Source organism: Bifidobacterium catenulatum subsp. kashiwanohense JCM 15439 = DSM 21854, from assembly GCF_001042615.1.
GTDB classification, from domain to species: Bacteria; Actinomycetota; Actinomycetes; order Actinomycetales; family Bifidobacteriaceae; genus Bifidobacterium; species Bifidobacterium catenulatum.
The window spans coordinates 1384113-1441783 of record NZ_AP012327.1 but is presented as its reverse complement, the minus strand read 5'-3'; the positions used below and the strand labels follow the sequence as shown (position 1 = coordinate 1441783).

55 protein-coding genes, 1 pseudogene and 2 riboswitches (2 of these 58 cut by a window edge) are annotated in these 57671 nt (G+C 55.2%); of the genes and pseudogenes, 38 read left to right on the top strand and 18 right to left on the bottom strand.

Features of this window, described 5'->3' with window-relative positions; genetic code table 11:
- The 7 genes from BBKW_RS06300 to pflA all read left to right on the top strand — a co-directional run.
- A protein-coding gene (locus BBKW_RS06300; protein ID WP_033500990.1) for a methionine ABC transporter ATP-binding protein crosses the window boundary here: on the top strand, nucleotides 1–660 show its 3' portion. Its footprint begins 489 nt before the window's first position; 660 of the gene's 1149 nt are visible here — the last part of the coding sequence; the start codon falls outside the window, past its left edge; it ends in the stop codon at nucleotides 658–660.
- A complete protein-coding gene (locus BBKW_RS06295) occupies nucleotides 657–1349 on the top strand; it encodes a methionine ABC transporter permease (RefSeq protein WP_033500991.1) in 693 nt (230 codons plus the stop codon). Before BBKW_RS06300 ends, BBKW_RS06295 begins: the two co-directional genes overlap by 4 nt.
- 54 nt (nucleotides 1350–1403) lie before the next feature.
- The gene (locus BBKW_RS06290) at nucleotides 1404–2552 is read left to right on the top strand and encodes a M20 metallopeptidase family protein (protein ID WP_033500992.1); all 1149 of its coding nucleotides are present in this window, start codon (nucleotides 1404–1406) and stop codon (nucleotides 2550–2552) included.
- Nucleotides 2553–2684: 132 nt separating this feature from the next.
- Complete coding sequence (locus tag BBKW_RS06285) at nucleotides 2685–4382, top strand: NAD+ synthase (RefSeq protein WP_033500993.1); 1698 nt, start codon at nucleotides 2685–2687, stop codon at nucleotides 4380–4382.
- A gap of 46 nt (nucleotides 4383–4428) precedes the next feature.
- A complete protein-coding gene (locus tag BBKW_RS06280) occupies nucleotides 4429–4623 on the top strand; it encodes a hypothetical protein (protein ID WP_033500994.1) in 195 nt (64 codons plus the stop codon).
- A 189-nt stretch (nucleotides 4624–4812) separates the two neighbouring features.
- Complete coding sequence (gene pflB, locus BBKW_RS06275) at nucleotides 4813–7188, top strand: formate C-acetyltransferase (protein ID WP_033500995.1); 2376 nt, start codon at nucleotides 4813–4815, stop codon at nucleotides 7186–7188.
- Nucleotides 7189–7308: 120 nt separating this feature from the next.
- Nucleotides 7309–8190, top strand: coding sequence for a pyruvate formate-lyase-activating protein (pflA, locus tag BBKW_RS06270; RefSeq protein WP_033500996.1), 882 nt, complete (start codon nucleotides 7309–7311; stop codon nucleotides 8188–8190).
- A gap of 60 nt (nucleotides 8191–8250) precedes the next feature.
- Here pflA and BBKW_RS10540 read toward each other — a convergent pair whose 3' ends face one another.
- Nucleotides 8251–8394 (bottom strand): hypothetical protein, encoded by a 144-nt coding sequence (locus BBKW_RS10540; protein WP_157872368.1) that lies wholly within the window; start codon nucleotides 8392–8394, stop codon nucleotides 8251–8253.
- On the opposite strand from BBKW_RS10540, the gene BBKW_RS06265 reads away from it, so the two are divergent.
- Genes BBKW_RS06265 through tig form a run of 3 tightly spaced genes read left to right on the top strand, consistent with a single transcriptional unit; the run spans nucleotide 8384 to nucleotide 11718 of the window.
- On the top strand, nucleotides 8384–9016 hold the full coding sequence (locus tag BBKW_RS06265) for a DUF3000 family protein (protein WP_033500997.1): 633 nt from the start codon (nucleotides 8384–8386) through the stop codon (nucleotides 9014–9016). The genes BBKW_RS10540 and BBKW_RS06265 overlap by 11 nt on opposite strands.
- Nucleotides 9009–10304 carry an HRDC domain-containing protein gene (locus BBKW_RS06260; RefSeq protein WP_003834511.1) on the top strand — a complete coding sequence of 432 codons (1296 nt, stop codon included), beginning with the start codon at nucleotides 9009–9011 and terminating at the stop codon, nucleotides 10302–10304. The genes BBKW_RS06265 and BBKW_RS06260 overlap by 8 nt, the downstream gene beginning before the upstream one ends.
- 52 nt (nucleotides 10305–10356) lie before the next feature.
- The gene (gene tig, locus BBKW_RS06255; RefSeq protein ID WP_033500998.1) at nucleotides 10357–11718 is read left to right on the top strand and encodes a trigger factor; all 1362 of its coding nucleotides are present in this window, start codon (nucleotides 10357–10359) and stop codon (nucleotides 11716–11718) included.
- Nucleotides 11719–11861: 143 nt separating this feature from the next.
- On the opposite strand, the gene BBKW_RS06250 is transcribed toward tig, so the two are convergent.
- Complete coding sequence (locus BBKW_RS06250; RefSeq protein ID WP_033501097.1) at nucleotides 11862–12611, bottom strand: YdcF family protein; 750 nt, start codon at nucleotides 12609–12611, stop codon at nucleotides 11862–11864.
- Between the two features lie 185 nt (nucleotides 12612–12796).
- Between BBKW_RS06250 and BBKW_RS06245 the strand changes: the two genes are divergently transcribed.
- Nucleotides 12797–13510: a GNAT family N-acetyltransferase gene (locus tag BBKW_RS06245; protein ID WP_033500999.1), complete on the top strand. Its 714-nt coding sequence runs from the start codon at nucleotides 12797–12799 to the stop codon at nucleotides 13508–13510.
- A gap of 100 nt (nucleotides 13511–13610) precedes the next feature.
- Nucleotides 13611–13751: a hypothetical protein gene (locus BBKW_RS10205; protein WP_231858458.1), complete on the top strand. Its 141-nt coding sequence runs from the start codon at nucleotides 13611–13613 to the stop codon at nucleotides 13749–13751.
- 247 nt (nucleotides 13752–13998) lie between these two features.
- Here BBKW_RS10205 and BBKW_RS10980 read toward each other — a convergent pair whose 3' ends face one another.
- Nucleotides 13999–14226, bottom strand: coding sequence for a hypothetical protein (locus BBKW_RS10980; RefSeq protein WP_284699252.1), 228 nt, complete (start codon nucleotides 14224–14226; stop codon nucleotides 13999–14001).
- Nucleotides 14142–14333, bottom strand: a complete 192-nt coding sequence (locus BBKW_RS10975) for a hypothetical protein (protein ID WP_278669314.1) — start codon at nucleotides 14331–14333, stop codon at nucleotides 14142–14144. Before BBKW_RS10975 ends, BBKW_RS10980 begins: the two co-directional genes overlap by 85 nt.
- A 245-nt stretch (nucleotides 14334–14578) precedes the next feature.
- Between BBKW_RS10975 and BBKW_RS10530 the strand changes: the two genes are divergently transcribed.
- Nucleotides 14579–14953, top strand: coding sequence for a Rossmann-fold NAD(P)-binding domain-containing protein (locus BBKW_RS10530; protein ID WP_033501000.1), 375 nt, complete (start codon nucleotides 14579–14581; stop codon nucleotides 14951–14953).
- Here the strand turns inward: BBKW_RS10530 and BBKW_RS06230 are convergent.
- Together BBKW_RS06230 and BBKW_RS06225 are read right to left on the bottom strand one after the other, a co-directional pair.
- A complete protein-coding gene (locus tag BBKW_RS06230) occupies nucleotides 14895–15650 on the bottom strand; it encodes a hypothetical protein (RefSeq protein WP_048349523.1) in 756 nt (251 codons plus the stop codon). The two genes, BBKW_RS10530 and BBKW_RS06230, sit on opposite strands and share 59 nt — an antisense overlap.
- Nucleotides 15651–15923: 273 nt before the next feature.
- Nucleotides 15924–16721 (bottom strand): hypothetical protein, encoded by a 798-nt coding sequence (locus BBKW_RS06225; protein ID WP_128832390.1) that lies wholly within the window; start codon nucleotides 16719–16721, stop codon nucleotides 15924–15926.
- Between the two features lie 104 nt (nucleotides 16722–16825).
- Here BBKW_RS06225 and BBKW_RS06220 point away from each other — a divergent pair, with 104 nt between their 5' ends.
- The 6 genes from BBKW_RS06220 (at nucleotide 16826) to BBKW_RS06195 (ending at nucleotide 20115) form a co-directional block, all read left to right on the top strand.
- Nucleotides 16826–17161, top strand: coding sequence for a hypothetical protein (locus tag BBKW_RS06220; protein WP_033501002.1), 336 nt, complete (start codon nucleotides 16826–16828; stop codon nucleotides 17159–17161).
- A gap of 25 nt (nucleotides 17162–17186) precedes the next feature.
- Nucleotides 17187–17684, top strand: coding sequence for a nucleotidyltransferase domain-containing protein (locus BBKW_RS06215; RefSeq protein WP_081291828.1), 498 nt, complete (start codon nucleotides 17187–17189; stop codon nucleotides 17682–17684).
- 9 nt (nucleotides 17685–17693) lie between these two features.
- Nucleotides 17694–18086: a HepT-like ribonuclease domain-containing protein gene (locus BBKW_RS10195; RefSeq protein WP_048349522.1), complete on the top strand. Its 393-nt coding sequence runs from the start codon at nucleotides 17694–17696 to the stop codon at nucleotides 18084–18086.
- Nucleotides 18070–18297: a hypothetical protein gene (locus BBKW_RS09880; protein WP_052118770.1), complete on the top strand. Its 228-nt coding sequence runs from the start codon at nucleotides 18070–18072 to the stop codon at nucleotides 18295–18297. The genes BBKW_RS10195 and BBKW_RS09880 overlap by 17 nt, the downstream gene beginning before the upstream one ends.
- A gap of 204 nt (nucleotides 18298–18501) precedes the next feature.
- Nucleotides 18502–18672, top strand: coding sequence for a hypothetical protein (locus tag BBKW_RS06200; protein WP_231858456.1), 171 nt, complete (start codon nucleotides 18502–18504; stop codon nucleotides 18670–18672).
- Between the two features lie 579 nt (nucleotides 18673–19251).
- Complete coding sequence (locus tag BBKW_RS06195; protein WP_231858455.1) at nucleotides 19252–20115, top strand: hypothetical protein; 864 nt, start codon at nucleotides 19252–19254, stop codon at nucleotides 20113–20115.
- Between the two features lie 203 nt (nucleotides 20116–20318).
- Here the strand turns inward: BBKW_RS06195 and BBKW_RS06190 are convergent, their stop codons facing one another.
- The 6 genes from BBKW_RS06190 to BBKW_RS06170 all read right to left on the bottom strand — a co-directional run bounded on the left by BBKW_RS06190 (nucleotide 20319) and on the right by BBKW_RS06170 (nucleotide 30230).
- Nucleotides 20319–20750, bottom strand: a complete 432-nt coding sequence (locus BBKW_RS06190; protein ID WP_143247764.1) for a hypothetical protein — start codon at nucleotides 20748–20750, stop codon at nucleotides 20319–20321.
- 167 nt (nucleotides 20751–20917) lie between these two features.
- Nucleotides 20918–24142, bottom strand: a complete 3225-nt coding sequence (locus BBKW_RS06185) for a restriction endonuclease (protein WP_033501005.1) — start codon at nucleotides 24140–24142, stop codon at nucleotides 20918–20920.
- Nucleotides 24143–24152: 10 nt separating this feature from the next.
- On the bottom strand, nucleotides 24153–25622 hold the full coding sequence (locus tag BBKW_RS09965; protein ID WP_231858532.1) for a site-specific DNA-methyltransferase: 1470 nt from the start codon (nucleotides 25620–25622) through the stop codon (nucleotides 24153–24155).
- The gene (locus BBKW_RS10965; RefSeq protein ID WP_051920312.1) at nucleotides 25544–26233 is read right to left on the bottom strand and encodes a hypothetical protein; all 690 of its coding nucleotides are present in this window, start codon (nucleotides 26231–26233) and stop codon (nucleotides 25544–25546) included. Before BBKW_RS10965 ends, BBKW_RS09965 begins: the two co-directional genes overlap by 79 nt.
- Nucleotides 26230–26946, bottom strand: coding sequence for a DUF4391 domain-containing protein (locus BBKW_RS06175; RefSeq protein ID WP_033501006.1), 717 nt, complete (start codon nucleotides 26944–26946; stop codon nucleotides 26230–26232). The genes BBKW_RS10965 and BBKW_RS06175 overlap by 4 nt, the downstream gene beginning before the upstream one ends.
- Nucleotides 26943–30230 carry a helicase-related protein gene (locus BBKW_RS06170; RefSeq protein ID WP_033501007.1) on the bottom strand — a complete coding sequence of 1096 codons (3288 nt, stop codon included), beginning with the start codon at nucleotides 30228–30230 and terminating at the stop codon, nucleotides 26943–26945. Before BBKW_RS06170 ends, BBKW_RS06175 begins: the two co-directional genes overlap by 4 nt.
- A 128-nt stretch (nucleotides 30231–30358) precedes the next feature.
- Between BBKW_RS06170 and BBKW_RS06165 the strand changes: the two genes are divergently transcribed.
- The 4 genes from BBKW_RS06165 (at nucleotide 30359) to BBKW_RS06155 (ending at nucleotide 34649) form a co-directional block, all read left to right on the top strand.
- Complete coding sequence (locus tag BBKW_RS06165) at nucleotides 30359–31705, top strand: ApeA N-terminal domain 1-containing protein (RefSeq protein ID WP_033501008.1); 1347 nt, start codon at nucleotides 30359–30361, stop codon at nucleotides 31703–31705.
- Nucleotides 31706–31911: 206 nt separating this feature from the next.
- The gene (locus tag BBKW_RS06160; RefSeq protein WP_231858454.1) at nucleotides 31912–33690 is read left to right on the top strand and encodes a DUF262 domain-containing protein; all 1779 of its coding nucleotides are present in this window, start codon (nucleotides 31912–31914) and stop codon (nucleotides 33688–33690) included.
- Between the two features lie 25 nt (nucleotides 33691–33715).
- Entirely contained in the window at nucleotides 33716–34378 is a 663-nt protein-coding gene (locus BBKW_RS10960) for a DUF4268 domain-containing protein (RefSeq protein ID WP_231858531.1), read from the top strand.
- Nucleotides 34379–34451: 73 nt separating this feature from the next.
- Nucleotides 34452–34649 (top strand): hypothetical protein, encoded by a 198-nt coding sequence (locus BBKW_RS06155; protein WP_033501009.1) that lies wholly within the window; start codon nucleotides 34452–34454, stop codon nucleotides 34647–34649.
- 259 nt (nucleotides 34650–34908) lie between these two features.
- Here the strand turns inward: BBKW_RS06155 and BBKW_RS10850 are convergent.
- Nucleotides 34909–34986 (bottom strand): annotated as a pseudogene (locus BBKW_RS10850) (RarD protein); the annotation flags it as partial.
- A 59-nt stretch (nucleotides 34987–35045) separates the two neighbouring features.
- Here BBKW_RS10850 and BBKW_RS06150 point away from each other — a divergent pair.
- The 4 genes from BBKW_RS06150 (at nucleotide 35046) to BBKW_RS06135 (ending at nucleotide 38077) form a co-directional block, all read left to right on the top strand.
- A complete protein-coding gene (locus BBKW_RS06150) occupies nucleotides 35046–35720 on the top strand; it encodes an alpha/beta fold hydrolase (protein WP_048349520.1) in 675 nt (224 codons plus the stop codon).
- Between the two features lie 74 nt (nucleotides 35721–35794).
- Nucleotides 35795–36274 carry a D-aminoacyl-tRNA deacylase gene (gene dtd, locus BBKW_RS06145; RefSeq protein ID WP_033501010.1) on the top strand — a complete coding sequence of 160 codons (480 nt, stop codon included), beginning with the start codon at nucleotides 35795–35797 and terminating at the stop codon, nucleotides 36272–36274.
- Between the two features lie 53 nt (nucleotides 36275–36327).
- Nucleotides 36328–37320, top strand: coding sequence for a D-2-hydroxyacid dehydrogenase (locus BBKW_RS06140; RefSeq protein ID WP_033501011.1), 993 nt, complete (start codon nucleotides 36328–36330; stop codon nucleotides 37318–37320).
- A gap of 31 nt (nucleotides 37321–37351) precedes the next feature.
- A complete protein-coding gene (locus BBKW_RS06135) occupies nucleotides 37352–38077 on the top strand; it encodes a potassium channel family protein (protein WP_033501012.1) in 726 nt (241 codons plus the stop codon).
- A gap of 137 nt (nucleotides 38078–38214) precedes the next feature.
- Here the strand turns inward: BBKW_RS06135 and BBKW_RS06130 are convergent, their stop codons facing one another.
- The gene (locus BBKW_RS06130) at nucleotides 38215–39192 is read right to left on the bottom strand and encodes a GmrSD restriction endonuclease domain-containing protein (RefSeq protein ID WP_033501103.1); all 978 of its coding nucleotides are present in this window, start codon (nucleotides 39190–39192) and stop codon (nucleotides 38215–38217) included.
- 89 nt (nucleotides 39193–39281) lie between these two features.
- Between BBKW_RS06130 and BBKW_RS06125 the strand changes: the two genes are divergently transcribed.
- The 7 genes from BBKW_RS06125 (at nucleotide 39282) to BBKW_RS06095 (ending at nucleotide 48751) form a co-directional block, all read left to right on the top strand.
- Nucleotides 39282–39587: a hypothetical protein gene (locus tag BBKW_RS06125; RefSeq protein WP_128832388.1), complete on the top strand. Its 306-nt coding sequence runs from the start codon at nucleotides 39282–39284 to the stop codon at nucleotides 39585–39587.
- Nucleotides 39574–40989 carry a C1 family peptidase gene (locus tag BBKW_RS06120; RefSeq protein ID WP_033501014.1) on the top strand — a complete coding sequence of 472 codons (1416 nt, stop codon included), beginning with the start codon at nucleotides 39574–39576 and terminating at the stop codon, nucleotides 40987–40989. Before BBKW_RS06125 ends, BBKW_RS06120 begins: the two co-directional genes overlap by 14 nt.
- A gap of 211 nt (nucleotides 40990–41200) precedes the next feature.
- Nucleotides 41201–44920 (top strand): DEAD/DEAH box helicase, encoded by a 3720-nt coding sequence (locus BBKW_RS06115; protein ID WP_226671004.1) that lies wholly within the window; start codon nucleotides 41201–41203, stop codon nucleotides 44918–44920.
- Nucleotides 44921–45010: 90 nt separating this feature from the next.
- A riboswitch (FMN riboswitch) is annotated at nucleotides 45011–45163 on the top strand.
- The gene (locus BBKW_RS06110) at nucleotides 45148–45792 is read left to right on the top strand and encodes an ECF transporter S component (protein WP_148307230.1); all 645 of its coding nucleotides are present in this window, start codon (nucleotides 45148–45150) and stop codon (nucleotides 45790–45792) included. Its footprint overlaps the riboswitch before it by 16 nt.
- 77 nt (nucleotides 45793–45869) lie before the next feature.
- Nucleotides 45870–48254, top strand: coding sequence for an energy-coupling factor transporter ATPase (locus BBKW_RS06105; protein ID WP_128832387.1), 2385 nt, complete (start codon nucleotides 45870–45872; stop codon nucleotides 48252–48254).
- The gene (locus BBKW_RS06100) at nucleotides 48248–48427 is read left to right on the top strand and encodes a hypothetical protein (protein ID WP_033501016.1); all 180 of its coding nucleotides are present in this window, start codon (nucleotides 48248–48250) and stop codon (nucleotides 48425–48427) included. The genes BBKW_RS06105 and BBKW_RS06100 overlap by 7 nt, the downstream gene beginning before the upstream one ends.
- A gap of 18 nt (nucleotides 48428–48445) precedes the next feature.
- Nucleotides 48446–48751, top strand: coding sequence for a YhbY family RNA-binding protein (locus BBKW_RS06095; protein ID WP_033501017.1), 306 nt, complete (start codon nucleotides 48446–48448; stop codon nucleotides 48749–48751).
- A 125-nt stretch (nucleotides 48752–48876) separates the two neighbouring features.
- Here BBKW_RS06095 and tenA read toward each other — a convergent pair whose 3' ends face one another.
- Nucleotides 48877–49644 carry a thiaminase II gene (gene tenA / locus BBKW_RS06090; protein ID WP_048349519.1) on the bottom strand — a complete coding sequence of 256 codons (768 nt, stop codon included), beginning with the start codon at nucleotides 49642–49644 and terminating at the stop codon, nucleotides 48877–48879.
- A riboswitch (TPP riboswitch) is annotated at nucleotides 49637–49747 on the bottom strand. It overlaps the preceding gene by 8 nt.
- 116 nt (nucleotides 49748–49863) lie before the next feature.
- On the opposite strand from tenA, the gene BBKW_RS06085 reads away from it, so the two are divergent.
- The 3 genes from BBKW_RS06085 (at nucleotide 49864) to BBKW_RS06075 (ending at nucleotide 53211) form a co-directional block, all read left to right on the top strand.
- On the top strand, nucleotides 49864–50877 hold the full coding sequence (locus tag BBKW_RS06085; RefSeq protein WP_033501018.1) for a glycosyltransferase family 2 protein: 1014 nt from the start codon (nucleotides 49864–49866) through the stop codon (nucleotides 50875–50877).
- Between the two features lie 243 nt (nucleotides 50878–51120).
- Nucleotides 51121–51888, top strand: coding sequence for a polyphosphate--glucose phosphotransferase (gene ppgK / locus BBKW_RS06080; protein WP_003834570.1), 768 nt, complete (start codon nucleotides 51121–51123; stop codon nucleotides 51886–51888).
- Between the two features lie 159 nt (nucleotides 51889–52047).
- The gene (locus BBKW_RS06075) at nucleotides 52048–53211 is read left to right on the top strand and encodes a pyridoxal phosphate-dependent aminotransferase (RefSeq protein ID WP_033501107.1); all 1164 of its coding nucleotides are present in this window, start codon (nucleotides 52048–52050) and stop codon (nucleotides 53209–53211) included.
- Nucleotides 53212–53281: 70 nt separating this feature from the next.
- Here BBKW_RS06075 and BBKW_RS06070 read toward each other — a convergent pair whose 3' ends face one another.
- From BBKW_RS06070 to BBKW_RS06060, 3 genes are all read right to left on the bottom strand, one after another.
- A complete protein-coding gene (locus BBKW_RS06070) occupies nucleotides 53282–54082 on the bottom strand; it encodes an ATP-binding cassette domain-containing protein (RefSeq protein WP_033501108.1) in 801 nt (266 codons plus the stop codon).
- Between the two features lie 114 nt (nucleotides 54083–54196).
- Nucleotides 54197–54862 (bottom strand): aryl-sulfate sulfotransferase, encoded by a 666-nt coding sequence (locus BBKW_RS06065; RefSeq protein ID WP_033501019.1) that lies wholly within the window; start codon nucleotides 54860–54862, stop codon nucleotides 54197–54199.
- Between the two features lie 284 nt (nucleotides 54863–55146).
- Complete coding sequence (locus BBKW_RS06060; protein WP_284699159.1) at nucleotides 55147–57366, bottom strand: hypothetical protein; 2220 nt, start codon at nucleotides 57364–57366, stop codon at nucleotides 55147–55149.
- 93 nt (nucleotides 57367–57459) lie between these two features.
- Between BBKW_RS06060 and BBKW_RS06055 the strand changes: the two genes are divergently transcribed.
- Nucleotides 57460–57671 carry the start of a tetratricopeptide repeat protein gene (locus tag BBKW_RS06055; protein ID WP_193786586.1) on the top strand. The gene runs 3094 nt beyond the window's last position, so 212 of the gene's 3306 nt are visible here — the first part of the coding sequence; it begins with the start codon at nucleotides 57460–57462; its stop codon lies off the right edge, out of view.

Genomic DNA, 57671 nt, shown 5'->3' with positions numbered 1-57671 from the left:
CGTGTCGGCATCGCCAGGGCGTTGGCCACGAATCCTAAGATCCTGCTTGCCGACGAGGCGACCAGCGCTCTGGATCCGGAAACCACCACGGAAGTATTGTCGCTGCTTAAACGAGTCAATGAGGAAATGGGCATCACCATCGTGCTCATCACCCATCAGATGAACGTCGTGCAGCAGATCGCCAACCGTGTGGCGGTCATGAGCTCCGGCAAGGTAGTGGAATCCGGCAGCGTCTACGACGTGTTCGCGGCCCCGCGACAGCCGGTGACCAAACGATTCATCTCCACCGCCATCAGCGGCATTCCGGAAGAGTCGCGCATCAACACCATGCATGAGGAAAATCCCGGGCACATCGTCACCGTGCTTATTCGACAGCATGACGTCGAAGAGCGTGAAGATGGTACCGTCATCGCGGCATCCGGGCAGAACATTTCACAACTCATCGCCAAACACGGCGTACGAAGCAGCCTACTGTACGGCGGCATCGACACCGTCAACGGCGTGGCCATCGGAGCGATCACCTACGAATTCGGCGGAGACAACGTCGAATCGTTCTTGAATGAACTGGCACAAAATAGCGATATCGTCGATTTCGGCACCGCAGCACAGCCGACACCATACGAACAGGCCCTCATCAAGGCCGGACAGGAGCAGGCATGACACAGATCGAAGGCGTAACCCTCGCAAGCCGCAGCGACTGGACGGTACTACGACCGCTTCTGTTCGAATCCATCGGGCAAACCTTGGAAATGGTGCTTATCACCATGATCGTGGGCGGTATTCTCGGACTGATCCTCGGCGTGGTGCTCTACGGAACACGTCCCGGCAACCTATTCGAAAACGCGGTCGTCTACCGCATCCTCGACGTGATCGTGAACATCATCCGACCGATACCGTTCATCATCTTCCTCGCAGCCATGCAACCGTTGACCATCAAAGTCATCGGCACCTCCATCGGCACGGCCGCCGCGATCTTCCCGATGATCATCATGTGCACCATGGCCACATCCAGGCTTGTTGAACAGAATTTGGTTCCCGTTGACTCCGGTGTGATTGAAGCGGCGCGAGCCATGGGAGCCTCGAAATTCACCATCGTGCGTACCGTGCTTATTCCGGAGGCTCTCGCGCCGCTGATTCTCGCCTACGCATTCCTGTTCATCGGCGTACTTGACATGTCGGCTATGGCCGGATACATCGGTGGCGGCGGTCTCGGTAATTTCGCCATCGCCTACGGATACCAGAAATTCGACCAGACTGTGACTTGGACGGCGGTAATCATTATGATTGTGCTTGTTCAGGTGGTGCAGGGCGTCGCCAATGCCATCGCGAAGCACCTGCTGAAACGCTGACAGCAACGGTGAAAGCCGCTTAAGGGAGAAAAGAAACCAAGGGATTCGCACAAGATGATTGAACATGTCGAAATCACGCCGGAACTCATCGAAATCCGCCATTACCTGCACGCCCATCCGGAGCGTAGCTTCAAGGAATTCAAAACAAGCGCCTACATTGAGCAACTGCTCAGGGCGCACGACATCGAAATCCTGAACAATCCGCTCGAATCGGGTGTAGTCGGGCTGATCCGCGGAGAACAACCCGGACCGCGCATCGCATTGCGCGCCGACATCGACGGTCTTCCCATTCAGGAGGACACAGGATTGCCATTCTCCTCGGTCAACGATGGAGTGATGCACGGCTGCGGCCACGACCTGCACATGTCATATCTGTTGGGAGCGGCATTCTGGCTTGCCAAGCGTCGCAAGCAGATCAAGGGCTCCATCAAACTGCTGTTCCAGCCGTCCGAAGAAACAGGCACCGGCGCACGCGCCATGATCGACGCAGGACTGCTGGCCGATGTTTCCGCCATCATCGGTGCGCACAACAATCCAAACTATGCGCCCGGGCAGATTGCCATCGGCCCCGACCCCATGATGGCCGGATGTGTGAAATTCCATGTCACGCTCCACGCTACGGGCACGCATGCAGGCTACCCGCACAAGGGCACCGGACCCATCGAGGCGCTTGCCACCATGATCCTTGCCTTGCAAACCATCGTGAGCCGCAATGTGTCTCCATTCCATCCTCTCGTGCTGTCCATCACCGAACTACACGGCGGCCACGTGTGGAACGTGATTCCAGACAAGGCGAGCTTCCAAGGTACCGTCCGTTACTTCCACAAATCCGACGGCATCATGGTAGGCGAACGCTTCAAGGAACAAGTCAACGCCATCGCAGCCGGTTATGGCATCACCGCCGACATCGACTGGGATGATTTTCAGGATCCGCTGGTCTCCGACGAGGGACTGTCGAAGATCGTGGCCGATGACGTGCGAGAGTATGCGCAGCTTGAGCCGATTCATCCGTCGATGGCGGGGGAGGACTTCTGCGAATACGCCAAAGTCACATTGCCCGTGTTCGCCTTTATCGGATCCAATGGTGAGGAAGGATGTCCTGATTGGCATAGTCCGAATTTTGTGGGATTGGATGAATCCTTGCAGGCAGGTGTGGAATTCTATGCCAACGCGGCGCTTACTGTGTTGAACGAACTTGCGTAAGCCGGCTGGATTTCGTGCAATCCTCCTGCAAACCGATATGAATGCAGCGCTCATCGGCACGCATGTGGTTTTTCTCGCCACATGCGTGCCGTTTGCATGTTTGATACGCAAATCGCAATACACTAGACAACTATGACAAACATTCGCTTCGCCCTCGCCCAAATCGATACTTGTGTGGGAGATCTTGACTCCAACGCAGACAAGGTCATGCGTTATGCGCACCTTGCAGCCAACAACAATGCGCAAGTCGTGGTTTTTCCTGAAATGACGCTTACTGGCTATCCGATTGAAGATCTCGCGTTGCGGGCCACCTTCCGCAAAGCCGCATGGAATAAAGCCAACTGGCTTGCTACTGAACTGGCTGCCGATGGGCTTGGCAACCTGTTTGTGGTGGTTGGCACGGTCGGCACTGATCGTGAAACGTCTAAGCCGCGTAATCGACTTGTTGTATTGCATGATGGCGTGGTTTGGGCCGGCTATGACAAGCACTTCCTGCCCAACTACGGTGTGTTTGACGAATTCCGCATTTTCAGTCCTGGCGATAAGTCCATGGTGCTTGATGTGGATGGCGCACGTATTGGTGTGGCTATTTGCGAGGATATCTGGCAGGATGGCGGTCCTGTGGCAGAACTTGCCGAGCAACATATTGATCTGCTGCTTACCATGAACGGTTCTCCGTATGAGGAGGGTAAGACTGATACTCGACTCGATCTTGCGGTACGCCGTGCGGCTGAAGTGAACGCGCCGATGATCTACCTCAATCAGGTGGGTGGTCAGGACGATCTGGTGTTCGATGGTGGCAGTTTCGTGGTTGACGCTGACGGTACACTGCTGGAACGTTCTCCGATGTTCATGGAGGATTTGAGCTTCTTTGATTTGGATACTGCCGCCGAACATCAGCAGGTCGGTGTTATCGCGGCCAAGCCTGATCCGGATGAGGAAGTGTATACCGCTTGTGTGCTCGGCTTGAAAGATTACATGGCAAAGAACCATTTCAAGGGTGTGTGCTTGGGCTTGTCTGGAGGTATCGACTCCGCATTGGTGGCTGCCATGGCTGCTGATGCCGTGGGTGGGTCCAATGTGTATGGCATTTCTATGCCGAGCATGTATTCGTCTGACGGCTCGAAGGATGATGCTGCCGATTTGGCGAAGAATATTGGCGCACACTATGATGTTCAGCCTATTGAGCCGCTGTTCGTCTCCTTCCAAAAGCAGCTTGATCTTGAAGGTGTGGCTGCTGAGAATTTGCAGGCGCGTATTCGTGGCGTGATCGTTATGGCGTATTCGAATTCCAAGGGACTTCTGGCCGTCGCCACGGGCAACAAGTCGGAGCTTGCCTGCGGTTATTCCACCATTTATGGTGATGCAGTCGGCGGATATGCTCCGATTAAGGATCTGCTGAAGACTCGCGTGTGGGAGATTTCCCGCTGGCGTAACAAGGCTGCCGCCGAGGGCATGGGCATCGGCGGGCTACATGTTGTGGGCAACGAACAGGGCTCTAAAGGAACGCCATTGCCGGATGGCGTGATGATTCCCGTCAATTCGATCGAGAAAGCCCCGTCCGCCGAGCTTCGCCCAGGGCAAAAGGATTCCGATTCTCTGCCGGAGTACGAGCTGCTCGACCAAGTGCTGGCCATGTACATTGAACATGCGCATGGTCGTGAGGATCTTCTCGCCGACGGCTTCGATGAAACCACCGTCGACACGGTTATGCGACTGGTCGATCGTGCCGAATGGAAGCGTCGTCAATACCCGCTTGGGCCAAAGGTGACGGCATTGGCGTTCGGACGTGACCGCCGCTTGCCGATCACCAACGCATTCCGCGAATAAAACATCGACGAACTATTGTTTCGTTACATGCTTCGTAAGGAGTGATATGGAAAAGCAATGGTATTTCAATACGGTCTCCGAACAGCCTGAACTGGGTATGATCTCACCGGCGAGCCATCGTATGGGACCCTACAAAACCAGGGAAGACGCGCTCGATGCATGGAAGATTGTGCAGGAACGCAACATCAAATGGGAAGAACAGGATCGCGAATGGAAACGCTGGTCTTCCGATGAGAAGTAGTTGATTCGATATAAGAAATCGCGGTGCCTGGATTACGGCACCGCGATTTTTCTTATACTTCGCAATTGTGACATATGTCACTTATATTTCCTCTCAAACTCAGGTTCTTTACAGGTTCGTGCAGCTAGAATCGGTAACTAGCGACGACGTAACGATGCGTCGCCAAACCAACACCCAGAAGGAGTGGAAATGGCAGCAGTTGATGCGATGGCAGTCTCCCCGGAAGAGCTTCAGGCTAAGGCTTGGGAAGGCTTCGCTGAGGGCAACTGGCAGAAGGACATTGATGTCCGTGACTTTATTCAGAAGAACTATACGCCTTATGAGGGCGACGAGTCCTTCCTGGCTGACGCCACCGAGAAGACCAAGCACCTGTGGCAGTATCTTGATGACAACTATCTGGCAGTAGAGCGTAAGCAGCGCGTCTACGACGTCGACACCCACACCCCGGCTGGCATCGACGCATTCGGCGCTGGCTACATCGATTCTCCGGAAGTTGACAATGTGGTTGTCGGCCTGCAGACCGACGTTCCTTGCAAGCGTGCCATGATGCCGAACGGCGGTTGGCGTATGGTCGAGCAAGCCATCAAGGAAGCTGGCAAGGAGCCGGATCCGGAAATCAAGAAGATTTTCACCAAGTACCGCAAGACCCACAATGACGGCGTATTCGGCGTGTACACCAAGCAGATCAAGGTTGCCCGCCACAACAAGATCCTCACCGGTCTGCCGGATGCCTACGGCCGTGGCCGCATCATCGGCGATTACCGTCGTGTGGCACTGTACGGTGTGAACGCCCTGATCAAGTTCAAGCAGCGCGACAAGGACTCCGTGCCGTACCGCAACGACTTCACCGAACCGGAGATCGAGCACTGGATCCGCTTCCGCGAAGAGCATGACGAGCAGATCAAGGCCCTGAAGCAGCTGATCAACCTCGGCAACGAGTATGGTCTTGACCTGTCCCGCCCGGCACAGACCGCTCAGGAAGCAGTGCAGTGGACCTACATGGGCTACCTTGCTTCCGTCAAGAGCCAGGATGGCGCCGCAATGTCGTTCGGTCGCGTCTCCACCTTCTTCGACGTGTACTTCGAGCGTGACTTGAAGTCCGGTAAGATCACTGAGACCGACGCTCAGGAGATCATCGACAACCTGGTCATGAAGTTGCGTATCGTGCGCTTCCTGCGTACCCAGGATTACGACGCGATCTTCTCCGGCGATCCGTACTGGGCGACCTGGTCCGACGCAGGCTTCGGCGACGACGGCCGTACCTTGGTCACCAAGACTTCGTTCCGTCTGCTCAACACCCTGACGCTCGAGCACCTTGGACCTGGCCCGGAGCCGAACATCACCATCTTCTGGGATCCGAAGCTGCCGGAAGCCTACAAGCGCTTCTGCGCCAAGATCTCCATCGACACCTCGGCAATCCAGTACGAGTCCGACAAGGAAATCCGCTCACACTGGGGCGATGACGCTGCAATCGCATGCTGCGTTTCCCCAATGCGTGTGGGCAAGCAGATGCAGTTCTTCGCAGCTCGTGTGAACTCCGCCAAGGCTCTGTTGTACGCCATCAACGGCGGTCGCGACGAGATGACCGGCATGCAGGTCATCGACAAGGGCGTTATCGAGCCGATTCAGCCGGAAGCTGACGGCTCCTTGGATTACGAGAAGGTTAAGGCCAACTACGAGAAGGCTCTCGAATGGCTGTCCGAGACCTACGTCATGGCCCTGAACATCATCCACTACATGCACGATAAGTATGCATACGAGTCCATCGAGATGGCTCTGCACGACAAGGAGGTGTACCGTACCCTCGGTTGTGGTATGTCCGGTCTGTCCATCGCAGCTGATTCCCTGTCCGCATGCAAGTACGCTAAGGTTTACCCGATCTACAACAAGGACGCCAAGACCACCCCGGGTCACGAGGCGGAGTACGTTGAAGGTGCCGATGACGATCTGATCGTCGGCTACCGCACCGAAGGCGAGTTCCCGCTGTATGGCAACGACGATGATCGTGCCGACGAGATCGCCAAGTGGGTCGTCTCCACCGTTATGGGCCAAGTCAAGCGCCTGCCGGTGTACCGTGGAGCAGTCCCGACCCAGTCCATCCTGACCATCACCTCCAACGTGGAATACGGCAAGGCCACCGGTGCCTTCCCGTCCGGCCACAAGAAGGGCACCCCGTACGCTCCGGGCGCAAATCCGGAGAACGGCATGGACTCCCACGGTATGCTGCCGTCCATGTTCTCCGTCGGTAAGATCGACTACAACGACGCTCTTGACGGCATTTCGCTGACCAACACCATCACCCCTGACGGTCTGGGCCGCGATGAGGACGAGCGCATCGGCAACCTTGTGGGCATTCTGGACGCCGGCAATGGCCATGGTCTGTACCACGCCAACATCAACGTGCTGCGTAAGGAACAGCTCGAGGATGCCGTCGATCACCCGGAGAAGTACCCGCACCTGACCGTGCGCGTCTCCGGCTACGCGGTGAACTTCGTCAAGCTCACCAAGGAACAGCAGCTCGACGTGATTTCCCGTACGTTCCACCAGGGCGCCGTCGTCGACTGAGACTGAACGGCACCGCGTGAAACGGTAGACGACAATGGGGTGGAGTGTGAAAGCTCCGCCCCATTGTTTTCCCCGTGCAATATGGGAAACCCATTGGAGAGATACAACGAAAGGACACGGATGTCTGAGAACGTACATTTTCGCTCCACAACCAGGCACATGCTCAGAGAATCGCAAAGCTATGTCAACCAGACGCTTATGGGAGGATTATCGGGCTTTGAATCGCCGATCGGATTAGACCGTCGCGATCGCATCAACGCGCTGAAAAGCGGCGATATCGGTTTCGTGCATTCTTGGGACATTAACACGTCCGTCGACGGTCCGGGAACACGTATGACCGTTTTCATGAGCGGCTGCCCATTGCGTTGCCAGTACTGCCAGAATCCAGACACGTGGAAAATGCGTGATGGCAAACCCGTCTACTACGAAGCCATGGTCAAAAAGATCGAACGTTATGCTGACCTTTTCAAGGCGACGCATGGCGGCATCACCTTCTCAGGCGGCGAATCCATGATGCAACCAGCATTCGTCTCCCGCGTGTTCCATGCGGCCAAGGAGATGGGTGTGCACACATGCCTCGACACTTCCGGATTCCTTGGCGCAAGCTATACCGACGACATGGTGGACGATATCGACCTGTGTCTGCTTGATGTCAAGTCCGGCGACGAGGAAACCTACAAGAAGGTTACCGGAGGCATTTTGCAGCCGACAATCGATTTCGGACAACGACTGGCCAAAGCAGGCAAGAAGATCTGGGTGCGTTTCGTACTCGTACCAGGGCTCACCTCGTCCGAGGAAAACGTTGAGAACGTGGCGAAGATCTGCGAATCGTTCGGCGACGCCGTGGAACATATCGACGTGCTCGGATTCCACCAGCTGGGCCGCCCAAAATGGCATATGCTCGACATTCCCTACCCGCTGGAAGATCAGAAAGGGCCGTCCGCGGCAATGAAACAGCGTGCAGTGGAACAATTCCAATCGCACGGCTTTACCGTCTACTAAACGGGAAGCCTCGCATATTCCAGCCAACGATCCCAAGCAAATCAATCGTTTGAAAATGCCTCAGCGATCGAAAAAGGAATATTCGCGCAACTGTTGAACCAGCGTTCGCCACGCGGAAAAATCTTCACATTCGACGCGTGGCGAAATGCTGTGAAATACCATGGAAACGGTGTCGCTGCCGTAGTCTTGAACCATGGCGGACATCTATGCTTTTCCTCAAGGTGCACCCAACGAAGCGCGCACCACAGGTAGGGGATCGTGCGCCTGCGCAGCCCCTCCTGAATCAATGTTGACTCGACCCTCCGGCGTACCAGACAAAGTGTGGGATGCCGTGCTTTCCGTGGAATGCATGCCACGATTATCAGGTGTGTCATATCGTGAGATTCCAGTACCATGCGCCATGGCGAGTTTCGGCATCGGCGTTGAAATGGGCTGCGATGAGACGCGTTCCACCGGTTGGATCATGGTGTTGTATTCGCATAAATACCGAAACGACTGGCATTCGCATTGGCGTTGCGCCGCATTCGCCGCGTTGCCATTGCCTGGCAACGAAAGGGACTGCCTGACGCCATCCATGTATTGGGATGCGATGGTGGACCAGATCGGCGCATACGGTGTCGAACATGTTTCAGGAACCGTCACCGTTACGAGAAGCACGGTATTTGGCAGGCAATCCGACGCTCCAGAAACCGGATGTGAGATTCGTGTGTCTTGGACGCCATTAGACTATGCCGATGGAGGTCTTGACGCAGGCGCTCAGGTGGGTGCATGGGCGGAATTCCTCCGGTCCATGACGCAATCCGAGGAGGATTATTCCGTTGACTGACGAGCCAAGGTTGCAGGCCGAGCCGCGTGAGGGCGTGCCCGATGTGATCGACACCCTACCGGCATTTCGCGAGTACTGCAGCGCTTTGGCGTCCTCACACGGGTCTCTTGCTGCCGATGCGGAGCGAGCATCCGGTTTCCGATACGGTCATGACGATTGGTTGGTGCAGTTCAAAAGGGACGGTGCCGGCATAGGATTGCTTGACCCGCAGGCATTGACTGCCGAAGGTGTTGATTGGAACGATTTCAATGCTGCCGTAGGCGACGCGGTATGGATTCTGCATGATTCTCTGCAGGATCTGCCAGGATTCAATGACCTTGGATTGAAGCCGCAGCGGTTGTTCGACACCGAGATCGCCGCGAGACTGCTCGGCATGAAACGGTTCGGTTTGGCCGCCGTCACTGAGCATTACTTGGGATTGACACTTGCCAAAGAGCATTCCGCAGCCGATTGGTCATACCGTCCGTTGCCGCGTGACTGGCGCAATTATGCGGCGTTGGATGTTGAATTGCTGATTGAGCTGGAAACGATCATGCGCGCCGAGCTGCGCCGTCAAGGCAAAATCGAATGGGCCGAGGAGGAATTCGATTACGCGCTGCGCGAAGGAACCGCGCCACGTAAGGAGCATCCCGTTCCATGGCTGCGCATCTCGCATATCACCGAAATCATGAAGGATCGTCAGGCCTTGGCTGTGGCGAAAGCACTATGGACCAAGCGAGACGAGCTGGCGCGCCAATACGATATTTCGCCAACGCTGCTGCTTGCCGACAGAACCATCATCGAAGTGGCGGAGCGCAAGCCGCACAATGCCGCACAATTCAGGGCGGTGCGTTCCATCAACGAACGTGTGCGCATCCAAGCCGACGCCGAACAGGAGAAAATGTTCGAACGCTACGCGCCCATCCAACGCAAAATCAAGCCAAGCATGTGGAAGAAAATAATCCAGCAGGCGCTTGATCTACCGGAAAGCGAGTGGCCGGTCATAGACAACGGCAATCCTCAGAATCAAGAAGCGCAAGCCACATCCGCCCCACGTGCGACACGAGTCTGGAGGGAACGCTATCCGGAACGCCTCGCCACACTTGCCAAGGCACGCAAGGTGGTGGCGCAGATAGCGGAAGATACGCGCACACCCGCGGAAGTCATCATCAAACCGCAGTATTTGCGTAATCTCTGCTGGACGGATGAGCCGCAGGAACGTGATGTCGCGCAATTCCTCACCGAACAGGGCGCGAGGGCGTGGCAGGTCGCGCTGGTTGCAGAGTCCGTGAGTCGCGCTATTATGTAGAGGTTGCCTAACGGCAGAAATGTGAAGAACCGTATTTTTCAGGAGCGCAAGCGTGAAAATCAGCGTCAGGAATCTTGAGCCGACCAAGGTGAAGCTCACCATCACCGTTGATCCGGAAGAGTTCAACCCGTATCTCGACAATGCTCGCAAGGAAATCGCCAAGCAGGTGAACGTGCCTGGCTTCCGTAAGGGCCACGTGCCCGGCAAGATCATCGACCAGCGCATCGGTTTCGGTGCTGTTGCTGGCGAAGCCGTGAACAACGGCGTGCCGGAGCTGTACTCCAAGGCTCTCGAAGAAAAGGGCATCCACCCGATGGCCCAGCCGGACATCGACGTTCAGGAAGTGCCGGAATCCGCTAAGGACGAGACCAAGCTGAAGTTCGTGGCCACCGTTGAGCGCCGTCCGGACATCGAACTGCCGGCAATCGACGGTATGGAGATCGAGGTCGCCAAGGCTGAAATCACCGACGAAGACATCAACAACCGTCTGGAAGCCCTGCGTCAGCGTTTCGGCACCCTCGTGGGTGTGGACCGCCCGGCCGCCAAGGGCGACTACGCCAACATCGACCTGACCGCCGAAATCGACGGTGAAGTGGTCGACTCCCAGGAAGGCGTGAGCTACGAGCTCGGCTCCGAAACCATGCTTGACGGTCTGGATGAGGCCCTCGAAGGCCTGTCCTCCGGTGAAGAGACCACCTTCGAAGGCACGCTGGAAGCTGGCGAGCACGAGGGCGAAAAGGCCCAGGTCAAGGTCAAGGTCAACTCCGTCAAGGCTGAAGAGCTGCCGGAACTCGACGATGACTTCGCTTCCGAAGCTTCCGAGTTCGACACCCTCGACGAGCTGAAGGAAGACCTCAAGAAGGCCGCTTCCCAGGATGCCGAAGGCCGTCAAGCCACCGCAGCCCGCGACGCTTTCATCGCCAAGCTCGAAGAAGGTCTGGAGATTCCGGTGCCGAAGGGCGTCAAGGCTGAAATGGTTGAGCAGCAGCTCAAGGGTGTGACCGCTGATCCGGCCAAAGCCACCAAGGAGCAGAAGGCAGAAGCCGAAGAAACCGTTGAGAAGGAACTGCGCGACCAGATGGTGCTCGACGTGCTCGCCGAGAAGCTGGACATCAAGGTCTCCCAGGCCGACGTGTTCAACTTCCTCGCTTCCATCGCCCAGCAGTACGGCATGGATCCGAACGCCTTCATCCAGGCCATCATGCGCAACGGCCAGCTCGGCTCCGCAGTGCAGGAAGTCGGCCGTTCCAAGGGTCTGCTTGCCGGCATGCGTGCCGTGACCTTCAAGTCCGAGGGCGAAACCTTGGACCTGAGCGCCTTCCTCGGCGAAGCCGCTGAAGATGAAGAAGTCGAGAGCGTTGAAGCTGCTTCCGCAGCCGCCGCGGTGGCTGACGAACTCGCTTCCGAAGAGTGAGCTTCTCTTAATGCCTGACTCGCGAGAGTCATCTTTCTAAAGCGTTGAGGGGTGAAATCCATATGGATCCCACCCCTCAATTTATTTCGTATTCGGTTTCGGCATCCTTAAACAGGGCAAGACAGAGATTGCCGAAACATGAGTTACAGCAGGAATTTGATTTCGGCGAAAAACTCGCGAACCATATTGTTGACGAGCATGTTCGGGGGAGAGCCAGCCGCAATGCCTTGGGCGTTGTCCAAACCATATTTGTCGGCAATCTGCAACGCGCGGAACATGTGGAAATTATTGGTGATCACGCCTATGGAAGCATTATCGTCGTTGATCATCTTCTTGCTGTTGACGATGTTTTCCTCAGTGGTTTTTGAATCCGGCTCCTCAAGAATGCGCTGTTCGGCAATACCATGTTCCTTAAGATAGTCAGCCATGCCTTGGGCTTCGGGGAACGGTTCATTCGGTCCTTTTCCGCCGGAAACGATGCAGATGGTATTCGGATTCTCATCTAAATATTCGATGGCCTTGTCGAGACGGTAGCGAAGCACAAGGCTTGGGCCGGACTTACGCACCTGGGCGCCGAGCACCACCACATAATCAAGATCCGGTTTGCCCTGCGCATGCATTTTACTGACGATACAACTTTCCACTGTGCCGAACACGACCAGACCAATACACGCGACCGCAATCAATATGCCTCTGACCAGTCTTGGCAATATCGTCCACCACCGGAAGAGCAGACCGAATCCGAGTATCGCGAACAAAACTGCGAACGCGAGCCAAACAATCCAGAAACTCGTGCCGGAATGCGTATTGCGCACGGCGAAAGCGTAACATGCGCATGCCACGGCGAGTACTAAGCATAGAGTGCCTGTGATTCGTCTAATCAACGTTGCCATGATGAACCTCTCATTCATTGCGTGTCGCACGCAATCCTGTCTCATCCTAAGCACGTGGCCCCTAGACTCCCAAGCGTCGCACGCCAATGCCAACAAATCCTGCGCATTCCTGCTATTGCAATACTATGTGCATTATGCCATCCATGAACGGAGCTTTGGCATGGCTGCGGCTAGGATGGGGGAGCATGACTTCAGAAACGATTATGCTTCGGACGATGCGTCGCACGGATTTTCCTGCGCTTGAAGAGCTTGTTCGACAGGCTTGGTATGCGGATGATGAGTCGGATAATAACGGGAATGTTCCGAACGATGAGCGCGAGTTGCGTGAGTACAAGCTACGCAAGGCGATTCGTCTGCGCAATATGCACCGACTTGCGGCAATTGACATGCATGATTTTCTTTCTCGCACCACCGAGGCTACGGTCGCTGAACGTGATGGTCGGGTGCTTGGCGTGGTATTGGGATCGTTGAGGTCCCGTGTTACCACAGCGCAGAGGATACGTCATGCTATTACGCGAAATTGCTTGGCGTTGCCCTTGTTGGCAAGCAAGGATGGTCGTCGAGGACTTGCCGATCAGATTGCGATTTTGAAGGTCGATGAAGTGTTGAAGCGAGATGCCGGCAAAAGCTATCAGGCTGAGGTAACGCTGTTCGCGGTTTCTCCGGAAGCGCGGGGCATGGGTGTCGGCCGTAAGCTGTTCAATCACATGCTTGACGTGTTTCGTGATGCTGGAATGAACGAGTATTTCCTCTTCACTGACACTACCTGCGATTACGGTTTTTATGATTACCGTGGTTTGACGCGTAAAGCGGAACGTACCATACGCAGGGATTCCTTTACTCAAGGTGGTTTGGAAGACGGTTCGCTTTCCTTCTTCCTGTACGAGGGGCGCTGCTGAACGTTCCTGCCCATCACCGTGAAAGGTGAGTGATTGAATCGCTGAGTTCATTGGCTATCCGATTTGGTGGGGCGGAGCCGCATGGCCGGCCAATCACTTTGTGACCGACCATGACTTCATCGGCAAGAAAGTCATTCTATTTGCCGCTTCTTCGTCATTACCGCTGGGCAGCAGCGGTAATGACTTGGCGACCATGATCGGCACCGGTGATTGGCAGGAAGGGCAACGGCTCGGCCGGTGAAGTCTCCTCTTGGGTGGAGAGCCTCGACCTCTAACTCAGCTATATATGTATATAGGGCAGATTCACGAGGCTGTCCGATGCTATCTGCCTTATACATAGGAGCAAAAGCGAGTTAGAGGGTATGTTTCGTACCCTCTAACCCGCTTTTTATCTATAAGACCTGCCATATATAGGCGAGATGCATGGGGACGCGGGGTGAAATCTGCCATACGTAAGGGCGGATACCACCCCGCAGAGTCAAGAGAAGCTAGTTTCGAGTGGTTTCCTTGAGCGTGGGAGCCAAAGTGTCGGCCAAGGCCTTCTCTCCTGGGCGAGAAAGCGGACCGACTAGCTCATGCGCGGTATACGGCTCCTCGATGTGGGCTATGTCATCTTCCGTAAGCTGCACGCCTAGCGCGGCGATGGCATCATCCACGCGTTCTGGCTGCGAACAGCCCACGAGATAGGTACGGTCACGCCCTTGGCCCAGTGCCATGCAAGCGCAACCTGAGCCATGGGCACTCCGTGATGTTCGGCTACTTCAAGCACACGTTCGACGATGGGCATGTCTTGGTCTTGCGCCTGATCATACTTGTTGCGCATGATGCCGTCAGTGGTGCTGCGGGTGGAATTCGAATCTCATGCCGTGCGTTCATGGTTCCGGCAGGAGACCCTGGCGCGATGAGCAACGAATGGCTTGAACCGGTCGATGCGCAAGCGTACGAGTCCCTTGCCTGAACAGACGGACGCATACATGTGATTCAGCCGGGGCCAAGTCAGACTCGGCTGAATCTATTCGCCACTCACATGCGAAAGGCTTATCTCATGTCTATCCTAAGGCGGGACGGGTGGGAATCGAGAATAATCGCAAACTTATCGTCAATTGCCTGCCGTTGACGCCATCCGAACAAGCGCAGTTCATGCGTGCAGCCAAAAGCGTACCGCAAGAATTCGTAGGCGATCCGGCGCAGCGTGGCAACATGGCATGGACGGCCATCATCCTCGAAGAACTCAAAGCTCGAGTCACCGCCATCATCGGCAATGTTGATCCGGGAACATGCCGACAGTGTCCCAAACTCGAATGGCTTCAAACCTGGAGTGCCGGAGTCGACAAATACCAGCGACCCGGCATTCTACAGCCTGGATCCATGCTCAGGGTGGAATTCACTTTGATTGGTCGGCGCACCGGGATGCAAGCCAGGCGAGGATCTGCTGTTCGCTGACGGGCTTGAAATCCCATGCGTCGAGCCCCACGTTCACACTTCGCGGATCGGTGCCGTCGGGAACGTCCTGATGCGTATGGCCGTAGAGCAGCCAGCCTTCGGTGGTAGGCGCCATATCGGCGAACTCGTTCCAGTTGTTCGGCCAGTCGCTGTGCTCTTCGGCCAATGCCGAGAGTCTGGGGAAGTGGCTCATGGCGATGCTTTGCTGCGTGGTCGCCACCGTTATTTTGCCGGATTCATCGAGAACGGGAAGTTCCATGTCGATTTCGCAGTAGTCATCGATGGTCTCGAACACGTTTTCGTATAGCATGTCATTGAACCGGAGGCGGAAGTTGCGGTCATGGTTGCCGATGATCAGATGCAGATGTTGGCAGTTGATTCGGCGTAGACATTCAAGCGTGTGCTCGACGGTGCAACGGTAGGAGAGATCGCCGAGAATCCACAGTTCGTCGTCGTGTCCGACGATCTCGTTGATATTGTCGATGATGGTGTTCTCATGACGTGCGATGTCGCAGATCGCTTTGAACGATGTCTGATTGTCGTGCACATATTGTTTGATCCACGCGTGTGCGGCGGCGCGGGTCTGCGTCTGCCAGATGTCGAGGTACTCAGCACGTAGCCTGCCATTGTTCAGGAACCCGCGCAGCGCGGTGACCAGTGGATGGCCGAAATGCGTGTCCGAAGTGAAATAACGCATGCGATTCCTTACTATATGCGGTTGCTGGATGCTTTTATCAATGATAGAGCGCAACATCGCACGAATAGCCCTCCCCAAAATGCTTGTTGGCTTGTTTGTGGCACCGTTTGCCGATTATGGCGAGTATGGGCGTTGGAATTCCAACGCCCATACTTCGTGTTTCGGCGTTCGTATGCCTCAAACAAGCGAAGTGGCCGTTTTCAAGATCCCGCAATGGCCAGTACCACTTTGGATTCGTGTCGGCGGTCGATGTTTGGGACGGCCCATCGGGATTCACTCTTCGTGTTGCCACTGCAGATCGTACTGGTTGAAGTCATCGGCCATGACCGCATCGAGCATCCGCTGTAACATGCGGCGTTTCGGGTACATAAGACGAAGCCTGTCTCGTTGCCGTTCCGCCAGATCCTTCGCACCGGAATCGATGCAGCGTTTGATGATGCTCGCGATGACGATGCGGTTTTCGGCGGTGTCGGTTTTCAATGGTTCGGTATCCGGATCCTGCAGCGGTCGCACGAGTTCTGCCGTGATGTCCGCCGCGCGCGTGCGCATGGCGACCTGCGCCAATTCGTCGAACATGAATTGCCATTGCGGCTCCCGTGTGCCGAAGAACACCGCATCGGAATTGTCGATGTCCGTACGCGCATGCAGGTATTGCCATGCCTGTTCGCTCAGCTGTTCCTGGATGATCAGCCGTTCCATCATGCGGTTGCGCGCAAGCGAGAACAGCCTGTCACCGTATTGGCCGAACAGTTCCGTGATACGCGTGAGGACATTCGGCCAGTCGTCGGCGGCAAGCGCCTTTGCCATGGGAAGGTACCGGTCCGCGGGCGGGATGTCCGAAAGGATCGCGTACATGGCGAGCCGTAGCAGAGCCTGCGTGTCGTCCTGATGCTCGTAGGCGGCTTCCAGGATATTCAGCCATCCTGCGGGAAGTTGCGCTCGGCGGGGAGGGCGGCTCTCCCCGAAAGAGAGGTTTTCGTCGTCTCCGAAGACGTCGTTTCCCTTTTCCGAGTCGTTGCCGGCGCGTTTGCGCCGGGCCTGGTCGTCGATGTCGAACTGGTATGTGCTCAAGCCGGGATTGCACGGTAGGCCGTCGTGCATGCGTTCGATTTCGTATTGCAGCGCGGTGTCGATGTTGCCGAGTCCGAAATACCGTTCGAGGATGTCTCGCAGTATTGGCCTTCATTTCCATCGACTGCTTTTCGAACCGCACCAAATTCAAGGTGAAGACGCATTCCGGCCGCGAATTCGTGGTGCATACGGACGATTTGAGATCCGTGGTTCTCGATCATCCGCTATGCATGGGACTTGATATGAATACCGTGGTGAGCAAACTGGAGGATTTGAATATCACGGATAAGGCCACCCGTCGAGAACACATACGCATTCTGCAGACTGCGCATGCCAAGGGAAACTGGACTTCAGCCGAAAGCTTGCGGAGATATGCGAAGGAGCGGACTAATTTCTTAGATATGGCATTCGACGTTCCGTTCAAAAGGTTTGCGCTGTAATTAGCTTGTAAGCTAATATGTTGGTATGGAAGTAATGCACGAGCTTAATGAAAAACGCAAGCGATTGGGTTTCTCGCAGAAAAGTGTGGCTGAATCCATGGGCGTGACTGATCCTGTTCTGTCGCGTGCGGTGAGAGGAAATCCAACGCAGGCTTTTATTCAGCGTTATAAAAATGCGCTTGATGCGATTTCGCGGGCCACTACACCGCAGCAGATAGCGGACATTGCTCGTCCTATCGCGCTGAGGCATCATGTCAATGAATTGTACCTGTTCGGTTCCATGGCTCGCGGCGAGGGACGTGCGGATTCAGATATCGATTTCATCTACCAGTTTGATGACACGGCTAATCCAATGATTGATGAGTGGGCTTTGCGCGATGAACTCGCATCGACTTTTGGTCGGGAGATCGACTTGGTGAAAAAGCGATACATCACCACTGAATTGCAAGATAGGTTTGCTGAGATGCAACGGGTGATATTCGTCAATTCCATAACCTCCAAACCGATGTTCCGCATTATCTGAGGTGTGCTTATGAAAACGACTGAAAAAGACGTCCTGCATATCGTCGCGATAGTTCGCGCGCTTCATGATGCGCAACGATTCCTAGGAGAGCTGAGCTCTGAGGAATTCGCTGAGAATGATGAGAAGCAGAATGCCGTGGCTATGGCGATTGCCAGAGCGGGGGAGCATGTCAAGAAGCTTTCGAAAGAATTCCGCGAGTCAGAGTCCGGTGTTCCATGGCGTGGTGTGAGCGGCATGCGCGATTGGATTGCCTATGATTATGACGGGCTTGATTTTGACCGCCTATATTATGCCGTAACTCATGAAATACCGCAGGTATTGGCGGTTCTGCAACCATATGTGGAACAACAAGCACAGGTACAGCTTACGGGGAAGGACCCTTTTGATGTGCCGCGGATCTGAGGGGAAAGGTTCTGAATATGACATTCCAGTTTTTGCTGGGTTGTGTTCACACGAGCCTGACTACAAGTTGTTTCAGGGCGTTCGTAGTGATTTGCTTCGTGCGGAGGCTCAGGAATACGGGTTACTGCCAGATGATGCCGTTGATGCGAGCATCATTCCCAACGATATGCTTGGCGAACTTGGGCTGATCGCTGAAGAGGTGGGGCAGTAGCTGTGCGGGATGACTGCATGCCTTGTTGCATACTGGTTGATGAGCAAAAAGAGCCTCCGGATTGAGCATTGTTAAGAGGCCTGGAGGCTGCTGTTACTGCTCGTAGTAGCAGATAGATAAAGAGGCCCACCGCATTTCAGGACGTAAACGTAGCCTTGGGTGGGCGCTGATACACAGGACTATACACCAGCACTGATACGTAATTTGAACGGTGAATTCGACGAGACCGACATGGAGCTCCGCCCGGAATTCAGAAAAACCGAGTCCTCGGAAGATGGCGGAGTCGTTACGATTCACGCGATTGAGATTGACGACTGGAAAACCGATGGGCTGGAAGATATTAAAAGGAGGAGTCGACGCATCGACTCCTCCTAGGTGTCGCCCGAAGGTTTCCATCGCAATTGACTGAATAATTTAGCATGAAACTCAACGTCACACGACGATAGAACGTTTTTTCAATCGTTTCCATTTGAAAACTTCCTTGTCTCCTGGATCTTCCTCACAGCCTGCGAACTTACGAGCTTGCTGAAAACCGGTTGAAGAAGCGATGCTCTGTATTCTGTCGACTCATGGTGTTGGAAGAATCTTTTTCATTACGGTTATGGTTTTCGGACATTACCTGCTTATGATGGGATTGCGACGGGATTCGGTTTCTGATGACGCGATTGTAGTTTGATTATTTCCTGATCCCATACCTTGTTGTGTGTTTTACTGACAAAGAGTTTTAGGAGGAGCATCGTTGATTTCCTTGGCGATTGAACATGCCACACGAATGACGAAGTAGTAATCAAGATACTGAGCGCGCGCACATGCGCAAGCATGCCTTGACTGATTTGCTGACTTGAGTGCAGGCAGTATCTCCGGAGCCCCGTCGCGCTCGCGAAGAAAACATGGCTCATGGTGAATGCGGATCGTCCGCATGTTATCCATCGAGCAAACAAAGGAGCGAATACCATGGGCGTTAAGCGCAATGCGTCTTATCAGAATGAAGAGAACATGGCCAAGAAAACCGACGAAGAGCTTTACGATGTGGCGATAAATATGATCGGAAGCGTTGCGAAGCTTCCGGTTATTAGGGTTGATAGGGAAGCGTTTCTGCGGCAGCAATTCGCCGATTCGGAATATCTCGATGAGATTCTGGAGCATGGCCCGCAACATGTATATACGGTGGAGTCGTTGCGGAAAAAGGCGGATGGGGTGATCAAGAAGTCGACGAATCAGACCACTCTTGCCGCTTTTGTGGCAGGAATCCCCGGCGGACCTGCCGCCGTTGCTGCCGGAGGTGCCGATGTGGCCCAATACTTTGGTTTCGCGATCAATCTGGCGCAGAAAATCGCCTATCTTTTTGGTGAGGATGATCTGTTGTCCGACGAGTCGGAGCTGAGCGAAGATGCTAAAGTGCGCATTCTCGTCTATTTGGGCGTAATGTTCGGCGCGTCGGGTGCGGCGATGCTGATAGGAAAAGTCGCCAGGGAAGTCGGCAAGAATATGGGCAAGAAGGTCGCTCAGCAGGCTCTGATGAAAACGACCTGGTATCCACTGCTCAAGAAAATCGGTGCACTGGTCGGCAAACAGGTGGTGAAGGAATCGGTCGGGAAGGCCGTTACCAAGGTTGTGCCCATTGTCGGCGGTGCTATTTCCGGGGTGATAACCTATGCGACGTTCAAACCCATGGGTGGCCGATTGGCCGATACGCTGGTACGCAACTTGAACGGTGAGTTCGACCAGGCCGGCATGGAACTCCGCCCGGAATTCAGACAAGCCGAACCTTCGGAAGATGGCGAAGTCACGATCCATGCGATTGAGATAGACAACTGAGAAGCGGGGGACTGGGTTGCTGACGGATAAATAATCTGCCGGCAACCCAGTCCCATCATCGTTGTAGCTGGCTGAAGAGATCGCTATTCTTCGAACGCCTTGTCTACGAATTCGGCGAGTTTGCCTTCTTTTGCGAGCTGGGCGGTGTCGGCCATCGCGAAATTCGTGTATATATCCATCTGGGGCAAAATAAGTATAAAAAATTATTTCGAAGAGTCTGCTATCCTTCTGAATAATTTTCTCCTTGACTTGTCGTTTAACAAGTTTGCCCTTTTCTGATTCTGTTCTTCCACTATTTGGCGGTAAGCCTTGCCTAATTCATCTATCGAAGATTGATAGGTATCTTCTGGTTCAATTGCAGCATCTTTTTTGATGGGAATCCCGAACATGCTCATAGCCTCTACCGTGGTAAATTCTCGTACTTTATATGCGGCTTTTCTCAGTTCATCAGTGGTTAGGGGATTCGCCATCAGAATCTCATAAGCGACAAGAACATCTGCCATGGTTTCTTTAGGACTGGTGCTAAATGCAGAATAGAATCGTACGAGATCTTCTCGCAAATGCTCAAGGTTCGAATCAATTTGTTGGATTTCTTTCTCGTTTGAAGAGAGTAATTTTTGCGTTTGTTTTGTCATGCGCGCAACGTGAATCGTCACGAAAATGTTGACAACACTGATTACTGATGGTACCGCTATTCCCCATATGTCCATTGCATTATTCCCTTGGGATGCGTCTGGCTACGTTAAACGTCACTTGATTGGTAGTCATTGATAATTGAAGGTCTGCCAGCTAATTCTTCTCGTTATTGCAATGCTTTCACTTCGTCAAGCAGGGTCTGATAGGTGGTGGCCTGCTCGTAACGGGTTCCATCTGCGAGATCGAGTTGGTTGAACAGTCGTTTCGCGCAGGCTATCTTGCTGTTCTCAATTCCACGCAGGTCGAATGATTCCAGGCTGCCCTTGGTTTCGGCGACGAAGAACAGGTGCTTGAGACCGCTGTCGTCGCGGAAGGCCACGGCCCAGTCAGGGGCGTAGTTGCCGACCGGGGTCGGAATCTGGAATCCACGCGGCAGTTTCGCATACACCGCGACTTCCGCCGCGTTATCGAGGTCCTTGGCGAAATCGCTTTCGATCCTGCCATCGGGGAACACCCAGTCCTGCACGCACTTAGACGCCTGATAGCCTTCGGCCTCATCACGATTGTTGCCGCCCTTGGTGAAGATGCTCGAATCGTATCCGCCTTCGATCCGGTCGTAGCAGATATGGTCAACGACCATGTTCGCCTTCTCCTGAACAATCAGACGGCCGACCCTCGCGATGAACTGCTCTGGATTGTCTCTGAACATGAGGAACCGGTCCGGCCGAATGCTCTTGAGGATGCGTGCCGCACAACGACGCGTGATGGTCGCAGCCTGCGCGATCTCGCCAAGCAGATCATATTTTACGCCGTTGGATGCGTCGACATCCAAGTCGTCGGTATGGGAGTCGTTCCTGTGGAAGTGGGTGCGGTCCGCGAGCTCGTTGCGTGAAGCGTTCTCCTTCTGGATGCCGCGCGTGACCGTGTAGGACAGTTTCGATACGACCAGACGCTCGTCAATTGCCTTGACTGCGTTTTTGACGAGTTCGTCGTCGTCGAAGCTGACGGTATACGCATACTTGTGGTTGATGCGCCTCCAGAGCTCCTGGAACTCCTTCTTCTGCCAGTTGGCATTGAGCGGATTGCCATGTACCTTACGCTTCAATGCGTTGCCGATCAGCACCTTGGTGGTGCCTTCCACCACGCTGTCCAGCACGAGACGGATTGCCGGGACCTTCTTTCGCAAGGGTTCTGGCAGAAGTTCCACCGTATCCTTGCCGAAACGCTCTTCCTTGTACTTGCCGGTCAGCTTGCCGTCGCGGTCGATGAGCCGGTCCACGGTCAGCGCGTACACGATGTCACGCGCCTCGTCCTTGCTGAACGACACGTCTCCCAAGCCCGCATACTCCGGACCGAGCTTGTCGGCCGGAACGCATGTCTTGGCGAAGAACGCATCGTTGATGACGATTGGCCGCTCTCGCAGGTCGGTCTCGATGTCCTTCTGCAGGCTTTCGGCGAACCTTTCGTAGCTTTCCGACGCGATAACGGTCAACAGGTTCACGTCAAGGAAGTCCGCGTCGCTGAGCAGGTTACGATCCTGACGCACGCCCTCGCGGTTCACGCACAGGCGTAGGCCGCGTCCGACCTCCTGGCGTTTGCCGACCTCGTTGTCCGAATGCTTCAACGTGCAGATCTGGAACACGTTCGGGTTGTCCCATCCCTCGCGCAGCGCGGAATGGCTGAAGATGAACCTCGTGGGCTCGTCGAAGCTCAACAGTCGTTCCTTGTTTTTCAGAATCAGGTCGTATGCGCTGATGTCGTCGCTGTCTTCCGACCCGCGTTTGACTTTCGAGTCGATGGAATGACCGTGCTTGTCGATGCTGAAATATCCCTTGTGCACGTAACGGCCGTGTGTGGTGCGTAGCCAGTCGAGATAGCTGGACCCGTCGTCGAGACGGTTCTCGACGAAATCATGCACGCAACGGTCGTACTCCTGCTCGAACATGTTCGCGTACTCGCCGTTCAACGGCTCGCCGTCATCGTCGTACTGTCGGTATTTCGCGACCTCGTCGATGAAGAACAGGCTCAGGCATTTGATGCCTCGCGCCCACAGGTGCTCCTCCTTGTGCAGGTGGGAGAGGATGGTCTCGCGGATCTGCACGCGGCGCATGTCTGCCTCGGATCCGTCGTTCATGATACGGCCCTTGCCGAGCGTCTCGCCATTCATGAACCGCACGTAGCCGGTCCGGCCCGGCTCCAGGCCGTCGGGCACGATGCCGTCCGGAGCGATGCGCCAGCCGTCGCGGTACGCCTCTAGCCCGCCGGACGCGGTGTAGACATCGTCGCCCTCGTCGAACAGTCCGGACGTGGTCACGACCTTACCGGCCGAGGACAGCTTCTTGTATTCGATACGGGCCTGCGGCGCCCTGTTTTTGCTGACGATGACGTCCTGCAGATACAGGTAGCCGTCGGTGCCGCGCATGTTGTTCAGCTCGAAGCCCTTGACCTCGATGCGCTTGACCAGACGCTGGTTGTACGCGTCCAGCGCGTCCAGTGCATACACGAGGTCGTGCTTTATCTTGTGCGTGGCGGAATAGTTCAGCGTGAACAATGGTTTGAACAGGCGTATGCCCGCCTGCGTGGCCTTGCCGCCCATCTTCTGCGGCTCGTCCAGGATCATGATCGGATGGCTCGCACTGATCACGTCGATCGGGCGGCGCGAGCCGAAATCGTCACGTTCCGAGAAGATGATTCTCGCGTCCCTGCTACGCCCGTTCTCCTTCATGGACGTGTTGAACGCCTGCATGTTGATGACCATCACCTGGATGTCCGAGGACTGGGCGAATTCGTCCAGCCGGTTCAGATTCGACGAGTCGTAGATGAAGGAGTGCAGTTTCTTCCCATAGCCCTCGTTGCCGTCGCGGCCGGACGTGTAGAAATAGTCGCCTGTCATGTCCAACGATTTGGCGACGCCCTCGCGGATGGCGATGGACGGGACCACGACGATGAACTTCGACCAGCCATACCTGCGGTTCAATTCGAACATGGTCTTCGTGTATACGAAAGTCTTGCCCGTGCCGGTTTCCATCTCCACGTCCAGTTCGACGGCACCGGCCGGATCCGTGTACAGCTTCGGGGATTCCGTCAGGTTCTGCCGGCATTGCACGTTTTTGATGTTGGCGAGCAGCCTTTCGCCGTCCAGCAGCAGGTCCGCGTTGCGGTAGCCCGTGTCGTCATCCGCGTCGAAATGGCCGAGCATCTCCTGCGCCGGCCTCAACTCGGGGATATCGAAAGTGTCCTGAGCGGGATTGAGCACTTGGGATGCGGGCTTACGGATACCGGTGTCGCGGATATAGGAGACGCCATCCTGCAGCGGCTGGCCGTCGAACACGTCGCATACCGCGTCCGCAGCATCGGTCTGGTACTGGTATTGCGAGAATTTGAATTGCATATCGGTGACCTCAGATGATGCGGATCTGCGTGGCGCCGGTCTTCTCGTCGGCGGACTGCTTGAAGATCTCGGTGAAGTTCGTACGCGCAGCACTGTTCAGAAAACCGTTCTCGGAGACCAGCACATAGGACGGACGCGGACTGAACGCCGCCATCGCGCGGACCAGCGATTCGGGGATACTGTCCTCGAAGCATGCGAGCAGCTGGCCGTCGTTTACGCTGTACACGGTGTGGCCGTCGAACTCGCCTCCCGACAGGACGTCGATCTTCGAGCCGTACGGCAACTGGAACTTCGGCAGCGCCTCGAACAGCAGATCCAGATCGGAACGGTCCATTTTCGTGATGTCCACGTCGTCGTCGATGTCCTTCTGGGAATACTCGTCGACGAGCTTGCGCCTGTCCTCGTAATTCGAATCATCCACGCGGAGCACACGGAAGCCGATGTCCGGCACCTTCTTGGGAGTGCCGTCGAGTGTCAGTTGCGCATTCTCCGCTTCAATCTCGGACTTGATTTTCTCGCCGGCACGGCGGATGCGTTCCTCGCCGATGTCCGTGAGGGTCGAGTATTGGCCTGTTGTCTCTTCAGGCAGCTGAACAAGGATGAATTTACGCTGTCCCTCATCATCGGCATTTTTCTGGATGACGGCTTCGCCCATGGTCGCCGAGCCGGAAAAGAAATCCAGAACAAGAGAGTTCTTATCGGAGGCGATGTCAAGCATGCGTTTCATCAAACGCGTCGGTTTGGGAGAATCAAAAGGTGCCGAATCGTTAAAAAGTGTTTTAAGCTGTTTTTTCGCCTCATCTGTATGGCCCACTTCAGAATAAGGCCAAAGATTGGTTGGCATTTTCCCATCCATGGAATCAAGGTAACGTTTAAGACGCATTCCGCCTTTACCTTTGTTGGTAAAGTACAGCCGTGGCCAATGACCTTTGTCATATCTTTCCTGTGCTGCCTTGAAAGTAGCCTCGCATGGATTTTTAAGAACGAGTGCTTTAACTCCTTTGCGCACATCTTCAGGGGATACTCCGCAGATTTCAGCACGCCTTGCTTCATCATGAATATCACGGAACTCATATTCCGCCCATTCATTCATTATTTCCAGCATGCTTTGCCCTCCGAACGGGCGGTGCCGCCCGTTCGGAGGGCAAAGCATGCTTCCAGTAATAGGATGCTGAATCGCATAGACCATGCCCTGATGGGTTGCGGCACCAGGAGCTGCCGCATCTCCTGAAGACCATGGTCTTGGATCGCCATCAGAACTTGCATAGCGATCGTCCATTTCTGTAGTGCGTTTTAATCTTTTTGGAGTCCAGCCATCTTGCTTTGCATAAATTAAAATATGTTCTGTCTCAGTTGGAATACCTTTGGAATCGTTTCTTGGCGAATATGTTTTCTGCCAAATCACGTCACCCACGAAATTTGATTCGCCGAATATTTCATCGCAGATTGCACGCAGATTCTTTGATTCGTTGTCGTCGATGCTGATGAAAATGGCACCATCCTGGGTGAGCAGATCACGTGCAAGCAGGAGGCGTGGTAGATCATCGAGCACCAGTCGGAATGGAAACGCCCGTTGCTTTCCGGATTGGCGACCAGGCGGCCTCCTTCCTCGTTGTATTCTCCGCTTTCGGCATTGAATTCGTCATGGGTTTGGGAGAAGTCGTCGTCGTAGACGAAATCGTGGCCGGTGTTGTAGGGCGGGTCGATGTAGATGAGCTTGACTTTGCCGGCGTAGTTCTCGCGCAGGAGCTTCAACGCGTCGAGGTTGTCTCCCTCGATGTACAGGTTCCTGGTGGTGTCCCAGTCCTTGCTGCGTTCCTTGACGGGTCGCAGGGTCTTGGCGATGGGTTCGAGGGCGAGGCGTTTCGCCTCGCGTTTGCCGGGCCAAGTGAACTGGTAGCGTTCTCGGTTGCCTTCCGCCACATCACCAAGTCGCTCTTTCAGCGCGTCGAAGTCCACCGTGCGTTCGGTTCTGCCGGTCTTCGGGTCGGTAATCTCGGTGGTCACGTCTGGAAACAGGGCGAGCAGTCTGTCCACGTTCTCCCTGGTCAAATCCGGTGTGATGCCGTGGATCTTCTCGATGTCACTCACAGTGTTTCTCCTTGTTGTTCCTGTTCGAGCTCGTGCCGCTTGGCCTGCAGATCGTCCCATAGCCTGTTCCGCTGGCCTATCTGGACGGTCCTGGCGTGGCGTCGTTCCAGCTGGTCTATTTCTTTGATAAGTCTCATTATGCGCGTGCGGGACACGATGCGTCGGTCGACGCGCGTCGGATCCGACGAGCTGAGGATGGTCTCCGCGCACAACGACTCCCATACAGTGTCCAGATTGGTTCCACTCAGACGAATGAGTGCGGATTCGCATTCCACCGGTTCTCCCATATGAACCGAGCCCTCCATGAGCCCTTCGGCCACGTTCGCGTTGCGAAACACCGCGAATCTTGTCATGCCGCCATTCACGCAGACGAACAGGATACGCGACCTGTGATGGGTCAGTTCATCACGGGTGCGGGCGATGTGCTCCATGACCTCCAGCGGCGGATGTTCTGTGGATTGCTCTAGGCCAATCACGTTGATTTCGTTGGTGAACGGTCCTGTCGGTATGCCGGTCTCCTGCTCGCGGATTACGGCGAGCATGGTGATTGAGTCGATGTCCTCGATGAAATGCTGCCGTAAGCGTTTGCCTACTTTGGTGTTCGTATAGAAGCGTTCTTTGGCGAGCCGTCCCCTCGGATGCATGACCGCGGTGGTGCTGGGCAGTCCCAACGTGAGTGCGGTCACAGGTCCGCATGATTCGATGCCGCTCATGACTTACCTTCCGTTGCAGGACGGATGACGAGGAAACAAACTAGTTCGAAATCGTCGAGCCCCTTCACATTCTCGTCAAGGAAATTCCCCATGGATCCGGTGAAGAACCCGTCCGCGGCATCCATGTCGTCCTGGTCCATGATGCTTCCGACCGCGTCGCGCAGCAGGCCGGAGGCGTGGCGCATGTCTCTGCCGTCATGGGTGAACCGATTGTATGCGCGGCATAGGCGCGGATCATATGTATCCTTGCCTTTGCACAGCTTGCGCATCACGTCGAGACAGTCCTTGGCATTCAGATGCCCGTGCAGGATCCTTCTGTCGTCGCCGACATGTACGAGATAATAGGGGTGGATCGGGTTGCGGCCCACGGCCTTCACGTCCTTGTTCGTGTTGCGCAGCACGAACAGGATGCCAGGCTCGTTGCCCTCGACCACAGCGTTGATGCCCGTAGGTGTGCGTTCTATGTCGGGGTTGTCGCGATGATAGCCGACTAGATCCATGCGGAACTCATTGAGACCAAGATCAGTGATGCTGACGCCGCCGTCCACATCTTCAAGATCAAGTGTCTCGTCCTGCATCTGCCTGAGCTGACGTTCCCTGTACTCCAAATCTCCCTTCTCGTCGAGATTGATGTAGTCATCGTCGCCGGTGGAAGCCATCACAGCGACCTTCATGCGTGCCTCGACCCTGTCCTTGAGCCTGAGGTACTTGTCGAGATCCACGTCGGGCCAGTAGTTGACCAGTTGGATACGTTTGTTCGTCGAGCCGATACGGTCGATGCGGCCGAAACGCTGGATGATACGCACAGGATTCCAATGAATGTCGTAGTTGACCATCATGTCGCAGTCCTGCAGATTCTGCCCTTCGGAGATACAGTCTGTGGCGATCAGAATGTCAATGTCCGTGTCCTTCAGACGGGGCGCGGTCAGGTTGCGTTCCTTCGAGACCGGAGAGAAGCAGGCAAGGATGTCGGACATGTGTCCGCCGACCTTCCTGACCGTGCAGCGTCCCGGATTCGTGCCGGTCACCTCCGCGGTGTTCAGGCCCAGCATGCCGGCATACTCGCTGACGTGTTCGTACAGGTAGTCGGCGGTGTCGGCGAACGCGGTGAAGATGAGGAGCTTGCGATTGCCGGGGTTGATGGGCTGGTTCTGCTTGTCGCTGATGGTCCGGTACAGACGCTGCAGTTTCGCGTCGTGCGCTGCGTCGATGCCGGCAACCATGTCCAGCAGGCGGTGGATAACATCCATGTCGCGAAGAATGCAATCGCGCCAGGTGCGCCAATCCATGTCGGACAGCAGGAATCTGGTCTTGCCTTTGGTAGCGAACTCGTCCGGATCCATACTCTCCGTATCATCCTGGTCTAGGTCGAATCCGTCGTCGAAACGATCAATATCAATTTGCTCAAGCACGCCGGTGTCGTAATGTTTGGCACGGTATTCCTCATACGAGTCGATCGTGCCGACCGTATCCGACATGTAGCCGAGCACACGATCCAACGTCATGCGGAACGAGTGGACGCTGCTCTCGAAACGTTTGAGCAGGTTCGTGGCCATGAGCTTACGCACACCAGTCTCCCGGCCCCGGATGGTCAGGCCTTCGATTTTGTCATCGTCGAAGTACTTGCTCATGCGCGATTCGAGCACGAACTCGGACGGGGTGTACAACGCGAGGGTGAGCCTTTCCAACTCGTCATAGATCTCGTCGTAAGACACGCAGTCGCTTTCCGTGGACAGCGCCGGGCGGATGGTCTGCGGGCGGAGACGTTCAGGGAAGCCGCCGATCGCATCCATATCGTAATGGTTACGGATGTGGCGGCGGCTGCGCGCAACGGTGACCTGATCGAGGATACGGAAGAAATCGAAGTCGAGCATGTCCATCAGACGTTTGGTGTTGCGTTCCTCCGGTTCGAGTTTCGACCAGACACCGTAAGCCTTCTGCGCGTTACGGAACACCATATCGATATTGGTGGAAAGCCCGAGCTTCCTGGACCATTCATCGCCTTTGTCGCCGTAGGCCAATTCGAGCTGGTTCTGCAGATCGCGGAAACGATTGTTCACCGGGGTGGCGGAGAGCATAAGCACCTTTGTAGGCACGCCGGAATGGATGACCTTGTTGAGGAGCTTCTGGTATCGGTTTTCTTTGTCGTCGGCCTTGGCGGCGCTGTCTGCGCCATTGCGGAAGTTGTGCGACTCATCGATGACGACGAGATCATAGTTGCCCCAGTTGATCCGTTCAATCGGGATGTTCATAATCGTATCGCCCCGCGTGCGGCTCAGATCCGTATGGAACAGCACATCGTAACGCAGATGGTCGCCGGCGATTGGATTGTTCGTTGCGTTCGACCGGTACGTGACCCAGTTGTCCTTGAGCTTCTTCGGGCACAGAACAAGCACGTTGCGGTTGCGGGCCTCGAAGTACTTGACCACGGCCAGTGCGGTGAACGTCTTGCCCAAACCGACCGAATCGGCCAAGATGCAGCCGTTGTATGTTTCGAGCTTGTTGATGATTGCGAGGGCCGCGTCCTTCTGGAAGTCGTACAGCTTGTTCCAGATCAGGCTTTCACGGAAACCGGTGCCTTCCTTCGGTAGCACATCCTCGGAGATGTCATCAAGGAACTCGCTGAAGATACGGTACAGGGCCATGTAGTAGACGAGTTCGGGCGGGTTTTCTTGGTACATGCGCTCGATGCCGTCGATGACCTTGTCGGTCACGTCATGCAGGTCGCCGCTGTCCCAAGCACTATTGAACTGGTCCAAGAAGCCTTTGGCTGCAGAGCCGTCCACTTTGGCGACGCCTTGATAGGAGGCTGCGTGTCGGCTCACACCTAACTGCGTGGTCGTGAACTCGTTGAACGGCATGTACGCGATGTGCTCGTCGCCATGTTCCACTCCGAGAAACTGGGCTATATTTGACCCTTCAGAGAATGACATGAAACGAGCCTTCTTGCGACGGATCCAGTTGGCGCATTCCGTGGCGATGGCCTTCTGCGTGAGCTCGTTGCGCAGGCGGATCTCCAATGGAGTGCCATACAGGCTCTGTTCGCGTTCCAAGCGTGGGATGTAGAATTCGCGTTGTTCCTTGGGGGTGGCGTCCTCGGTGAATGTCTTTGACGTATAGATGAAACGGAACGCGCCTGCATGTTCCAATTGTTCGCGCAGCTCCCTGTACGCGTACATCGAGAACGAAGCCGCCGCGATGGAGATTCGGTCACCTTCGCGTATGGTCTGTACGAGGTCGTCCTTGACCAGCGAGGTCCTGTTGTCAATAAAGCCTTGAGTCACAGCACCTATTTTAGTGGAGGAGGGGCCAAGGGGCAGTAGCGACGCCTTAACATTTGTCAGGGTATTGCATCGTGTGAGTATATACGATTGTTCATGAGTGAGTAATCAGCGCGAAGAGGAAGACCAAAATGGACAAGAAATTAGATTTGACGGAACCGATTATTGCATGGCTATTAAAACCTGATAGCAATTGTGCAGAAGTAGCAGCCATGTTGCGTGATACAGGGAAACGCTTCGAACTCACTGTTCCATTCAGAGACAATTTTGACAAATACCAGCAATGGTTTTTATCGAGTGGAATGGTTGTTCTCCACGATAAGCCCCTTGAGCCAGTGGAATTGCCGAACATAATTCGTACAGTATCGAATGGCAGGTTTTATACCCTTGTGGGATGTCGCGTGAGTGGTTCTGTATCTGCGGGAACTGGGACGGGAGTTGTCGTTCCGACATACGTAGTTTTCGGGAATAGTAAAACGAATTTCGGAAAAATACATGCGATGCGTTCTGGCATTCCAGGTTTGTCACCGTGGTCGGGAATTTCCTCACTTTCGCTTTCTCTTGGTGACGGTTCTTCAAAGAAAACTGAAGTGATTGCGGAACCGCGCAATGAGATCGTGGTCGATGCGTCAGTGGGATTGAAGCTGCGGCCTGGTTGCTCTGTAAAGACTTCTTTGAGGAGAGATGAGGTTACTGCTCGACAAATGGTCTTCATCGAAACTAGGACAGATGAATTGCGGGATTGGACATGGCATTTGTTTTATCATCGCTCGTTGATGAACCTGCTTACTATTTCTGATTGGGTTCCAAGAACGTTTGCTGACTTGGAGGTTCTTCGGGACGAGGATTTCTACGAATTAGATGGGGAAAAGAGAGAGATGTGGCATCCTGTTTTGTCATATATGCCGCGAGTCGACCGTTCCCATTTTGAGAATCCTGAGTCTCAGTATCTCTTTTGCTTTTCCGACATCCGTGAAGAAGGAATTCGGAAATGGCTTGAACTAGTAGATAGATGTCAACAAGGAATGACTCTTCTTGCCTACGTGGCGAAGGAACAGGAACATCTTGCCCTTGAAACGTTGAATATGCTGACGGGGACCATGCTTGACTGCATTGGATGGTATGTCGTAAAGACAAAGAACCAGATAAAGCGTATGAAACGGAATTCCAAAACCGGTGAAATGCAATCTGCCGGTTTTTACCAAATGCTTGAGGCTGTACAAGAGGAATTAGGTGGTGTCTTTCCATTTACTAATAAAGAAGATTGGAAAAGGGACATGAGAAAGGCATTCGTTGGGAATAAGCATGGCGATGCGGAAGGTGTGGATTTTCAAACAATGTATGACGTGACTATGGAGTCATTGGTCATTGCGCGAATGTGGGTAGGTCTGCAATTAGGTGCTGATGGGAATACGTTGAAGGAACGTGTCTCTTCTGATGAAATTGGTAAGAGAGTTAGTCGGTTTATTGCATGGTAGTGTGTCGAGTCGGAAGCTGCTTTGTAGCATGCTTCTACGGACATCAAGTCAGGCTTCTTGCTTTGGAGAGAAGTGCATCTAATTGGACAGATACAACTAATTGAAGTATCCAAAGCTTTATAGTGTGGTGATGGCAACTGTGGCCAATAAAAAGTCCAGTAAAACTCTTTTCGAGCAAGTAATCATTTAAGAGAGGGGAAAGCACCATGGACGCTGGCAAGAAAATTCTGCTGGACTTATTCACCGGTTCGCTTCGGTTCGTGGTGCCGGTGTATCAGCGCAGATACTCATGGGGCGAGGCGCAGTGCCGGCAATTGTGGGCCGACATCGTAACGGCTGGCAGGTATCCTGACAGAACCCATTTCACCGGGTCGATCGTATGGATGCAGGAAGGCGGCATCGGCCCGGACGGCGTCAGCCGGTGTCTGCTCATCGACGGCCAGCAGCGCCTCACCTCGGTGACCCTGCTGCTTATCGCACTGGCCGAATACGCCCGCGAACACCCTGAGAAACTGCGATTCTCCGCAGACATGCTCATCGACCGTGGCTATCTGGTCGACAAGTACGCAACCGGCGAAGGCCGCTACAAGCTGACGCTTTCCGGCGACGATAGGGAAGTGCTGCACAGCATGTGCGACCATGTGGTCGCCCCTGATCGGCCGAACCATGCCAATACGGGTTCCCGGCTGGAAGCCAATCTTGATCTGTTCCGTTCGCTGGTCGCCGCAATCGATGATGCGAACGTGGTGTGGAACGGTTTGCAGCGTCTCGAAGTCGTGTCCGTCACCTTGGATCAAGAGCGTGACGAACCGCAACTGGTATTCGAATCAATGAATTCCACCGGGCTTGATCTGGAGACTTCCGACCTGGTACGCAACTACATGCTCATGGGGTGCCCCATGGCCGAGCAGAACACCCTATACGCCGACTACTGGCTGCCCATGGAACGTGTTCTCGGCAACCTCTCATTCGATGCGTTCCTGCACGACTGGATGGTCGTCACATTGAAAAAGCCCGTAACCAAAGGTCGCGCCATGTATGCGGAATTCAAACGTTTTGCGGCCGACAGTTCCTTGTTACGCATGGAACGCGTGCGAAATCTTCTCGAGAACATGCTGGAATACGCCAAGTACTATGCTGCTATCAAAGGCGTTGTCGCCGCTGGCAGTGGCGACATGAATGTGGACCAACATCTCGACCTGATTCAAAAACTGGATAGCACGGTTACGGACCCGTTGGTTATGTACATGTTCGCGGCGTGGAAGCACCATTGCACAAACCGCGACGGATTGCTGCGTATGCTCGCGGATCTTGAATCGTATCTGTTCCGCAGAATGGTCTGCTCGGTATCCAGCAACGGATTGAACAAGCTCGTTCCGTCGCTGATCGTCAGACTTGATTCGGCTGAAGATGATTTAGCCGAAACCTTCGCCGCGCTGCTGCTCACCGAAACTGCCAAAGCCACGCGCATGCCCACAGACGAACAATTTAGGCAGGCGCTGCTCGGCGAGGATCTGTACCGCCCGGCTCCGCGGTGCAAATATCTGCTTGCCGGATTGGAAAACCACAACCACCCCAAGGATCCGCGATCCTTCAGCGAATACACCATCGAACACATCATGCCGCAGAACGCCATGGCACATGCCGAATGGCGCAATATGCTCGCCGACCCCGACCGATTCACACTGCTGGTGAACAGTTTGGGCAATCTGACATTGACCGCATACAACTCGGAGCTTTCCGACGGAACATTCGAACAGAAGAAAAACCGCGCAATCGGCGGATACGATAGCGAATACCTATCCATTTCCGCAGAACTGCACGATGCTTCGCAATGGAACGAACAGGCAATCGCGCAGCGAGGCACCCGACTTGCCGATCTCGCATTGCAGGTGTGGGCACGCCCCACAGCGGGGAATGGAGTTATGCAGACTCTGCGCAATCGGAACGTGAACCAGGGGGGAACGCGAACAGAATGCCGTTGATGTCGCTGATCTATGCAAGTGGGGCATTCTTGCAGCTGGAGCCGCACTGGAAAGCCGGTATGCCGGCATAACCGCCACGGCAACCGTAACCGAAGACCACCGCATCCGCCTGTCCAATGGCGAGATATTCGACAGCCCATCCGGCGCATTCCGCCGCGCCAGAATGCTCGAAACCGGCGAGAATAAGCAGATCAACGGTTGGATAGTGTGGAAAGTTGCGGACGGCAGAACCTTAGACGAACTGCGGCAAGTCAGCGGCAATATCTCGCTGCGGCGCAGCTTCTGGAACGGCCTGTACGAATATGCCGCAACGCGACTCGACTTTGTCGACGTGTATGGCGATCCGTCCGGCCGCAAGACGAACAGCGACACGTGGACGAGTTTCGGTGTGGGCTTGGGTTTCTGTCACCCGGATGGGGCGTTGAATATTCGAGGCGGCTATATTGCGGTTGATCTGTACTTCACCGACACGTTCCAGTACACGAAGCTCTACACTATGAGGGATTCCGTTGAACGGATACTGGCAAATCTGGGCGAGGTGATGTGGGACGAACCGGATGCCGACAAGAAGAACCGATGCCTTTGGATGCGCCGTGATGTGGATTTCTCCGGTGACATGACGGAAGCCTACCGGTGGATGACGGACGGGCTGCTCGCCATGCGCAATGTGTATGAGCTGCTCGGCTGATGTTTTGGTCGTTTCGACTGCTGTGCGTTCAATGCTTCATACAATGAACGTAGTCATCCGAAAAGAGGCCGTCATGAAATACGGGATGAGGAAACCCAGCTGGAAGAAGAGCCTGTCCGCGCGCACGAAAGGCCGTGCCACCCGCGCGGTCAAGAAAGCGTTGATCCCCGGCTACGGCAAGAAGGGCATGGGATGGCTGCATCCCAAGCGCAAGCTGTACAACACCGTCTACAAGAAGACCACGTTCAGCCTGTTCGACTTGTTCAAGTAACCAGGGCTAGGGGGGGATCACATGTGTTCCAATCCAGACACGTACGAGTTCCGACTTTCATTAGACCTTCCTCAACAGAGCGCCGTTCCTACTGATACGTTTTCTGCCTTGCGGGAAGTCCATGAATATTCAGCGGAGAACGGCCCGCGTTTCCACACGGCTGCTGAGATGTTTGATTCTCTGGGAATATGACAGGTCCTGCCATGAGAACATTACGTATGGCGGGATCTGGTTTTGTCGCTGTTGAGCTGTCGGACACTCAGGCGAGCATGGCCTCGATGTTGTTGCCTTCCGGATCGTGCACGAAAGCGGCGTAATAGGTCGGTCCGTAGTTCGGCAACCAATGCATGGTGAACTGACGGAAACGATTGTAGCCGGCGCCGCCTAGCATGCAATATGGGAAACGACGCCGGCCACAACGACCGGCCAAGACGGACGGAACACACGAAAAGGCGAATCAAACACAGCATGGGCAAGAACGGCACGCAACCAACAACGAAAAACGTCACACCGGCGGTCACACCATGGGGTAAGAACCGTGTGAAGAACACCGAAACCGGCAAGCACGTGCTCATCATGCCGGGCATTGGATACACCGTAGACCGACCGCTGCTGTACTGGGCAGCGCAAGCGCTTGCGGCCAACGGATGGTTCGTGGACCGGCTCGACCTGAAACTGACGGAAAGCGTCGAGTTTCCGGAAATGATCGCCTGCATGGAACGCGTGGTCGACGAATGGCGCAAGGCGGCGCTCGAACATGCTGCCGAATCGGGTGAGGAGCCGCATTTGCTGGTTGTCACCAAATCGCTCTCCACACTCTCATATCCGCATTCCGCAAAACTAGGATTGCGCGTGGTGCTGCTCACCCCGGTGCTCAACCCGCCGCCATTCGACAGGCACAAGTCGGTCATTCCCGCGCCGCTGCCGGGAACTGCCGGCAGCCCGATGCCGCTAATCTGCGCAGGTGACGCCGACCCATACTACGATGACGCCAAAGCGCATTTGCTCACCGACCATGTGCGCACGTACGCTGGTGCCAACCATTCCATCGAAGTGCCGGACGATTGGTAGACGTCGCTCGACTACCTGAAACAGGTCACGCAAGCCATCGTCGACTACGCCGGCTGAAAAGAACGGGACGGAATATGCGCATCGTATTGCAGAAGGTCAGCGAAGGATCCGTCGACGTAGTCGACGAGACAAGCGGAGAAGTCGACACCACATTCGAACCACAGCATATAGGCATCGGCTATGTGCTGCTCGTCGGGGTGGAAGACACGGATGGAGCGAAACAAATCGACTGGCTTGCCCGCAAAATCGCCAACCTGCGCGTCTTCGAAGACGAGAACGGCAAAATGAACCGTTCCATCCACGACGTGAACGGCAGTGTGCTGTCCATCTCCCAATTCACGCTATACGCGGACGTGCGCAAAGGCAACCGCCCAAGCTTCGTGAAAGCCGGAGCGCCCGCGCACGCCGAACAAGCATGGCACGGATTCAACGACGCCCTGCGCGCACAAGGACTCGAAGTAAAAGAAGGACGATTCGGCTCCCACATGCGCGTGCTGCTCGCCAACGACGGTCCGGTCACCATCATCCTTGACACCGACGAACTCGGAGTCTGACCCAGAACCCAACGTGAAACCCTATATCCGACGATTGCCATAGGGTAAAACGCATGGGAATATGGAACGACCGCAAACTGATCGTCAACTGCCTGCCGTTGACCGAATCCGAACGTGCGCAATTCATACGTGCCGCGAAAGACATACCACAGGAATTCGTCGGCGATTCGACCCAACGGGGAAGCATGAGCTGGACCGCCGCAGTACCGGAGAACCTCAAAGCCAAAGCCACCGCGGTCATCGGCAACATCGCGCCCGAGGAATGCGCGCAATGCCCCAAACTCGAATGGTTGCAAACTTGGAGTGCCGGAGTCGACAAATACCAGCGACCCGGCATCCTACAACCCGGATCCATGCTTACCAATGCCACCGGAGCCTACGGACAAAGCGTCTCCGAACACATGTTCGCCATGATGTGGACCATCATGAAGAACCTGCACATCTACGCGGCAAGCAACCCGAACGCCATGTGGCAGGACGCGGGCCGCGCCATCAGCCCCAACGGAAAAACGGCGCTTATCATCGGAACCGGCGACATCGGATCACACTTCGCACGACTCTGCAAAAACGTCGGAATGACAACCATCGGCATTCGCCGTAATCCCGCCGTCGAAGCGCCGGGCATCGATCATATGGTCGGTTTCGATTCCCTCGACGACGTTCTGCAATACGCCGATGTGATCGCCATGTGCATACCATCCACTCCGGCAACGCGCCATCTGCTCAATGCGGAACGCATCGCATCTCTCAAACCTGACTCCATCATCATCAACGCGGGCCGCGGCAACGCCATTGAAAGCCAGGCACTTGCCGACGCGCTCGCGGAAGGACGAATCCGTGGTGCCGCGCTCGATGTGACCGAACCGGAGCCGCTGCCGGCCGACTCGCCGCTGTGGCGCGAGCCGAAATGCCTCATCACGCCACACGTGGCGGGCGGCAACCATCTTGAGATCACCGAGCGCCGCATCATCACCATCGCATTGGGCAATGTACGCTGCTACGCCAACGGGCAGTCGCTCGACAATCGCATGCCCCTCAAAGGCTGACGGCCACGCGTGCGGGGAGAAAGGAGAAGGTATGACACTGAACAAATGGTGTCGTGCGACGGAATGGTTCATGACGGCATTGGCATTGGTGTTCCTGCTCGCGTATTCGTGGGAAGTGCTGGCGAGGACGCATATCCTGTTGTGTGAAATGGTGATCAACATCATCTGGATGGCGTTCATCGTCGACTGCGTCGTTTCGATCCTGCTGGCGAAAGACAAGAAAACTTGGTTCAAAGACAATCTGCTGATGCTGGTGTCCATCGCATTGCCCGTCTTCAGACCATTGAGACTGCTGCGTCTGGTGGCAGTGCTCAACGTGCTCAATCGTACCGGTGGCATGGCGGTGCGTGGGCGCATCACACTGTACACATGCTGCAGCGTGACACTACTGATGTATATCGGCGCCCTTGCCGAATTGGATGTGGAACGTGGGGTTCCAGGCGCTTCCATCACCGATTTCGGTGAAGCGATATGGTGGTCGTTCGTGACCGTCACCACTGTCGGCTATGGCGATTTGTCCCCGGTGACATGGCAGGGAAGATGCATCGCCATCGGACTGATGATAACCGGCGTTGCCCTGATTGGCATCGTCACTGCGACGCTGGCTTCATGGATCGTCGACCGTGTTCGTGACGAGACCGACAAGCGTGCGGATGAGGCAGAATCGGAAACGGAACGGTTGCGCCACAATGTGCGGGAACTGACGGACACTGTCAACCAGCTGCGCGATGATATCGCGCAGCTGCGCAGGTTATAGCGGTTCTCATGCCTGCACCGCGGAAATACGGAAAATGCTGAGACATAGGAAAAGCGCCAGATGAATAACCTGGCGCTTTTTCTATGTCTCACCACCATACGTCTCGCAACCGGAAAGGTGGAGACACTGTATTGGATTTATTCGCAGGCGACTCCGTCATGATCGCGGTCCAGTTGTGAACGGTAGCCCGGCTGACCCTGGTAGATAGGTGCGGCGCCAGCGGCTCGTGCCGCGGTGCAGTTCTGGTAGTAGACGTCCTGCTGTGGCGCTGGCTGGGGCGCGGGAGCTGGAGCCGGAGCGGGTTCGGGTGCAGGTGCCTGTGTCGTTTGCTGATTCTGCTGGGCCTGCTCAGCTGATTGTTCGGTCTGCTGTTCGGTCTGCGTCTGTTCTGTCTGCTCGGATTCGGTGGTCTTCTCGACTGTAGAATCCTTGACTCCCGTGTAATCGGGCACGGTCTGCGTCGGGCAGGAGGACAATACCTTGGATATGGCCTCTTTCTCGGCCTGCGTGATCCACAGCGAATATTTGTGCTTCACACCAATCTGACGTGCCACATATTCGCAACGGAAACTTTTGTTGGACGGCAACCACGTGGCCGCATCGCCATCCGACTTCTTCTGGTTGGCCTTTCCCTGTACCGCCAGCAGATTATACGGATCATTCGCCAGTTCGGTACGCTTCGTCTGGCTGAGTTTCTGCGCGCCCTTCTGCCATGCGTCGCTCAACGCCACCACATGGTCGATCTGTACCGCTGTGGAGGTCTTCCATCCCTTCTTGAATGCGATATCCTTGCCGGTATACGGATCATGCAGTTGGCCGGATTCCACCACGCAATCGTGCGTACGCACCTTATGCTTCACGTCAGTCAGATCACGGTTGAGGATGTCGTTACGCGTATCGCAACCGTTGTGATCCACATCGGCCCATGCCTTGCCGAATTGCGTGCGCTTATACCCTGTCTTCGGGGCGCGGCCTTTGACCTCCAACGAATCCAGCGCTTGAGTGGCGCTCTGTCCGGCACCGGTATTATCGGTCGGTTCCACGGCCAACGCGGATCCAGCCGATAAGCCGACAACCAACCCCACGGCCAGCAATCCGGACAATACGGACATCATCGAATTGTGACGACGCATGATATGCTCCTCATCTCCAAACTCTCACACGCTATCAGCGTACCCGCAAATCGAAGTCAAATCACTTATATGTGGCAGATTCTCCATTCCGCCTGATGTCATTTCGCTTATATGTGGCAGATGCTTTTGGGGAAAACCGTACAAGGGGGTATTTTCCCGAGGGTATGGAGGCGCTGGCGTGGAAGAAAGTGCCACATATAAGCGAAATGGTTTTCCGCAAGTGGCTGAATCTGCCACATATAAGCGAAATGGTTTTCCGCAAGTGGCTGAATCTGCCACATATAAGCGAAATGGAATTGGGACAGGACGAAATGGGGGCTGAAACGTGCCTTTCTGTCAAGGCATACGGCGAATATCGGCGATATGACAAACAATAACAAGGCAATCAAATCGGAACGTCTCATGCAATACGCCAAGGACTTCAACGCAGACCGCGCCAATCTCGTGGCGGCCAACGCGGCGGTATCTGCGGGCGTGCTCGAAGCTGCCACTGATTACAAGGGTCAGCGCTCGCTGCCGCGCGACTTCTCCATAGAACTGAAGCAGGGCTCCATCACCAACCAACGTAGATCGGGCCGCTGCTGGATGTTCGCGTCCCTCAACGCCCTGCGTTATGAGCTCATGCACAAATGGGGACTTGACGATTTCGAATTCTCCGAAACCTACCTGTTCTTCTGGGATGCGATGGAGAAATCCAACGCATATCTTGAGAACGTGCTTTCCACGCTCGACGAGCCGACCGACAGCCGCCTGTTCCAGGAGATCAACTATGGTCCGGCCGACGATGGCGGTTGGTGGCAGATGTTCGCCGCCCTTGTTGACAAGTACGGTCTTGTGCCGAAGAACGCATATCCGGAATCCGCCAATTCCAAGGATTCCGACGCATTCAAACAGTATCTCAACAGCAGGCTGCGTCAGTTCGCGGCGGATTTGCGCGGACGCCATGCCGCTGGAGCTTCGATTGAAGAGTTGCGGTCGGTCAAGGAAGACGACATGTCCACCGTGTACCGCATGTGCGCCATCTCGCTTGGTGAGCCGCCGGAGAGGTTCGACTTCCTGGCTCGCGTGAGCGACGATGACAAGAAAAACGACAAGAAAGCCGACGAAGGAAAGTCCGACAATCCAAAGACCGGCAAGGACGAGCGCAGGCAGATCCGTGAGACCGGCATCACGCCGATGGAATTCTACAGGAAATACGTGCCGGTGGACGTCGATGATCTGGTGACGCTGTGCAACGTGCCGATGAAATCCCGCCCGTTCAACAAGCGCTACCGCATTCGCTACACCGCCAATGTCGCCGAAGCGGAGGATATGGAATTCGTCAACGTGCCGCTCGACGTGTTCAAGAAGGCCGCCGTCAACCAGATCAGCGCCGGCCATCCGATCTGGTTCGCCTGCGACTGCACCCAATTCTCGCTACGCGCGGCCGGCTATTTCGACTGCGACAGCGTGCGCGTGGACCAGCTGTTCGGCACCGATTTCGATTTCGACAAGGCGCACGGCCTCGAATACGGTGACAGCCCGAGCAACCATGCCATGACCATTACCGGCGTAAACCTTGATGAACAAGGCAAGCCGAACCGCTGGAAGGTGGAGAACAGCTGGGGCAAGGACAACGGCGAGGACGGCTACTACGTGGCCTCCGACGCATGGTTCGACCGCTATGTGACCGAGATTATCATCCGCAGGGAATACCTCGACGACGCCACTCGCGCGCTGTTGGAATCCGAACCGGTGGAACTCGATCCATGGCAGCCGCTCACCAAGCGTTGCCGCTGATATAACCTGTATGGAGCGAAGCCGTGGCTGGGATTGCAGCCACGGCTTTCCTGTTCCGCTGTGCTGATACTCTTTCATAAGAACAAATGTGCGAACGATTGGGGTTCAGTTGGCGGATACTTTGTCATGGCTTTCCGACGAACTACGCAGCGAATGCAGTCAGCCTGTATTGCAGCGTGCCCGTGGAATCGCCAACCAGTGGTGTGCGAAAATGTCGGATCTGCATTGCCTGAACGACTCCGATTCCGATCGCATCACCCTGCATGCCAATATGCGGGGCACCACCTCACCGTCCAGCCGATACGAAGTGCAGGCCACGCTTGATTTGCATGATGAGCTTTTCTTGGCCAGGTATTGCTCCTGCCCGGCGTTCAACGGTTCGCAGCACGGTTATGGCACGTATTCGTCGGCATATTCGCCCAGCTACCGCAACAATCCAAATTATCGCAGTTTCGACGATGATGACGATGAATACGATTATGTCGACGATTATGATGATTTCGGTTCAGGATCGACGTTCGGCCATGTGCAGGACGATGACGAGTTCGCTTCGGAGCCGGCTGGGGGACGCCGCTATACGGGCATGTGCAAGCATGTCGCCGCAATGCTGCTGCTGTTTCTTGACCAGCCCGAACGGTTCCGCGGATTCAAGCGAAGTGGCGTGACTTCGCCTATCCTCTCCGACTACATGCGTGCGCTGGATGCGAAGAATGACAATACCGGTCAAAGCGCGCAGCTTGACGTGCTCAAGCGCATCGTCGACGCGAAAAGCCGTCTCGCCGACGAACAACGAGGCGCCATTACGCAAGGGGCCGCGAAAATAAAACGCAAGAGCGGTTCCATCATGGTGAAACCGGGAAGCGTATGTCTGAAGCCCACGCTGATTATGAACCGTGAGCTGTGGAGCCTGACGCTGAAAATCGGCTGCGGCGACGCAAGTTATATCATCAAAAACATTTCCAAATTCATAGCCGACATGCGCAACGGGGCATACGTGTCATACGGGCAGAAACTCTCGTTCACCCACATTCCGGACATGCTCGAACCGTTCTCGCTGCAGCTGTTCCGATTCCTGCAAGGTGTTGTTGGATCACGTGTCGCTGCACAGCTGCAGAACAACTACTATTACGCGCCAGACGTGCGTATCGAACGTGAAATCATGCTTACCGATGGGGAATTGTGCGATCTGCTGAACCTGTTCGAAGCGGAACCGCAACAGGACTACATCGAAGACGTGCTGATAGCACGTGGGCCGCTGGAAGCTCCCAAGCATGAGGGGCGTGAGAGGGCGCGGCAGCTCACTCCGGATGAGTTCGCCCATACGGATGACACCGCTCCGGGCTATGTCGAAGTGGCCACGCCAAGGGAGTCCAGATCGCATACTATCGCCATATTCGATGGCAATCCGCAATTTCGATTCATCGCCGAATATGTGAAGGAAGGCGCTTCGTCGGGCGTGCGTATCACGTCGAACCGTACCATCACGGATCGGATTGTTGGGCAGCGGGGCGTGTACCTCATGAGTGCCGAACATAACGGCACTCCGACGGATTCCCATATGATGCCAGTGAGCGGACTCTTCCGTTGCACCGACAGCATCCTCCCCGCAGTGGACGCGTTGATGACATTGTGCGCGTCGAACGTTAGCGATGGCGTGTTCATCGCGGAAAACGACTGGCCCATGTTCGCACGAACAATACTGCCAAAACTTACCGAAGTGGGCATTGGTTTCGATATTCCGCAGGAAGTCGCCGAACAGATGGGAGTCGACTGCCAGATCGAATTCTACTTGGACCGTGATCTGCAAGGCATCACCTGTGAGGCTGTGGCACGATACGGCGATTTCGTGTTCCAGTTGGTGCCGACCGCTAAAGCACTACGAGGCGTGATTAATCCGGATTCGCGGTCGAAAGCGGCGCTCATCAAACGAGATACGGCTCGCGAATCATTCGCGGTGCAGGTGGTTCGCCAGCTTTTCCCGACATGGAGTTCCATTGACGTGGCGCGGGTTCGCGAGGAAGACGAACAGACGATTCTGCTCTTGCTCACCGAAGGCGTGGATATCTTGCGCTCGGTCGGACAGGTGTTCTCCACAGCCGCGTTCGACGGCATGATGATGCCAAGCAGCCCTACAGTGAAGGTCGGACTGTCCATCGACTCGAATTTGGTTGAGATTTCGCCGATAGCCAACGAAGTGCCGATGAACGAGGTCGGTGCGTTGCTGAATTCCTACCGCAGGAACCGCCGCTACCATCGCTTCAGGGACGGTACATTCGTTGATCTGAAGAAAGCCGATCTGCATGAACTTGATCAGATTGCCACAGATCTTGACCTTAATGAGAAACAGATTGATTCCGGAAGAATCACCATTCCCGGATATCAGGCGTTCCTCTTGGATGCTCAAGTTGATGATGACGGCAAAAGCGAATCGTTCGTCGACTATGTCAACGATGTGAAAATCATCGACCCGAAACGATACGAAGTGCCCAGCAAGCTCAAAAACGTACTGCGCCCATACCAAGTGGAAGGCTTCCAATGGCTTTCCACCTTGTGGGACAAAGGCTTCGGTGGCATTCTCGCCGACGAAATGGGTTTGGGTAAATCCGTGCAACTGCTGTCACTGGTGGAAGCTCGCAAGGGGGGCGGCCCAGCGTTGATTGTCTGCCCGGCATCCTTGGTATACAACTGGGCTGCCGAATGCGAAAAATTCACGCAGGATCTTACCATCGAAGTCGTAGCAGGCACGAAGGCACAACGGCGCAAACTCATCGCAACCGTGGCGCAGCAATGGAACAATTCGACTGAAACCAATGAAACGCAGCAAACCGATGTGGTGATCACCTCTTATGATTTGCTGCGTCGAGATGTGGATGATTATGCCGACTGCCGATTCGCATTAATGGCACTTGACGAAGCTCAATACATCAAAAACCATGCCACCAAACTAGCCAAAGCCGTCAAGCAAATCACCGCCGAACACCGGTTCGCGTTAACCGGAACGCCCATCGAAAACCGGTTGAGCGAACTGTGGAGCATATTCGACTTCCTCATGCCCGGATTGCTCGGAACCTACACGAAGTTCCGAGAAAAATACGAACAGCCGATCATGGCACCCGGTCCGGAACATTCCGTCATGGCTGACAAACTGCAGGCTTTGATTGGACTGTTCATTAAACGACGTCTGAAAAAAGACGTGCTTACCGATTTGCCTGACAAGTTCGAAAACGTGCTCACCGTCAAATTGGAAGGCGAACAGCGCAAACTCTATGCGGCACATGAGCAACGGTTGCGTGCCACCCTTACCAAAACCGAGGATGCCGATTTCAATACCAAGAAAATCCGTATTCTTGCCGAATTCACGTTGCTACGCGAAATCTGCTGCGATTCGAGACTCGTCTATGCGGATGCGAAAAACGCTTCCGCCAAACTTGACGCCATTTGCGAACTCGTATCCACGTGCATGGACGAAGGCAAGAAAGTGCTTGTATTCTCGCAGTTCACTTCATTTCTTGACCTGATTGGTACACGTTTGGCTGAACATGGCGTGGACTTCTACACCATCACCGGCGAGACACCGAAGAAACGCCGTGTGGAACTGGTGGACGAATTCAACGGCAACGATGTTCCCGTATTTCTCATCTCGCTCAAGGCGGGCAACACGGGACTGAACCTTGTGGGCGCATCCGTAGTGGTGCACGCCGACCCATGGTGGAACGCCGCCGCGCAGAACCAGGCCACCGACCGTGCGCATCGTATCGGCCAGACGCAGGATGTGAACGTGTACCAAATCGTAGCCAAAGACACCATCGAGGAACGCATCCTCAAACTTCAGGAAAAGAAAAGCGAACTCGCCCAGCAGTTCACCGACGGCACCGCATCCGGAGGCGTCGGCACACTCAGCAAAGACGACTTGCTCGGCCTGTTGTCGTGACGTGCTGTCGGAGGAATCCTGCGTTCCAAATCGCAAGATAAAAACGGAACACAGGTTGCGAATATCGCATGGTGGGCGTATATATTGTCGTGCAAGTTTCAGGGAAGGTGAAAATCCTTACTGGCGGTAACGGTACGACTGACGTTCATAACGGTCCCATGCCGAAGCCCGCGACCCGCGAAAGCGGCTGATCCGGTGAGAATCCGGAGCCAACGGTCAAAGTCCGGATGGAAGAAACGGGGCTCAACATGAGTGTATCCTCACCAAACAATACCCAAAACAACGACGCCGAAATCGCCAGCGAAAGCATGACGCGCCCCGACAACGCGCATTCCACAGGCGTGGCCGACTCTGGACGCTGGTCCACCAAACGCATCGCCATGTATGCGCTGTTCGTAGCGCTGTCGATGGCCGTCAGCTTTGTGGAATTTCCCATTGTGCCAGGCGTGGAATGGCTGAAATATGATCCATCCGGCATTGTCAGCCTGGTGGCAGGTTTCGCCTACGGGCCAGCGGCGGCGGTAATCGTCAGCGTGCTTGGTTTCCTGCCGCACCTGTTTACCAACCCATGGGGCACGCTTATGGCCGTGCTCGTGGCTTTGGCATTATCCGTGCCGGCAGCACTGATCTACCGCAGGAACAAGACCCGCAAAGGCGCGGTCATCGGCATCATCGTCGGTGCGATCGCGGCCTTGGCGGTGGCGATTGTGGGCAATATGATCGTCACACCGTTCTACGCGCACATGACCACCGCACAGGTCGTGGCATTGATCGTGCCGGCGCTTCTGCCGTTCAACGCGTTGAAATTCACCATCCATGGCGTGGTCACCTTCCTGATCTACAAGCCGATCTCCAACCTGTTGAACCGCTGAGCCTCGTTCACCATATCGATTCCGCATATTGATGAATACGAAGGAACCTTTCGACGTATGGAAGGTTCCTTCCTTTTATGAAAGACGATTTCATGAACCCTGACAGCGACATGAATACCATTGCGGTCGAATTACGTGATATTCGTTTCACATATGACTCCGGCGCGACTTGGGCGCTCGACGGCGTGAACCTGACCATCCGCCAAGGCGAACGTGTATGCTTGGCAGGACCAAACGGATCGGGCAAATCCACACTTTCACGCATCATCGCAGGGCTTGCCGCACCCGATGCCGGACACGCCACGCTGTTGGGAAACAACGTATTCGATGAAACCGGCGCGCATGCTGACGCTTACCGCAGCGCCCGCCATGGTATCGGGGCAGTTTTCCAACATCCGGAAGATCAGATCGTTACCACCATTACCGAGGATGATGTTGCCTTCGGTCCGGAAAACCTCGCCATTGCGCATGATGATATCGACCTGCGCATCGCCATGTCACTTGATGCAGTCGACATGAACGGACAACGAGAAGCCGATCCCACGCGAATGAGCGGAGGCCAACAGCAGCGCGTCGCCATCGCCGGCATGCTTGCCATGAATCCCGAAATCCTCGTGCTCGACGAGCCTACCGCCATGCTCGATCCGCAAGGCCGTGCCGACATCATGCATATTCTTGACGAATTGCAGCAGCACGGCACAACCATCATTCTCGTCACCCACCATCGTGACGAATTCGCCAATGCCGACCGCATCATTCGCCTGGATAACGGGCGTATCGTGCAAAGCGCTCGCGGTAACACTGCAAGTATTCCGGAAATGGACGAATCAGACACGGCGCAAGAAGACAACCCAACTGCCAAATCCAATATCGCAAATGGCGCATCGAAGCCAATATCAGCTGTACCAATCATTGAAATCCGTAATCTGATATACCAATATCCAAACAGCAACAAGCCTGCGCTCGATAAGCTTTCCATGACCATCAATGAGGGCGAAACCGTGGCCATCACAGGGCATAACGGTGCAGGCAAAACCACCCTCGCGCGTCTTCTCTGCGCGCTGGACCAGCCACAATCCGGCAACATCACCATCGATACCATTCCCGTCGCACGCCAACGCACCAACGGCAATATGCAGTTGCTCAAACGTGCGGACCGCGAGAAACTGCGCGCCACCATCGGCTACGTCATGCAACATCCCGAACGTCAGCTTTTCGCCGAAACCGTAGCCGAGGATATCGCTTACGGGCCACGTAACCAACATCTTGACGAAACGCAGGTATCCGAACGTGTCAATCAAGCCATGACGCTGCTGCATATCGAACATCTTGCCGATCGTTCGCCATTCGACCTTTCCGGCGGACAACAACGACTTGCCGCCATAGCGGGCATCATCGCATGCCAACCGCAGATCCTTATTATGGACGAGCCGACCGCAGGACTTGACGAGGCAGCCACAACCCGCGTGCACAATCTCATCCAAACCCTCCACGCACAAGGCATCACCATACTCATCATTTCCCATTCGCAAACGGAAATCGACGTGCTCGCCGATCGGGTGATCGCGCTTGATCGCAGACAAAACGGTAATGACCTTACTCGAGATATCGGAACCAATGTCACTTCCGAAACGGTAGGTTCGAAGAATCTGCACACGCTTGGCTCCGGACGTGCAAAGGGAGACGTCCGTGAAAACCGCAGTTTTATGGAACGGCTTGACCCGCGCGTGAAGATGGTGGGTGCGTTGGCGGTCATGTTCTCCGCATTCGCCATCCGCTCCTTCTGGCAGTTACTGGTGGCCGCACTGTTGACCGGCATGATCGTTGCGACATCGGGCATCGGCGTGAAACAACTGTTCAAATCGATTCACATGTTCCTTGCATTGTTCGTGTTCTGCGGACTGCTCAATGTGTTCTTCGTACGATCCGGCAATGTTCTTACGAGCATCGGACCGATTCCAATCACCGACGACGGTGTGCGTATCGCTATACTGTACGCCTGCAGATTCGCTGCGGTCATTATCGTCGGAGCGGTATTCCTTGCCACGACTACTCCCACAGCCATTACCGACGCATTCGAAGCGTTGCTCAAACCTTTCACAAAATTCGGCATACATGCGCAGGAGATCGCGTTGGTGATGAGCCTCGCATTGCGGTTCCTGCCCACGTTAGGAAGCGAAGCGAAAGCCATTGTGGATGCGCAATCAGCCCGAGGCGGCAGCATTGAAACAGGAACATTCGTACAGCGGATCAAAGCGATAACCGCCATTATCATTCCGGTATTCGCAGGAGCGATACGCCATGCCGATAATCTCAGCCTCGCACTCGACGCACGATGCTACGAGGAAGGCATCATGCGCACGCATTGGCGAATCATGCGAATCGCCAAACATGACATCGCCGTAGTCGGTGTGAGTGTGTCGTACATTGCCGCATTAACCCTGATCGCTGGACTATGCTGAGCATTCCGGACGGGCATGGCGCTCCACCGATCGCATTGGAAAGCGAAACCGCCGAAGAAGCACGTCTGAACACGCGCAAGAACATCGAAAACGGTGTGAACGCCATCAAAGGCGCGGGGGGAGTGATATGCAAGATTTACTGCCCTCACGCTACTCTTGAGCAAGCATCATAGATAGGAATGGAACAAGTTATGGCATTAACCAAGAAGCAGGTCAAGCAGCTGCGTGGCCTGGCCACCAAGCTCAATCCGCTCATCCAGGTCGGCAAGAACGATTTGAGCGAAACCGCTATCAAGCAGGCGGACGAGACCATTGAAAAGCGTGAGCTTATCAAATGCTCCGTGCTCGATGGATCCGGACTGACTGCCAAGGAAGCGGGCGAGGGGCTGGCCGAAGAACTGAACGCGGAACTCGTACAGGTTATCGGCAACCGTTTCGTGCTCTATCGCCGCTCCCATCGCGATGACGTGGAGCATATTCGTCTCGTACGCGAATAAAGCTGGAAACTGACGCAACCAAACATAACAGGGCGGGTGCTTTCTGAAAACCAATCAGAAAGCACCCGCCCTATTGCAATGAAGATAAACAATCGGAAGTCAGGAAAACATGCGATGGAGCGGTGTCAACGCTCCTGATTCCATTCGGGCTTCCATGTGTACTGCATGTCGTACGCGCTGGCCCAGAACATGTACTCGTTCTCCACGCCGGTCACGAAAATGTCAATCAGCTCGCGCTTGCGCTCCTCGCTCGCGTCGGCTACCAGTTTCTCGATATGTTCGAGCAGCCACACGGAATCCTGCCAGAACTCGTCGGTCTTATACATGTCGACCCAACTTTTGTACGGATTGTCGTCAAGCGTGTCGGCAAACTCGGCGGCAAGACGGTATCCATAATCCGCATACACCCAGGCACACGGCAGCACGGCCACAAGAATGTCGAGAATATCCTTGTCATAGGCGATGGAAAGGATATTCGACGTGTAGGCGCGCGCGAAGGCCGACTGGCGCACATTGTTCATCTGCTCTTCGGTGATGCCATAGCTGGCCAAGTAGGAGCGGTGTACTTCGGTTTCCACCTGCAGGGCGCCGTTCTGCACCTTGAGCATGAACGCCATGATTTCAGGGTCGGTGGCCTTGGCTAATCCCAAAGCGTGCACTCTGGCGTAATCGTTCACATAACGAAAATCCTGCAGCAGATAGAAGGCGAAACGCTCGCGTTGCAGTGTGCCTTCGCCAAGCTCGCGGATGAACGGCTGCTGGTAGCCTTCCTCCCAAACCAGATCAGCAGCCTTGCGCATGCGCTGCGCGAACGGAGGAAGATTGTTGCGTTGGATGCCTTTGGCGGCGTCGAACTCATAATCGAAATTGGTTGTTGATGTCACAGCAGTCATTAGACATGCCTCCCTACGCTGGTATTAACCATCAGGTTCAAAGGGTTCAGGCCTCACTTGGCCCATCTCAACCCGACAAACACGGGTTCCCCTGCATTACGCCGTACATTATGGCAAAGCCGTCCGAAATGTGCAAGAGCCTGTCCGCCGAATGGAATCGTGCCGCATGATGCGAACACAGGCGATGTTCGGTTGAGGGCGAGTGCAAGAATAGAACGTATGACTGAAAAGCAAGTTGCGAAGAACACCATCGAAAAGCTGGCTATCGTCGTGGTAACATACAAGCGTCAGCAGCTGCTCGCCACCCTGTTCGCATCCATCGAAAAACTCACTGTGGCACCATGGCGTATCGTCGTCGTTGACAACGAGCACAGCGATGCGACCCAAGGCATGGTCGACGATTTCCGTGAAGCGGTCACCGCGCAGTGGGGCAATACCATCGCCGACCAGTCGGGCAACGAAAGTCGCGTGGTGTATGCGCCTCAATCCGACAACCTCGGCGGCGCAGGCGGATTCTCCGCAGGTGTGAAGAAGGCGTATGAACTGGGATCCGAATGGTTCTGGGTGATGGACGACGATGTGGCCGTGATGCCCGAAGCCATCGAACGACTCGCCAAGTGGACCGGCAGCCATGATGTGATCCAAGGCAGCCGATACGACTATGACGGCGGCCCGTTCTACTGGCAATACGATTTCATCATTCCCCTTGGCATCCCCAATCCGATCGCTCCGGCCGCATTCGGACGCCCCGGCTACCGCGTGATGGACACCCTGTGCTTCGAGGGGGGTCTGTTCCGCCGCAACATCGTCGAACAGATCGGCTTGCCGGATCCGCGTTTCTTCATCTACTGGGACGACACGATGTATGGCTACCGCGCCAGCAAAGTCACCAACCCGATCGTAGTGCCCGACGTAATCCTGCGCCGCACTCGTGAAATCGGCAATTGGGATATCGCCGGCGTGCGCCAGCTCAACTCCACTTCCGACATGAATCGTTACCACATCATGCGTAACCGAGGCTACATGGCGCGCTATTTCATGGCGTTCGGCGATTACCGTCCGCTGATGTTCGGTCTGGGTACGCTGCTGACCGCCGCCAAGGAAGTCATCCGCCTGGTGATGGTGGACCGAGAGCATGTGAAGACCGGCTTGGTGCAGATCGCCAAGGGTTGGTGGGATTCACGCAAGCTGCTGCATGATCCGGATTGGAAGCCGATGCCGCCGCTCAAGTGATGCGGTTGCGCCGTCTTCAGACGGTCATCTTCTTACGATTCGCCCCATGCCGATGCGTTGAGTTGACATGGGGCGAATCGTTTGCAGAAAAAAGTTGTGAAATGAATCATTTCATTGCGAAAAATTATGCAATCGTATTCACCATCTGTGCTTTTTCGGCGCGTTTTGGGGCATGGGGCGAGTTACTATGGCGCTTACCGGTTCGATAACACCCACTATGTACCTTGATAGGAGAGGTCGAAGATGATTGAAACTGCACAGGCGTTTGGCGTTGACATTGGAGGCTCCGGCATTAAGGCAGCCCCGGTTAACCTCGAAAAGGGCGAGTTTGCCGAACCGCGTTTGAAGATTCTTACCCCGGAAGTTTCCACTCCGAAGGCCGTTGGTGAAATCGTTCGCCAGCAGCTCGAGCATTTCGAGGTTCCCGAATCCGCTCCGGTCGGCATCGCTTTCCCGGCGCCGATCCACGTGGGCGAGAAGCTCGGCTACATGGCCAACCTGGACCAGTCTTGGGTTGGCGTGGACGTCACAGAAGTGTTCTCCGAAGCCTGCGGACGTCCAGTCACCGTGGTGAACGACGCTGACGCGGCAGGCCTTGCCGAACAGCAGTTCGGCGCGGCCAAGGGGCAGGATGGTCTGGTCGTGGCAACCACGCTGGGTACCGGTATCGGCACGGCGCTGATTTTCAACGGCGAACTCATCCCGAACACCGAGCTTGGCCACCTGGAACTGCTCAAGGGCAAGGGCGACGCCGAAAAGTACGCGGCATCCTCCATCCGTGAAAAGCTTGATATGGGCTACAAGAAGTGGGCCAAGCGACTGACCAAGTACTATTCCCTGATGGAGTTCTACTTGGATCCGCAGCTGTTCGTCGTCGGCGGCGGCGTGTCTCGTGTGTCTGAGAAGTTCCTGCCGTACATCGACATCAAGACCCCGATCGTCGCAGCCAAGTTGCACAATGAGGCTGGCATCATCGGTGCCGCGTACTACGCAAGCACCAAGCAGAAGTGATGCCGTGAACCATTAAGGTTCCCAACTTTTGTATAAGCGAGAGCCGTCCGATTTCATCGTCGGATGGCTCTCGCTTATTCCGTCAACATTTGTGAAGCGAAGGCATACCATCTTGCTTGACGTAACGACTTGCGCAACCCAAGGAGTATGGTGGAGACCATGCGTTTTTCCTCCAGAGTCGATATCAGCGAGCCCAATCCCATCGCCAAAGCGGAAGCGGAAGCCAAAACAAGCGGCATCACGCTCGGCAAACTCAACGACTCCAATCCAACCAAGCATGCGCTTGCGCCGGAACTTCTGCCAGACATATATGGCGCTGAGCCACGCGGCCAACGGTATGCGCGCGAAGCGTTGGCCGCATTCCTTCAAGGGCGAGGCAATGATGTTGCCGTCGAAGACCTGTACATACTGAGCTCAACGTCCGAAGCGTACTCGTGGCTGATCAAACTCTTGTGCGACGCCGGCGATGCCGTGCTCGCGCCGAAACCCGGCTATCCTCTCATCGAATCGATCGCACGACTCGAATGTGTCGACATGATCGAATACCAGCAGCGATTCGACGGGTCTTGGTACATCGATGTGGCCGAACTGCGCGAAGCGCTTGAAAGTGAAGAAGGTGAACGTATCCGCGCACTGGTGCTCATTAACCCTAATAATCCGACTGGTTCATATGTCAAACCGTCGGAACGTGAAGCCATCGTGCGGCTTTGCCACGACCATGAGGTGGCCATCATCGCCGACGAGGTGTTCTACGACTACGATCTGGAACCATTTGACGGCAACGCGCGTCTTGCGGGAGAGAAGGGTGCATTGACCTTCGCGTTGGACGGGTTTTCGAAAACGTTGGCCGCGCCGCACGCCAAAGTCGGTTGGATCCAAGTATCCGGCCCGGCAGGAGAGGTGGAAGAAGCCAGGCGCAGACTCGACGTGATCGCCGACGACTATCTGCCGATGAGCGAAATCATCGCCAAACAGATTCCCCTCATGCTGCAGGCGGCTTCAGCGCAGACTACGCGCGTAAAAAACCGCGTGCAAGCCAATCTCACCGCATTGCATGCCATGCTGAACGCCGACAAAAACGGTATGGTCAGCGTATTGCGTGCCGAGGGTGGATGGAACGTGCTGTTACGCGTGCCGAGCGTACTCGACGAGAACGAGCTGGTATTGGCCATGATCGAACGCCATGGAATTTCAGGCCAACCCGGCTACTTCTTTGATATGACTTCGAACGGCTATCTTGCGATTTCGTTGCTGCCGGAATCCGACGAATTTCGGCATAATGTGCAAGTGGTGCTTGACACCGTCAACACAATGATTGCTTGAATCGTGTCGCTGTGCCGCAATTAACGCCAATGACGGTACAGCGGCCAATACGAATCGATCGGAATATGAATCAGGCTTTGGATGCCTCGTATTTGGCTCGGATGAGATTTGTGTAAAAGGCGACGGCCTCATGTGGGCCACCGTCGAACACCACCTGATGGTCGTCGACCACCAGTGTGCGGTCGATCGCATATTCTGCGCGTGTGATCAGTTCCGTGTCATGCGTGGCGAACACCACTTGCTTGTCGTAACTGAACAAGGCTTTCGCCACATGCGCGGACGCCACCTCATCCAAACCCTTAGTCGGCTCGTCGGCAACGATCGCTGCGGGAGAGAAGCTCAATGCGGAAGCAATCGCCAGCAGATGGCGCTTCTCGCTGTCCAACGCGGAAGCAGACTCGCGTGCGACCGCAGCCAAATCGAAATGCGCAAACAGATTGCCGATAATCGCCTGGCGTTCGCTTTCCGGCACCTTATGCTTCTTCAACGGCTCATCAATCGCCTCACGAATGGAATCCGCCTTGTAATAACTGTTCGGAATCTCCTCGCGGCGAACACGACCGATCATCGATTCGATACGTTTCAGATCACGCTTCACCGACGGATCGTATGCAACGCCATCCGCGTCGATGCGTACCGAACCGGACGTCGCGGCCAACGCGCCATCCAACAACTGCAATAACGTGGTCTTACCGGAACCATTCAACCCGATTACGGCCACACGCTTGCTTTCCGGAGTGATCGTCAACGACGTCGGCTTCAAACCGATATTGCCATCCTCATACGTGTGGCCGGCCTGGTCAAGCGTGAACGTGACATCATGCGCCCCTTCGGGACGCTTGGATGAAAACAACGAATCGAAAAAACCCATGCTGCCCATTGTACGGGCGCGCCGAACCCGATGCATGCGAAACGGGGCCGGAAACCCAAACCCCCGAAAGGAGTTCAGATTTCAGCCCCGTCAAGATTCGCGAACGCTTACGCGTCAGTCGAAATAGAATCCCGAGAAATTGTACTTGTACACGCGATAGATGTACGCGCTGTTCAACGTCATCTTGAACTGCGCCAACAGATCGCCATACTCGTTGTACTGGCCGAACAGGCCCTTCATGCCCGAATCGATGAGAATCTGTCCGTTGTCCAATTCCTGTGCGGAACTGACATACGGCGAATACGGCACGTCGGTTCCCGCATGCGTGGTGGAGGCCTTATAGCCGGCGAACAGTTCGCCGAAATCCGCCAAGCGGGTCACACTGCCGGTGGAAGTGCTGAGCTTGATGACCTGATCTTGCACGGCATTGTCGTCGCGGCCCATTTCGGTGGCCAACAGCACGATGTCTCCATTGGCGTCCATCGCGTAATCGTGGTGCAGAATATAGTCGGATCCAGGATCATAGATCTTCTCCAACTTACCGAGACGGTTCATCGCCGCCATGTGGTGCGTGGAAGCGGAGAACCACATGAGCCCGTCATCGTCGAACAGCAGACGATGCGAACGATAGTAGAGCACGGGAATCTCGCCGCGCAGCACGCCGTGCGTATCGTAATAGAACATGAAGTCCTGCTCGTCGGAATCGTTGCCGAGAATGGCATACAGGCCATCGCCCAGGTCTTCTCCGGAATCGGCTACGACGGTCTGCTCCAGCTGCACTTCCTCTCGATCCTGTTTTGTCTGATGGCCGCATTGACGTTGTCATAGCTGGCGAGACAGACGCTCAAGGCGATGGTCGATGCTACCACGGCTGCGGTCTAGCGTCTAATACGAGGATGGCTTGACAGAAGCGGAAGAGATTCCATAACTGATGTCTCCAACAAGGGTTCATCTCATAGCGAACAGTTACGGCACCACTATTATCCGAAAAACTCGGAACGAACCGGAGATTTTATTGGATAAATCGTAAGAAAACCCTGAAATAACCCTGAAAACGCCGTGCCTCATATCAGGGTGAACCACGACTGCACATCATGGAACAAACCGGAATTATTGCGTATCAGCTCGTCGTCGCGACCATATAGGAACAGCGACAACACCGTCACCGCCAACATGAACAGCAGCAGCGCCAACACCAGTACGCGCAACAGCCAGCGCAGCCGCGGACGATCGCAATCCAGCGCAAGGAGCAGCAGAGGCAACGAGGCCAAGGCGAACAGCCAACCGAAATCGGCGATGTAGCGCCACCCAAGACCACCCAAGTGCGCGTCAAGCGCCACAATCAGCAAACCCAACAGCAGGAACGTCGTCAGCGTGCGCCACATACCGGCATGACCACAAGCGCGCATATGCCGGCGCAGGAATGGGCATGCCAGCGAAGCCAATGCGAGAGGCGCCATGACGAACAGGCCTCCAGGCATCGCCTCCGTGAAGCCCCAATCTTTCAACGGGGCGGCATCAACGGCAAGGAACGGGAACATATTCGTCCAACGCAACGGCAAAAACAGATAGTATGCGACCGTCCAAATGAAATTCGACCACGATTGATGGTAGCTCGTCATATCCGTGACCGTCAGCTGATACGACGAACCGAAATCGAATGGCGAGGAGAAACGCGCCATGTTATAGGCGAACAACGGCACCACTACAACCAATGCGGGCACCAGCACGGCCAAAGGCGCACGCAACGCATACAACATGGCGTAGGCACGCCCATGCGTGCCGGAAGCGAACACGCCATCACGCAACTGTTTGGCAATCGCACGAATCTGCGGCCAGAACAACGGAAACGCGGCGAACGCCACCACCACAAACGACGGACGGCAACCCACATTCGCGGCAATGCACACCGAACCTGCGGCCAAACGAGGCAGCGACAACGATCCGACCGCATTCACCTTGCCATCCTCGCCAGCGTTGGCCGCGGACGGACGTTCGGCCCCCAACCACAGCCACAAACCCAACGTGCTCAACAACAAAGACGCTGCGATCGGCACCGAATAGAAATTCGTCCGATACCACAAATACGAAGCATTCGACGCCAACAACACAAACACGCACAACATGCTGGCCGCGGCCACCGAAACATGCGGACGCACACGCTTGATCACACGAATCGTCAACAGGCATGCGAACACCAAAAAACCAAACATCAGCAACGGCACCGCGGCACCCGACGGCATTATCAGACCACCATCAACCCACAACGACGTCACCGCACGATACGGCACAAACAACAGCAACGCCGGCACCACACCAAAATACGAATACCAACGCCCATTGAAAAACGCATAATCCCAATACACAGGACTCACGCCATCGGCAAGCAACTGTTGCCGGGTCGCCACATCATACGGATTATCCGCATCACGCAGCCCCTGGGGTACATCCAAATCGAGCCACGCATGACCATTAAGCAACGCCCGAGCCACATGATCATACTGATCGTAATCATACGTATACATGCCATACGTATGAAAGCTCAACGGCACGGCAGATACCAACTGCCATACCACCACCGCTGCGGTCACCACCCCCGGAACCGCCAGCAACACGCCCAACGCCACGCGTTGACGCACACTCGACGTGTCCAACGGTACCTTCCACAAACGCGCACCAGGGCGCCACAACGCCACCAACACCATCACCATCACCAACAACGCCACGCGCAGCGGACTCACCGAAAAAGGCACACGCACATTCGCACGCACCGCCTCAAACGGAATCAAAGACCCCCTCGGCTCCACCACCTGCACACGCACCGTACGGCCAGCCGAAACCCTCACATATAACGAACGAGACGAATCCAACGACACCGAAGTAAGCTCACACGCCCTACGATCAGCATCAGGACGCACGCGCACCGTACGCACCACGTGCTCACCCTGCTGCTCAGCCCCCTGCAACACCGCATCAGAAACAGGAACAACACGCACATAATCCGACGAACCATCCGCCGCCACCTGCAAATACGCCTGCGTCGGATCAATAACCTCCAACAACCCATCATCACGACGCTCAAGCCCCGGCCCCAACGTGTTATAGGCAGCCGCCGAATCACCCGACGCTGCCAACGACCGGAAAAAAGGCACATTACACAACACGCACTCAACCAACACCACCACAACAAAAGCGGCTACAATAGCTGCGCGCACACGATGACGCGACTGAAAACGCGGTTTCGAAAAAATCACAAATATTATTCTAAAGGCTGCATGTCGCATTGAATTGAAAGAATGGCCCACATGTCACACCTCACACCAGCATCGCCATCAGCACACCATCCACACCAAGGACGGACCATGCTCAACCACGCCATGCAAGGGGTGCGACAACTCATCAACCACAACAAACACCCCCACAACGCCGCCGATACCAACCCCTTCGGCAAAGCCCTCGACACGCCAGACGACATCATCGGCGAACTCACCCGCAACGCCATCAAACTCAACCCACTCATCAAACGACGCATCATCAAAGGATTCGAAGGCGTACCAAACACACTCCAACTCGGCTGGGCACAATTACC

Coding starts and splice junctions, on each gene's coding strand:
- BBKW_RS10975 (WP_278669314.1), bottom strand. CDS start 14,333: ATGCGCAACAAGTATGATCAGGCGCAAGACCAAGACATGCCCATCGTC.
- BBKW_RS06120 (WP_033501014.1), top strand. CDS start 39,574: ATGACAAACAATAACAAGGCAATCAAATCGGAACGTCTCATGCAATAC.
- BBKW_RS06095 (WP_033501017.1), top strand. CDS start 48,446: ATGGCATTAACCAAGAAGCAGGTCAAGCAGCTGCGTGGCCTGGCCACC.
- BBKW_RS06140 (WP_033501011.1), top strand. CDS start 36,328: ATGGGAATATGGAACGACCGCAAACTGATCGTCAACTGCCTGCCGTTG.
- BBKW_RS06230 (WP_048349523.1), bottom strand. CDS start 15,650: ATGCGTTATTTCACTTCGGACACGCATTTCGGCCATCCACTGGTCACC.
- BBKW_RS06085 (WP_033501018.1), top strand. CDS start 49,864: ATGACTGAAAAGCAAGTTGCGAAGAACACCATCGAAAAGCTGGCTATC.
- BBKW_RS09880 (WP_052118770.1), top strand. CDS start 18,070: ATGTGCCGCGGATCTGAGGGGAAAGGTTCTGAATATGACATTCCAGTT.
- BBKW_RS06150 (WP_048349520.1), top strand. CDS start 35,046: ATGGGAAACGACGCCGGCCACAACGACCGGCCAAGACGGACGGAACAC.
- pflB (WP_033500995.1), top strand. CDS start 4,813: ATGGCAGCAGTTGATGCGATGGCAGTCTCCCCGGAAGAGCTTCAGGCT.
- BBKW_RS06280 (WP_033500994.1), top strand. CDS start 4,429: ATGGAAAAGCAATGGTATTTCAATACGGTCTCCGAACAGCCTGAACTG.
- BBKW_RS06290 (WP_033500992.1), top strand. CDS start 1,404: ATGATTGAACATGTCGAAATCACGCCGGAACTCATCGAAATCCGCCAT.
- BBKW_RS06110 (WP_148307230.1), top strand. CDS start 45,148: ATGGAAGAAACGGGGCTCAACATGAGTGTATCCTCACCAAACAATACC.
- BBKW_RS06135 (WP_033501012.1), top strand. CDS start 37,352: ATGACACTGAACAAATGGTGTCGTGCGACGGAATGGTTCATGACGGCA.
- BBKW_RS06060 (WP_284699159.1), bottom strand. CDS start 57,366: ATGCGACATGCAGCCTTTAGAATAATATTTGTGATTTTTTCGAAACCG.
- BBKW_RS06195 (WP_231858455.1), top strand. CDS start 19,252: ATGGGCGTTAAGCGCAATGCGTCTTATCAGAATGAAGAGAACATGGCC.
- BBKW_RS06285 (WP_033500993.1), top strand. CDS start 2,685: ATGACAAACATTCGCTTCGCCCTCGCCCAAATCGATACTTGTGTGGGA.
- tenA (WP_048349519.1), bottom strand. CDS start 49,644: ATGACTGCTGTGACATCAACAACCAATTTCGATTATGAGTTCGACGCC.
- pflA (WP_033500996.1), top strand. CDS start 7,309: ATGTCTGAGAACGTACATTTTCGCTCCACAACCAGGCACATGCTCAGA.
- BBKW_RS06130 (WP_033501103.1), bottom strand. CDS start 39,192: ATGATGTCCGTATTGTCCGGATTGCTGGCCGTGGGGTTGGTTGTCGGC.
- BBKW_RS06295 (WP_033500991.1), top strand. CDS start 657: ATGACACAGATCGAAGGCGTAACCCTCGCAAGCCGCAGCGACTGGACG.
- BBKW_RS06265 (WP_033500997.1), top strand. CDS start 8,384: ATGGCGGACATCTATGCTTTTCCTCAAGGTGCACCCAACGAAGCGCGC.
- BBKW_RS06175 (WP_033501006.1), bottom strand. CDS start 26,946: ATGAGCGGCATCGAATCATGCGGACCTGTGACCGCACTCACGTTGGGA.
- BBKW_RS06115 (WP_226671004.1), top strand. CDS start 41,201: ATGTCGGATCTGCATTGCCTGAACGACTCCGATTCCGATCGCATCACC.
- dtd (WP_033501010.1), top strand. CDS start 35,795: ATGCGCATCGTATTGCAGAAGGTCAGCGAAGGATCCGTCGACGTAGTC.
- BBKW_RS10980 (WP_284699252.1), bottom strand. CDS start 14,226: ATGGCACTGGGCCAAGGGCGTGACCGTACCTATCTCGTGGGCTGTTCG.
- BBKW_RS06165 (WP_033501008.1), top strand. CDS start 30,359: ATGGACAAGAAATTAGATTTGACGGAACCGATTATTGCATGGCTATTA.
- BBKW_RS10540 (WP_157872368.1), bottom strand. CDS start 8,394: ATGTCCGCCATGGTTCAAGACTACGGCAGCGACACCGTTTCCATGGTA.
- BBKW_RS06215 (WP_081291828.1), top strand. CDS start 17,187: ATGGAAGTAATGCACGAGCTTAATGAAAAACGCAAGCGATTGGGTTTC.
- BBKW_RS06250 (WP_033501097.1), bottom strand. CDS start 12,611: ATGGCAACGTTGATTAGACGAATCACAGGCACTCTATGCTTAGTACTC.
- BBKW_RS06100 (WP_033501016.1), top strand. CDS start 48,248: ATGCTGAGCATTCCGGACGGGCATGGCGCTCCACCGATCGCATTGGAA.
- BBKW_RS06185 (WP_033501005.1), bottom strand. CDS start 24,142: ATGCAATTCAAATTCTCGCAATACCAGTACCAGACCGATGCTGCGGAC.
- BBKW_RS10195 (WP_048349522.1), top strand. CDS start 17,694: ATGAAAACGACTGAAAAAGACGTCCTGCATATCGTCGCGATAGTTCGC.
- BBKW_RS06075 (WP_033501107.1), top strand. CDS start 52,048: ATGCGTTTTTCCTCCAGAGTCGATATCAGCGAGCCCAATCCCATCGCC.
- BBKW_RS06245 (WP_033500999.1), top strand. CDS start 12,797: ATGACTTCAGAAACGATTATGCTTCGGACGATGCGTCGCACGGATTTT.
- BBKW_RS06190 (WP_143247764.1), bottom strand. CDS start 20,750: ATGACAAAACAAACGCAAAAATTACTCTCTTCAAACGAGAAAGAAATC.
- BBKW_RS06105 (WP_128832387.1), top strand. CDS start 45,870: ATGAAAGACGATTTCATGAACCCTGACAGCGACATGAATACCATTGCG.
- BBKW_RS06155 (WP_033501009.1), top strand. CDS start 34,452: ATGAAATACGGGATGAGGAAACCCAGCTGGAAGAAGAGCCTGTCCGCG.
- BBKW_RS06070 (WP_033501108.1), bottom strand. CDS start 54,082: ATGGGTTTTTTCGATTCGTTGTTTTCATCCAAGCGTCCCGAAGGGGCG.
- ppgK (WP_003834570.1), top strand. CDS start 51,121: ATGATTGAAACTGCACAGGCGTTTGGCGTTGACATTGGAGGCTCCGGC.
- BBKW_RS06160 (WP_231858454.1), top strand. CDS start 31,912: ATGGACGCTGGCAAGAAAATTCTGCTGGACTTATTCACCGGTTCGCTT.